General features: G+C 44.4%; 45 protein-coding genes (2 of these 45 only partly in view). 36 read left to right on the top strand and 9 right to left on the bottom strand.

Going from position 1 to position 57,671, the window contains the following annotated elements; translation table 11 throughout:
- The 8 genes from AB4114_RS04235 to AB4114_RS04200 all read left to right on the top strand — a co-directional run.
- On the top strand, positions 1-1,430 hold the final stretch of the coding sequence (locus tag AB4114_RS04235; protein WP_441987473.1) for a DUF2341 domain-containing protein. It extends 3,730 nt beyond the left edge of the window; only the last 1,430 of its 5,160 coding nucleotides appear in the window; the start codon falls outside the window, past its left edge; it ends in the stop codon at positions 1,428-1,430.
- 191 nt (positions 1,431-1,621) lie between these two features.
- The gene (locus AB4114_RS04230) at positions 1,622-2,392 is read left to right on the top strand and encodes a DeoR/GlpR family DNA-binding transcription regulator (protein ID WP_441987292.1); all 771 of its coding nucleotides are present in this window, start codon (positions 1,622-1,624) and stop codon (positions 2,390-2,392) included.
- A 438-nt stretch (positions 2,393-2,830) separates the two neighbouring features.
- Complete coding sequence (gene phnX, locus AB4114_RS04225) at positions 2,831-3,646, top strand: phosphonoacetaldehyde hydrolase (protein ID WP_441987291.1); 816 nt, start codon at positions 2,831-2,833, stop codon at positions 3,644-3,646.
- Complete coding sequence (locus tag AB4114_RS04220; RefSeq protein WP_441987290.1) at positions 3,643-4,782, top strand: phosphonoacetaldehyde reductase; 1,140 nt, start codon at positions 3,643-3,645, stop codon at positions 4,780-4,782. Before phnX (AB4114_RS04225) ends, AB4114_RS04220 begins: the two co-directional genes overlap by 4 nt.
- Positions 4,783-4,824: 42 nt before the next feature.
- Positions 4,825-5,889 carry a phosphate/phosphite/phosphonate ABC transporter substrate-binding protein gene (locus tag AB4114_RS04215; RefSeq protein ID WP_441987289.1) on the top strand — a complete coding sequence of 355 codons (1,065 nt, stop codon included), beginning with the start codon at positions 4,825-4,827 and terminating at the stop codon, positions 5,887-5,889.
- A gap of 42 nt (positions 5,890-5,931) precedes the next feature.
- Positions 5,932-6,765: a phosphonate ABC transporter ATP-binding protein gene (gene phnC / locus AB4114_RS04210; RefSeq protein ID WP_171638599.1), complete on the top strand. Its 834-nt coding sequence runs from the start codon at positions 5,932-5,934 to the stop codon at positions 6,763-6,765.
- Positions 6,755-7,540, top strand: a complete 786-nt coding sequence (locus tag AB4114_RS04205; protein ID WP_171638601.1) for a PhnE/PtxC family ABC transporter permease — start codon at positions 6,755-6,757, stop codon at positions 7,538-7,540. Before phnC ends, AB4114_RS04205 begins: the two co-directional genes overlap by 11 nt.
- A 1-nt stretch (position 7,541) precedes the next feature.
- Positions 7,542-8,363 carry a PhnE/PtxC family ABC transporter permease gene (locus tag AB4114_RS04200; protein ID WP_441987288.1) on the top strand — a complete coding sequence of 274 codons (822 nt, stop codon included), beginning with the start codon at positions 7,542-7,544 and terminating at the stop codon, positions 8,361-8,363.
- 72 nt (positions 8,364-8,435) lie between these two features.
- Here AB4114_RS04200 and AB4114_RS04195 read toward each other — a convergent pair whose 3' ends face one another.
- Positions 8,436-9,134, bottom strand: coding sequence for a GntR family transcriptional regulator (locus AB4114_RS04195; RefSeq protein WP_441987287.1), 699 nt, complete (start codon positions 9,132-9,134; stop codon positions 8,436-8,438).
- Positions 9,135-9,411: 277 nt separating this feature from the next.
- Complete coding sequence (locus tag AB4114_RS04190; protein ID WP_441987472.1) at positions 9,412-10,245, bottom strand: AraC family transcriptional regulator; 834 nt, start codon at positions 10,243-10,245, stop codon at positions 9,412-9,414.
- 137 nt (positions 10,246-10,382) lie between these two features.
- Here AB4114_RS04190 and AB4114_RS04185 point away from each other — a divergent pair, with 137 nt between their 5' ends.
- The 6 genes from AB4114_RS04185 to AB4114_RS04160 all read left to right on the top strand — a co-directional run bounded on the left by AB4114_RS04185 (position 10,383) and on the right by AB4114_RS04160 (position 19,129).
- Positions 10,383-12,449, top strand: a complete 2,067-nt coding sequence (locus AB4114_RS04185; protein ID WP_441987286.1) for a beta-galactosidase — start codon at positions 10,383-10,385, stop codon at positions 12,447-12,449.
- A 560-nt stretch (positions 12,450-13,009) separates the two neighbouring features.
- On the top strand, positions 13,010-13,861 hold the full coding sequence (locus AB4114_RS04180; RefSeq protein ID WP_441987285.1) for a sugar phosphate isomerase/epimerase family protein: 852 nt from the start codon (positions 13,010-13,012) through the stop codon (positions 13,859-13,861).
- 645 nt (positions 13,862-14,506) lie between these two features.
- Positions 14,507-15,622 (top strand): slipin family protein, encoded by a 1,116-nt coding sequence (locus AB4114_RS04175; protein WP_441987284.1) that lies wholly within the window; start codon positions 14,507-14,509, stop codon positions 15,620-15,622.
- 468 nt (positions 15,623-16,090) lie between these two features.
- A complete protein-coding gene (locus AB4114_RS04170; RefSeq protein WP_441987283.1) occupies positions 16,091-16,795 on the top strand; it encodes a DUF2294 domain-containing protein in 705 nt (234 codons plus the stop codon).
- A 138-nt stretch (positions 16,796-16,933) separates the two neighbouring features.
- Positions 16,934-17,632, top strand: a complete 699-nt coding sequence (locus AB4114_RS04165) for a Na-translocating system protein MpsC family protein (protein WP_441987282.1) — start codon at positions 16,934-16,936, stop codon at positions 17,630-17,632.
- 117 nt (positions 17,633-17,749) lie between these two features.
- Entirely contained in the window at positions 17,750-19,129 is a 1,380-nt protein-coding gene (locus tag AB4114_RS04160; protein ID WP_441987281.1) for a PAS domain S-box protein, read from the top strand.
- 95 nt (positions 19,130-19,224) lie between these two features.
- Here the strand turns inward: AB4114_RS04160 and AB4114_RS04155 are convergent, their stop codons facing one another.
- Together AB4114_RS04155 and AB4114_RS04150 are read right to left on the bottom strand one after the other, a co-directional pair.
- Positions 19,225-19,479, bottom strand: coding sequence for a diguanylate cyclase domain-containing protein (locus tag AB4114_RS04155; protein ID WP_441987280.1), 255 nt, complete (start codon positions 19,477-19,479; stop codon positions 19,225-19,227).
- Positions 19,479-20,051, bottom strand: coding sequence for a hypothetical protein (locus AB4114_RS04150; protein ID WP_441987279.1), 573 nt, complete (start codon positions 20,049-20,051; stop codon positions 19,479-19,481). Before AB4114_RS04150 ends, AB4114_RS04155 begins: the two co-directional genes overlap by 1 nt.
- Before the next feature lie 357 nt (positions 20,052-20,408).
- Here AB4114_RS04150 and AB4114_RS04145 point away from each other — a divergent pair, with 357 nt between their 5' ends.
- Genes AB4114_RS04145 through AB4114_RS04135 form a run of 3 tightly spaced genes read left to right on the top strand, consistent with a single transcriptional unit; the run spans position 20,409 to position 22,813 of the window.
- Positions 20,409-21,830, top strand: a complete 1,422-nt coding sequence (locus AB4114_RS04145) for an RtcB family protein (RefSeq protein ID WP_441987278.1) — start codon at positions 20,409-20,411, stop codon at positions 21,828-21,830.
- Positions 21,827-22,201: a hypothetical protein gene (locus tag AB4114_RS04140; protein ID WP_441987277.1), complete on the top strand. Its 375-nt coding sequence runs from the start codon at positions 21,827-21,829 to the stop codon at positions 22,199-22,201. The genes AB4114_RS04145 and AB4114_RS04140 overlap by 4 nt, the downstream gene beginning before the upstream one ends.
- 60 nt (positions 22,202-22,261) lie before the next feature.
- Entirely contained in the window at positions 22,262-22,813 is a 552-nt protein-coding gene (locus AB4114_RS04135) for an RNA 2'-phosphotransferase (protein ID WP_441987276.1), read from the top strand.
- 90 nt (positions 22,814-22,903) lie between these two features.
- On the opposite strand, the gene AB4114_RS04130 is transcribed toward AB4114_RS04135, so the two are convergent.
- Positions 22,904-23,620: a helix-turn-helix domain-containing protein gene (locus AB4114_RS04130; RefSeq protein ID WP_441987275.1), complete on the bottom strand. Its 717-nt coding sequence runs from the start codon at positions 23,618-23,620 to the stop codon at positions 22,904-22,906.
- A 348-nt stretch (positions 23,621-23,968) separates the two neighbouring features.
- On the opposite strand from AB4114_RS04130, the gene AB4114_RS04125 reads away from it, so the two are divergent.
- The 10 genes from AB4114_RS04125 to AB4114_RS04080 all read left to right on the top strand — a co-directional run bounded on the left by AB4114_RS04125 (position 23,969) and on the right by AB4114_RS04080 (position 42,451).
- Positions 23,969-25,756, top strand: a complete 1,788-nt coding sequence (locus AB4114_RS04125) for a family 43 glycosylhydrolase (RefSeq protein WP_441987274.1) — start codon at positions 23,969-23,971, stop codon at positions 25,754-25,756.
- A 642-nt stretch (positions 25,757-26,398) separates the two neighbouring features.
- A complete protein-coding gene (locus AB4114_RS04120; RefSeq protein ID WP_441987273.1) occupies positions 26,399-28,177 on the top strand; it encodes a cache domain-containing sensor histidine kinase in 1,779 nt (592 codons plus the stop codon).
- Complete coding sequence (locus tag AB4114_RS04115; RefSeq protein ID WP_441987272.1) at positions 28,178-29,770, top strand: response regulator transcription factor; 1,593 nt, start codon at positions 28,178-28,180, stop codon at positions 29,768-29,770. It abuts the gene before it with no gap.
- 121 nt (positions 29,771-29,891) lie between these two features.
- Positions 29,892-31,475 carry an extracellular solute-binding protein gene (locus AB4114_RS04110; RefSeq protein WP_441987271.1) on the top strand — a complete coding sequence of 528 codons (1,584 nt, stop codon included), beginning with the start codon at positions 29,892-29,894 and terminating at the stop codon, positions 31,473-31,475.
- A gap of 27 nt (positions 31,476-31,502) precedes the next feature.
- The gene (locus tag AB4114_RS04105; protein ID WP_441987270.1) at positions 31,503-32,459 is read left to right on the top strand and encodes an ABC transporter permease; all 957 of its coding nucleotides are present in this window, start codon (positions 31,503-31,505) and stop codon (positions 32,457-32,459) included.
- A gap of 13 nt (positions 32,460-32,472) precedes the next feature.
- Complete coding sequence (locus tag AB4114_RS04100) at positions 32,473-33,366, top strand: carbohydrate ABC transporter permease (RefSeq protein ID WP_441987269.1); 894 nt, start codon at positions 32,473-32,475, stop codon at positions 33,364-33,366.
- A 23-nt stretch (positions 33,367-33,389) separates the two neighbouring features.
- On the top strand, positions 33,390-35,402 hold the full coding sequence (locus tag AB4114_RS04095; RefSeq protein ID WP_441987268.1) for an alpha-L-arabinofuranosidase C-terminal domain-containing protein: 2,013 nt from the start codon (positions 33,390-33,392) through the stop codon (positions 35,400-35,402).
- Between the two features lie 128 nt (positions 35,403-35,530).
- Entirely contained in the window at positions 35,531-37,783 is a 2,253-nt protein-coding gene (locus tag AB4114_RS04090) for a family 43 glycosylhydrolase (RefSeq protein ID WP_441987267.1), read from the top strand.
- 284 nt (positions 37,784-38,067) lie between these two features.
- Positions 38,068-39,969 carry a golvesin C-terminal-like domain-containing protein gene (locus AB4114_RS04085; protein WP_441987266.1) on the top strand — a complete coding sequence of 634 codons (1,902 nt, stop codon included), beginning with the start codon at positions 38,068-38,070 and terminating at the stop codon, positions 39,967-39,969.
- Between the two features lie 142 nt (positions 39,970-40,111).
- The gene (locus AB4114_RS04080) at positions 40,112-42,451 is read left to right on the top strand and encodes an FAD-dependent oxidoreductase (protein ID WP_441987265.1); all 2,340 of its coding nucleotides are present in this window, start codon (positions 40,112-40,114) and stop codon (positions 42,449-42,451) included.
- A gap of 209 nt (positions 42,452-42,660) precedes the next feature.
- Here AB4114_RS04080 and AB4114_RS04075 read toward each other — a convergent pair whose 3' ends face one another.
- Entirely contained in the window at positions 42,661-44,223 is a 1,563-nt protein-coding gene (locus AB4114_RS04075; RefSeq protein ID WP_441987264.1) for a response regulator transcription factor, read from the bottom strand.
- Positions 44,201-45,976 (bottom strand): sensor histidine kinase, encoded by a 1,776-nt coding sequence (locus AB4114_RS04070; protein WP_441987263.1) that lies wholly within the window; start codon positions 45,974-45,976, stop codon positions 44,201-44,203. The genes AB4114_RS04075 and AB4114_RS04070 overlap by 23 nt, the downstream gene beginning before the upstream one ends.
- Positions 45,977-46,163: 187 nt before the next feature.
- On the opposite strand from AB4114_RS04070, the gene AB4114_RS04065 reads away from it, so the two are divergent.
- The 4 genes from AB4114_RS04065 to AB4114_RS04050 all read left to right on the top strand — a co-directional run bounded on the left by AB4114_RS04065 (position 46,164) and on the right by AB4114_RS04050 (position 50,332).
- Entirely contained in the window at positions 46,164-47,189 is a 1,026-nt protein-coding gene (locus AB4114_RS04065; protein ID WP_441987262.1) for an ABC transporter permease, read from the top strand.
- A gap of 31 nt (positions 47,190-47,220) precedes the next feature.
- Complete coding sequence (locus AB4114_RS04060; RefSeq protein ID WP_441987261.1) at positions 47,221-48,111, top strand: carbohydrate ABC transporter permease; 891 nt, start codon at positions 47,221-47,223, stop codon at positions 48,109-48,111.
- Between the two features lie 27 nt (positions 48,112-48,138).
- Positions 48,139-49,770 carry an extracellular solute-binding protein gene (locus AB4114_RS04055; RefSeq protein ID WP_441987260.1) on the top strand — a complete coding sequence of 544 codons (1,632 nt, stop codon included), beginning with the start codon at positions 48,139-48,141 and terminating at the stop codon, positions 49,768-49,770.
- A 121-nt stretch (positions 49,771-49,891) separates the two neighbouring features.
- Complete coding sequence (locus AB4114_RS04050) at positions 49,892-50,332, top strand: fibronectin type III domain-containing protein (RefSeq protein ID WP_441987259.1); 441 nt, start codon at positions 49,892-49,894, stop codon at positions 50,330-50,332.
- A gap of 127 nt (positions 50,333-50,459) precedes the next feature.
- Here the strand turns inward: AB4114_RS04050 and AB4114_RS04045 are convergent, their stop codons facing one another.
- Positions 50,460-51,527, bottom strand: a complete 1,068-nt coding sequence (locus tag AB4114_RS04045) for a Gfo/Idh/MocA family protein (protein ID WP_441987258.1) — start codon at positions 51,525-51,527, stop codon at positions 50,460-50,462.
- Between the two features lie 184 nt (positions 51,528-51,711).
- Between AB4114_RS04045 and AB4114_RS04040 the strand changes: the two genes are divergently transcribed.
- The gene (locus AB4114_RS04040) at positions 51,712-52,542 is read left to right on the top strand and encodes a helix-turn-helix domain-containing protein (protein WP_441987257.1); all 831 of its coding nucleotides are present in this window, start codon (positions 51,712-51,714) and stop codon (positions 52,540-52,542) included.
- 19 nt (positions 52,543-52,561) lie between these two features.
- Here AB4114_RS04040 and AB4114_RS04035 read toward each other — a convergent pair whose 3' ends face one another.
- Positions 52,562-53,380 carry an HAD family hydrolase gene (locus tag AB4114_RS04035; protein WP_441987256.1) on the bottom strand — a complete coding sequence of 273 codons (819 nt, stop codon included), beginning with the start codon at positions 53,378-53,380 and terminating at the stop codon, positions 52,562-52,564.
- 437 nt (positions 53,381-53,817) lie between these two features.
- Here AB4114_RS04035 and pbfA point away from each other — a divergent pair, with 437 nt between their 5' ends.
- The 4 genes from pbfA to AB4114_RS04015 form a co-directional block, all read left to right on the top strand.
- Positions 53,818-55,191, top strand: coding sequence for a (R)-1-hydroxy-2-aminoethylphosphonate ammonia-lyase (gene pbfA / locus AB4114_RS04030; protein ID WP_441987255.1), 1,374 nt, complete (start codon positions 53,818-53,820; stop codon positions 55,189-55,191).
- A 12-nt stretch (positions 55,192-55,203) separates the two neighbouring features.
- Complete coding sequence (gene phnX, locus AB4114_RS04025) at positions 55,204-56,001, top strand: phosphonoacetaldehyde hydrolase (RefSeq protein ID WP_441987254.1); 798 nt, start codon at positions 55,204-55,206, stop codon at positions 55,999-56,001.
- A gap of 2 nt (positions 56,002-56,003) precedes the next feature.
- Positions 56,004-57,143, top strand: coding sequence for a 2-aminoethylphosphonate--pyruvate transaminase (gene phnW / locus AB4114_RS04020; RefSeq protein WP_441987471.1), 1,140 nt, complete (start codon positions 56,004-56,006; stop codon positions 57,141-57,143).
- A gap of 134 nt (positions 57,144-57,277) precedes the next feature.
- Positions 57,278-57,671: the start of a putative 2-aminoethylphosphonate ABC transporter substrate-binding protein gene (locus AB4114_RS04015; RefSeq protein ID WP_441987253.1), read on the top strand. Its footprint extends 716 nt past the window's final position; the window shows 394 of its 1,110 coding nt (coding positions 1-394); its start codon is at positions 57,278-57,280; its stop codon lies off the right edge, out of view.

The raw sequence follows: 57,671 nt of genomic DNA, 5'->3' as shown, positions 1-57,671 counted from the left end.
AAGTGAAATTGCTGGGAACGTATAGTGATCAGAAACTAGAGACGATTACTGAGGATTTGCAGTTTGCCAGCAGCGATGAAAGCATCGCCTCGGTCGATGCCGATGGGCTTGTAACAGCGAAAAAACAAGGAACGGTAACGATCACAACTTTTCATCATGAGCTTAAGGCTACCTATGAGCTGACCGTAAGGGCAGCTGATACAGGCGGCAATTCGGGATCACCAGGCGGCGGCACGGGTGGAGGATCTGGCGGGCAAAGCGGCCTTATACCGACGGATACTCATCTTGTTTCCGAGCCATTTGTACAGGTTATTAAACCTGATGATTTAACTCTTAAGAATGAACAGGGCACAGCCACGATTCGAGTGGAAGAGGGGAAATCCCAAGTTGCTGTTCCGTATGAAGCAGCTGCAGGGTTTACCGGGGATCATCTTCAGCTTGTATTTGATTGGGGATCGGCAAAAGTTTCGATGAAAGCCATTCGCGAAGCCGGCTCCAGTCTTGATGACGAGAATAGGAAAAAAAGCTCGCTTGTGTTGACTTACAATTCGATCACTGATGAGTTGCTGGGTGGCATGCAATCGGATTCCAGCCAAAGAACGGTGTTCTTAACCCCGGTAGTCCAAGTGAACTGGCAATTCCCGACGAACGGTAGCAAAGGATTGCAGGAGCCAAACAAGAACTTCACACCTATACAACTAAGTATGAAAGTACCTCCGCAAGGAAATGCCAAACGGGCAGGACTATACAAGGTTTATGAGGATGGTAGTCTGGCATATCAGTCGGAAAATATGGCATGGGATAAGCCAGAAGCTGTGTTTAACGTGTCAAATGGAGGCTCCTACGTTGTTCTGGATTACAATGTGAAATACCAAGATACCGGCGGCCACTGGGCAGCGGAAGTCATCGGTGACTTGGCAGCTAGACATATTTTTGAAGATATCGTGGCTGAACCGATTGTAAAAGGGAAAGAGACCAGTCAATTCGAACCAGACAAACGTGTCACACGGGCTGAATTCGCTGCACTTCTTGTCCGTGCGATTGGCCTATCAGGGTCAATTAAAAGTAATTTCGATGATGTTCCGAGCACAGCCTGGTACGGCCAAGATGTTGCAGCTGCTGTGGAGAGTGGCGTTGTACAAGGTGTTAGTGACTCGAGCTTCTCGCCAGATGATCTGGTAACCCGTGAGCAGATGGCTGTCATGTTGATGCGTGCGTGGGCAATTATGCCTAGACATGCCTTGTCAGATCCACGTGCAATTCAATTTCAAGATCAAGACGAGATATCGTCATGGGCGAAGCAGGCTATTCGAGATGCAGCTTCAATCGGGCTGCTGAATGGAACGGGAGAAGGGCAGTTCTCGCCAAAAGGCAATACTTCTCGAGCGGAAACTGTTCAAGCTATACACAATTATTTATTTGGGAAATGAAATTGAAAGATGCTTACAGAGAACGCATGTTCTTTGTAAGCATCTTTTTTTGCTTAGAATATGCTTGATGGTTTCCATGACTAGGGGCGCGCGCGACATGATGTCAAATGTCACATTTACTAGATTAAGCATTTTTGTTAGGATAGATAGATACAATGCAGATGGATGCGTTAACACGGAGGAGATACGAAATGCTTGCACCAGAAAGGCATCGATTAATATTATTGGAGCTAGAATCCAAGGGGCAAGTCACGGTTGTCGAATTAAAGTCATTATTGCAAGTTTCCCTTGATACTGTTCGTAGGGATCTAGAACGTCTGGAACAAGAAGATAAGCTTCAGCGTGTACATGGGGGAGCTGTTTCCAAAAGAGAAGAGTTGGCTACGAATCAAGCTTTCTTTAAGCGAAAGATTACGCAGAACGAAAGGAAGCAGGAATTAGCCGCGTATGCTGTTGAACTGGTGAGAGAGTATCAAGCTGTTTCTCTCAATGCTGGCACGACGAATATTGAGGTTGCCAAGCGACTCGCTGCTCGTTTTGAGAAGCTTACCGTCATAACGAATTCGCTTCGGATCGCAGATATTTTGGCCCAGAAGAAGGGCTTCACGGTTATCATTCCAGGAGGCTATTTGAATCATGAGGAGTTCTCCTTGTACGGCCGCTCGATTGAACAAGAAATTATGAGCTTTAATATCGACTTTGCATTTATTAGTATTAATGCGATATCCCTTGAGAAAGGGCTGACCGATTTTCGCCAGGGCGAAGATGGGGTCATTAATGCCATGCTAAAGAGCGCCAAGCGGAAGGTCGTCGTAGCGGATTCGAGCAAATTCGAAACGGTATCGTACCTGAACATTTGTGGATTGGATCAGATTGATACGATTGTAACCGATTCTTATATGGATACTGATCTTCTTGAGATGTATAAAAAACAACATATTTCCATTATAAACGCAGGCTAATCGCAGCTTGCCGCAATAACTGGAAAATCTCCATCTAAATCAGACCATTTGACCTATATTCAGAGAATAACTGTAAAAACTCCAGCTAGTTTCAACCATTTGCTCGCTTTTCACGACAAAGGTGAAATTTAACTGGAGTTTTTCCATCTAGATGGAAAAATCAGCCGAATCGAGCGGAATTAGATGTAGCTTTTCCATCTAATCACATCCATGATTGCGAGATGCGAGAAGGATGACAGCTGTATGAGTTCAGTCGTTTTCTTTAACAAAACGCAAGTTTAAATGACTTGCGTTTTTATTATGTTTTCCCAGTGTTAAAAACAGCATATAACAGCACATAATTGTTAATTTCACGTAAATTATCGCAAAATCTATTGCGTGTTTGCGTTGTGTCGATCTATAATTGAAAATATCAAAGCCACCAAGAAATGAGGAGTCATGTTGATTCACACAGAAAGCATAAAAGCTGTTATTTTTGATTGGGCAGGAACCGTAATTGATTACGGATGCTTTGCACCCATGCACGCATTTATTCAAACTTTTGAAGAAGCGGGAGTACCAGTCACGGATCGGGAAGCAAGAATTCCAATGGGTCTTCTGAAATGGGATCATATTCACGCTATTTTGGAGATGGAAAGAGTCAAACAGGCATGGATTGACGCGTATGGAACGCACCCCGTTAAGGAAGATGTTGATCGTCTTTATGTTCGATTCGAAGCCATCTTGATGGATTCCTTGAAAACTTATACTGATCCGATTCCGGGAGCTTTAGAAACGGTGGAAACCCTTCGTAATGCAGGGCTTGCCATCGGATCGACGACGGGATATACAGCAAGCATGATGGCGGTTATCGTACCGGAAGCTAAGCGGAAGGGATATTCACCAGACTATATGGTCGCATCGGATGAAGTAAAGGCTGGCCGGCCGTATCCGTATATGATATTCCAGAACTTAGTGGAACTCGGCATCTACCCTCCGAAAGCGGTCATCAAGGTTGGAGATACGGTATCCGATATTCATGAAGGCAGGAATGCTGGGGTATGGACGGTTGCTATCATACTTGGAAGCAGTGAGTTAGGTTTAACGCAGGCTGAAGTTGAGAGCTTGCACCCCGATGAACTTGCAGAGCGCATGAATCAAACGAGACTTACTTTTGAACAAGCAGGAGCAGATTATATTATCGGTTCAATTACTCAACTTCCAATTGTCATTGAAGAGATTGAACGAAGCGGTTTGGAGCGGGTAATCAGATGAACCAATTTTATAATCCAGTAGCGGTATCCTTAGGAACAGAAGCGGCGGAAGCATTCGCTGAGTCGTTTAACAAACGTTATGCAGATGTCAAGAGAGTGTTGCTGCTGACAAGAGGTGGGGGCGTTGAGAAGAGTGATTGCTTACAGCCTTTCTTAAACGCACTTTCCAAGAAGGAAACTTTACTGATTGAAGTGACCCTGAACAACCCTAATGTGGCAGATATCTTGAACCTGAAACAGGAGATTGAGCCTTTCCAGTATGACCTCATCGTGGCAATTGGCGGAGGCAGTGTCATGGATGCAGCTAAAGTGATGTCGGCTTTGCAGCACAAGACGTTTCATACAATCGCTGAAGTTCGAGAAGCGATCACAAGTGAGGCGTACCGCAGTGAGCCCTATTTTACCCCTTGGATTGGGATACCAACGACATCGGGAACAGGCTCTGAGGTGACATGTTGGGCAACGGTATGGGACGAAGAATGCGGAAGCAAATATTCGGTTTCGGATGAGCGGCTGTATGCTAGGTCAGCTATAATTCTTCCAGAGTTAACCGTTACGATGCCGCTCCGTTTAAGCGTTTCTACAGCGTTAGATGCCTTGTGCCATGCAACTGAAGCGTATTGGTCTGTTCATACAAACGCAGTTACCCGCGTGTACGCGCTGCAAGCGATCGAACGAGTTCGGCAAACGCTCCCTTTATTAATCGAGCAACCAGATAACTTAGTATGGAGAGAACAGTTATCCTTAGCAAGTTTAATGGCGGGATTGGCATTTAGCAACACGAGAACAACGGCCTGCCATTCGATATCTTATCCGCTTACGATGATTTTTGGGATCGATCATGGTATCGCCGCTAGCATAACTTTATCTACGGTTCTGAAACATAATTTCGATGCATTAATCGAACCTGATAAATTACTACGTGCCTTTGGAGCAGCGAATGTGGAAGAAGTGGATAGTCTCATCCGAAGTATGTATACCATCTATGGATTGTCAAGCAATCTAAGCCCATATGGTGTTACCGTCGAAGGTATCCGTGAGGTTGTATCTCACTCGTACACGAAGGGGAGAATGGATAATAATCCAGTTGAAATCTCTCCTGAAGAACTTGAACGTATGCTCGTTTCATTATTATAGGATAGCCGCTTTTATCATAAAATATTAGGAGGCATTTTAATTATGAAAAAGAAAATGTTAACGCTCATGATTTCTTTATCTTTAGTAGCTGTATCAGCAGGTTGTGGTGTGAAAGCCGATGATGCTAAGAATGACACAAAAGCGGTAAAGACGAAAGACACCATTACCTTAGCTTGGTACCCGAATGAATCTGGTGCAGATATGAAAACTTCACGGGATGAAATTGGTAAAGTTGTTGCAGCCGCCACTGGGAAAAAGGTCGAACACAAAACGACGACTGACTACACGATCGCAATCGAAGCAATTGCCAGCGGCAGTGCGGATATTGTCTATATGGGTGCGCAAGGTTATGTTGAAGCAAATGCAAAGAATAAGAAAGTCCAACCGTTAGTTGTTCAGAGTGGGGAGTCAGGAACGCTGGATGATGCTGTTTACAATAGCTGGTTAAACGTGCGTAAAGGCGATGGAGATGCCTATAAAGTCGGCAGCATGTATTCCATTGACAATATTGCTGGCAAAAAGTTTTCGTTCGTATCCAACTCCTCCACATCCGGCTTTAAAGTTCCTTCCGGCAGAATCCTTACTTTCTTTACTAAAAAAGATAAGTACAAGAGTTTGACCGTGGACGATTTGATTATTGGCGGTAAGGATAAATTCTTTAGCGATGTCCTTTTTGGAGGAACTCACCAGGGTTCAGCAGTTAATTTGTTGACGGGTAAAGCTGATGTAGCTGCCTTCTGTGATACTTGCGTGGCTAACTATATCGAACTCGGCTCAGGAACGGCGAACACGCCAGGAGCTGTTTACAAAGTAAAACAAGGTGCTGCAGAACCGTTTAATACATTGATTGGTAAAGAATTCGAGGTTATCTCCGTAACGCCAGTTCTGAACCAACCATTTGTCATTAACACAGGTACGATAAGCGCAGAGGACACGAAGAAATTAAAGGATGCATTCACATCCGACGCGGTAACGAAGAACCCTCTGATCTTCCTGCCGAAAGATTCGAAGGATGCAGGCATGTTCAAGCAAAAGACCGGTAAAGAAAAATTCCTTACTGTGGATGATGCGTTTTTCAACCCAATCAGAACGCTCTACAACAACTAAAATGTATGACAACAACATGTGAAACCGATTAAGGGAGCAGCCATGACAATGTTACTGGAATTCAAGCAGGTATCCAAGCAATATGGCACGGATACAAGAGCGTTAACAGATGTTAATTTCGCTGTGAAAGAAGGGGAGTTTGTGTCGATTATCGGCCCGTCAGGGGCCGGTAAGTCGACGCTGCTTCGCTGTATTAACCGAATGATTGATGCCAGCAGTGGAGAAATTCAATTTAATGGCACAGATATTTTGGCAAGTAAGAAGAGTGAATTAAAACGGTTGAGAACTCAGATGGGCATGGTTTTCCAACATTATAATTTGGTGAATAGACTGTCTGTCATCGAAAATGTTTTGCACGGGCGACTTGGTTATAAGTCAACGCTGGAGGGAATTCTTGGGATTTACTCCAAGGAGGAGAAGCATCAAGCTTACACCATTTTGAAAACGCTCGGCTTGGAAGATCAGGTCTATAAGCGATGTGATCAACTGAGCGGTGGACAAAAGCAGAGGGTTGGGATAGCCCGGGCACTTGTGCAGAATCCTAAAATGCTGCTCTGCGATGAACCAATCGCTTCTCTAGATCCTAATGCCTCTAAGGTTATCATGGATCATCTGCGCAATATTTCTACCACGATGGGTATCACCGTTATCGTGAATCTGCATCAAGTGGATACAGCCTTGAAATACTCAGACCGGATTCTCGGTGTGAACAAGGGAACCATCGTTTACGACGGTAAGCCGACAGGAATCAATCGCGAGCAGTTAGCCAAAATTTACGGTTCAGAGATTCATGAGCAACAAGGAGAATTGGATGAGCTTGATGAGCTGAAAGATCTTATAGATTTGAAGGAGCTGGAGGGCAGTCATGCAAGATAATTTCTTTGCCAGAAAGCGACTGAAAACTCTGTTATATTGCGCTCTCTTGCTTGCCATCACGCTAATCGCCATAGTCATAACGAACTATAATGTCATCAAAGGCTTTACCTCTATCCCGAAAGCTGCCGAATGGGCATTCAATAATTTCTATCCGAATGAAAAAGCATTGAAACGGCTTCCTGTCATTATCAGCAGCCTCACTGAGACGGTACTTGTCTCGATCGCGGCGACCGCCGTGGCAGCCTTGTTTGCTTTGATTTTCGCTATTGCAGGGTCCCATACGACTGGGGCAGGTGGCGTATTCAGTTTTGTGAGTCGATCAATCGCAACCGTATTTCGTAACATTGATGTATCCGCATGGTCGATGATATTACTCATTTCTTTTGGTCAAAATGTACTAACCGGATACTTCGCGCTATTCTTTGGCTCCTTTGGCTTCTTGACCCGTGCTTTCACGGAGTCGATTGACGAAGTGAGCAGCAGCTCTGTAGAAGCATTAAGATCTACGGGAGCAGGCTACTTTTCCATTATTTCGCAATCTGTCATTCCAGCTTGTATACCACAACTGATCAGTTGGATTTTGTTCATGATGGAAACGAACATTCGTCAGGCCACGCTAATTGGTATTTTGACCGGCACGGGAATTGGATTCCTTTTCAGCTTGTATTACAAAAGTCTAAATTTCAGCGCTGCATCTTTAATCGTTCTTGTTCTCGTCCTGGCTATCTTTATCATAGAATCGGTTTCTACCTATATCAGGAAGGTGATCTTATAAAATGGAACTGACCTTGGAAGAACTGAAAATAAAGAAGCCGTTTAGTAAACAAAAGCTAGTGATCCGGCTGACCTTGGTGTCAATCGTCGTATTGACACTTTATGCATTTATAACTTTTGACTATAAGGACATTCAGTTTCTTGATGCTGTCATATCGACAGGCCATACGCTTAAAACCATGTTCTTTCGACCGCTCTTACACCATATTACCTTCATCGATGCGGTTAAATATTTGTTTATCACCCTAGGACTGGCATTTCTGACAACGTTGTTCGGCGCCGTTATCGCGTTAGTACTCGGCTTAATGGCCGCCACTAATTTATCCAATCCTACACTATCCGTTATAGTTAAAGGCATAGTTGCATTTATTAGAGCGGTACCAACTGTTCTATGGGTATTGATTTTTGCGGTTGCTGCTGGGTTAGGCAGTGTGGCAGCGGTCATTGGTATGACGTTCCATTCTGTCAGTTATCTCGTCAAAACCTACTCGGAATCATTCGAGGAGTTAGATAAAGGCGTCATTGAAGCCTTAAAAGCAAGTGGTGCGAATTGGCTTCAAATCGTATTTCAAGCTGTATTGCCTTCGTCTATCACGTACTTGATTTCATGGACGTTTATGCGATTTGAAATCAACTTCTCCGTAGCGTTAGCTATGGGTGCTGCAGCTGGTGCAGGTGGAATTGGGTTTGATATGTTTATGGCTAGCTCCTATTATTATGATGTGAGGGAAATCGGAGCCATTACGTATCTCATTCTTACGTTTGCCATCTTGCTTGAGCTAGTGGCAGGGAAGATAAAAAAGAAATTAAGAGTTCAAAACTAATTGTATACATGATTGAAAAGCCTGTGCAGACCGAAATTCGGTACGCACAGGCTTTTTGGTTTTCGGAGAATATTACATTTGAAAAGATTGAAATTGCTGACGCGTCTGATCGATGAGCTCTAGAATGATTCTTTTCGCTTCATTCAAATCTCCTGCTGCAAGCGCATCATAGATGCGTTGATTAAATTGTCCCGATTGTTGCGGCTTCGGCAATGTGTGGACATGCAGCTTGCGGTACGAAATGATTTTGAACATATACTTCCCTTTAATTTGCTCGAGAACTTGCATCATATTCTCATTCTTCACAAGAAGCAGCATGGTTTCAATAAAGAGAAGCCCACATTCGTAATAGGTGCGGTAGTCGTCTTCTTCCGAAGCGCTCAGCTGTCTCGCGAGAAGATATTCCAACTCAGGGAGATTGAAGCTGAGCTTCCGGAACGCTGCGACTTCGAGGCTGTACAGCTGCATCGAGGCCAGGAACTCGAGCATGTTGTGAAACTCCCGAAAGGAGATCTCTTTGACGAAGACACCCCGTCCCCGAATCGATTCCACGAATCCCTCTGTCTCTAGGAGGGAGATGGCTGCTCGAATTGGCGTGCGGCTCATGCCGAGTTGATCGGCCAGCTCATTTTCTGAGAGCAGTGTGCCTGGCAGAAAATGCCCATTGATTATATTCTCACGAATTTGTTGATAGGCTACTTTTTCAAGTGAAGATTTAGCAGAGCCTAATAGGTTCGATGCGTTCCGTGCATCAGGTTCAAGTGAAGTCATTAATTGTAAGCCGCCTTTTTACATAGAGTCGATAATGTCTATTATGCATGATGTATGTAAGCTGAATATAAAGTGGATGAAAAAAATGAAGTTACTCGCCTGCTGCGAGCGCTAGTTTCCTAGGTTTCGCCCCACTATATCGGGATGTTTGGCAATTTCGCAGCAGCACGTGGCGTTAAGATTAAACAGTAAGTTGACATAAGTCGAATATTCCAATAACAAAACAGTCATAATCTAATATCTTTGATTGGCACTTAATAAGTGGTGCGAAAGTTCTTTATTCATATTTCATAAATTGTTTAGGCGTCTTGCCATACGTTCGTTTGAAAATTCGAATAAAATAACTGGTCTCCATACCCAGTTGCTGTGCCACCTTTTCAACAGTAATAGAAGGATTCTCTTCAAAGAGTTGAACTGAACGGCGCATACGGATCTGTTGGATATAGAGCATAGGGGAAATACCGTAAATACTGACGAACAGACGATGAAAATGTTGAACAGAATACCCGACTGCTCTTGCCAAGTTGGATAAATGCAAGCGTTCATTATAGTGATCATGAATAAGTTTAATCGCTTCTTGTAAAGCAGCATTGGAATGCCCGATTGGTTTCATTCTCTGCTTTATTTCTTGACCGGACTGTCCTTCAATGACAGACAGTAGGAAGTCATACATTTTTCTAGACGCTTCCCAATAACCGCTTTCGCTATTCAAGTTGATAAGCTGCCATAAGGATTCAAGCTTATTCCAATACGCCTGAAATTGGTTTTGCTTTAATAGCGTCGGATTTTGGTTGCCTAGGTGCTCAAGAATGGAACTAGCAATGGAGCCGCTAAAAGCCACAAAGCCTAGTTCCCAAGCATCCTCACTCTGATCAGGAAAATATTCATGATGTACACCCGCGGGAAGGATTAGCATGGTACCAGGCGTCATGACCATATCCGGACTACCCTGTATGCGAAATATTCCCTTCCCGCGTCGGCTTAAGAAAAGTTGATGAGCTGGATACCCATCAGGTCGTAGAAGATGCTTTTGCTCATGACTGCCTACACAATACACATAGAGGGGCAATTTGTTATCGAGCATAGCAAATTCAGCAAAAAGGAAAGGCATCAACCTATTTTCACCACCGATGTTCATATTGTACGATTTTTTAATTCATAAGTTCTATTATCTTATCAGCTATTTGTCCTATAATCAAAGTATATAAGAGAATACGAGGATAAACATAGAGGAGAGATGATTTGAAAATGACTCACAAATTTCATCCAATTAGCCCAAAGCTACCCGTCATGATGCACGGTGCTGATTATAATCCAGACCAATGGCTTCACAACCCACAGGTTTTGGAGGAAGACATACGCCTGATGAAACTGGCTGGTTGTAATGTAATGGCGATTGGTATATTTTCTTGGGCTGCACTAGAGCCGGCAGAAGGGACCTTTACTTTTGAATGGATTGACCGGATTCTGAATACGTTTGCAGAGAATGGCATCTACGCTTGGCTCTCAACACCCAGTGGAGCACGTCCTGCGTGGATGTCAGGGCGCTATCCAGAAGTTAGACGGGTAGAGGCAAACCGCGTACGTAATTTGCATGGAATTAGGCACAATCATTGCTATACCAGCCCCGTTTATCGGGAGAAGACCGCGATTATTAACACGAAGCTTGCTGAACGGTATGGCGAACATCCTGCGGTTATCGGTTGGCATATTTCTAATGAATTTGGTGGAGATTGCCACTGTGAGTATTGTCAGGATGCCTTCCGAGAGTGGCTGCAAAAGAAATACGGTTCGCTGGAAGCGTTAAATGCGGCTTGGTGGACCTCATTCTGGGCACATACGATTACGGATTGGTCGCAGGTTGAATCTCCAGCACCACATGGTGAGTATATGGTTCATGGGCATAATCTGGATTGGCGCCGATTCGTTACGGAGCAAACAGTGAATTTCTGCAAGCATGAGATTGATGCGGTTCGGGGGTCCAATCCTGCTCTTCCGGTTACAACAAATATGCATTTAATTGAAGGCCTAGACTATCGAAAATTTGCTGACATACTGGACGTAATTTCTTGGGATGCTTATCCAACTTGGCATGAAGGGCAGAATGATAGCCAATTGGGTGCTTCCATTGCTTTCTATCATGATCTGTTCCGCTCGCTGAAGAAGAAGCCGTTTCTGCTGATGGAAAGCACACCTAGCCTTACGAACTGGCAGTCGGTCAGTAAGCTGAAGCAACCTGGCATGCACAGATTGTCCTCTCTTCAAGCAATAGCCCATGGCTCGGATTCCGTACAATATTTCCAATGGCGTAAAAGCAGAGGATCCAGTGAGAAATTTCACGGTGCTGTCGTAGACCATGTTGGACATGAGCATACACGAGTGTTTCATGATGTAGCAGAGCTGGGGAAGACCTTATCGAACATCTCTGAAGTGGTAGGCACGACGACGCCTTCGGAAACAGCGATTCTGTTCGATTGGGATAACCGCTGGGCCGTGAAAGACGCTCAAGGGCCGCGCAATATGGGCATTCACTATGAGCAAACCATTCTTGCCCATCACCAAGCATTCTGGGAACAGGGTATACCGGTCGATGTTATTGGCTCGGAGGATGACCTGTCCTCGTACAAGCTAGTAGTTGCTCCTATGTTGTATCTTTGCCGTGAAGAAACGGGGCGTAAACTGGAAAGGTTCGTTGAGCAAGGTGGAACGCTAGTCACGACCTATTGGTCAGGTATTGTGAACGAACATGATTTATGTCATCTTGGCGGATTCCCAGGACCACTTCGGACGACGCTTGGCATTTGGGCAGAAGAGATTGAAGGCCTATATGATCACGATCGTAATGGCTTATCGATGTCATCTGATAATGAACTGGGACTAACGGGGACTTTCGAGTCGCATGAGATCTGTGAGCTGATCCATACCGAAGGTGCAGAGGTACTAGGTGTCTATACGGACAGCTTCTATGCAGGGAAACCCGCGCTTACGGTTAATCATTTTGGAAAAGGGAAGGCTTATCACATGGCGACGCGTTTGAAGGCAGATTTTCTTCAGGCCTTTTACACGAAACTTATTGAGCAAACGGGCGTTGCTAGAGCGATGAACACGTACCTCCCTCAGGGAGTAACCATTCAGGTGCGAACAGATACTTCAACGGAATATGTATTTATCATGAATTTCAGTGGCCAAAGCGAACGAATTTCGCTTGACGACAGAGATTACACGTTGTTGGAGTCGAATGAAACGGTAAAAGGTGTAATCGATCTACCGGTAAATGGGATTGTGCTGCTTAAACGCCCAGCAAGGGAAGTGTAAATAAGACCGACCCTCTTTCTAAAAAATGGGTAGTAGGAAGACTTCACCTAAGTTAACCGTTGCTGTTGGGATAAGAGCAGCAGAGGGAAGCAGTTGTGATGCAAGGTTAGCTTTCATTTTTTCTGCGTTACGGACAGGGGAGCCGTTATTTAAAAAGAAAAGCAGGGAGTCCAAATGCTAACGGACGCCACGGCCGTTATTCAGTCCCTTGCCACACATGTTGGCACACAAATCAGTCAATAACGCTTCTGGTGTCCATTAAAAATCAAAACGGCCTCATTTTTAGCTATTAGAGGCTGTCATGTCTGTTAGAAAATTCAACTATCCTCTTTTCGCGATACTCTTAGGTTTGGGAAGAATATGCTCGCCTGTTTACCTTGAAACATGGACAACCCTCCCTATACACATCAGATTGGGTTTTTACAAAGGACCTGAGGCAGAACCTCAGGTTTATTTTGTATTTTGTAAAAAATGCCTATATTCTTCGAAAGAAAAGTCAACTTTAAGAGAAGCATTGTTGATATAGTAGAAATCAACTTCATCTCTAGGAGGAGATATCATTGAAATTTGCGGCATTTAGCGGTGTTTTTATGGCACACAGTATTCAAGAAGCTATGAAATTAACTAAAAAGTTGGGCATGGATGGGATCGAAATTGCAGCTCGCGAGCCACATCTTTCTCCGACAACGAGTACGCCGCGGATCCAGGAAATCAAGGCGCTAGCAGCGGATTTGGGACTCGAAATTCCGGTACTTGCCGGCTATATGGGCGGCTTCTCGACGGCTAGCGATCGAGAGTGTGAGCAAGCATTCAGCGATTTCAATCGTTTGTTGGAAATTGGCGGAGAGCTGGGATCTTCCATGATTCGGGTATCCCCGGGAGGGCCGAATGCTTTCATGGCATACGACTACCACTATGCCAAAGCGGCTCACTGGCTGAATAAATGCGCTGAGATGGCTCAAAAACTTCAAATAAAGCTATTGCTTGAAATTCATAATGAATCGCTTGTAGAAACCGTTGACAGCAGCATGAGGCTATTGAATTTGACCCAGCATGACAATGTTGGGATGATTCACGACGCAGGTAATATGTATATTACGGGGACGGATTATGGCAGGAATTCTATCGTGAATCTGGACAAACATTTGTTCCATGTTCATGTCAAAGATGAGATTCGCGTGAAGGAGGCTGGAGCACCGGGCACTTTCCTTAACATGACGCATCGCGGACAAGAAGCGTTTCTGCAAAGTCGCTTGGGCGAGGGGGAAGCCGACCATCAACCCATGTTCGATGCGCTGAAAGAAGTTGGTTATAACGGATGGATAACCTTGGAATGCCATGCGCCATTTCCGGCCTACGAGCGGCTGATGCATGATTTTCAAGCAGTCAAAAAAATGTTGTCTAGGGAATAAAGATGAGGTAAAGACGGAAGACATGCAATACACGGATACGCATAGAAGGGACACATTGAAAAAGTGTTCCCTCTGTGCGTATCTTTTTTTGTGTCGGCAACAGGAAACGAGAAATTAAAAGGAAACTTTTTACCTGTCGCCATACTTTCACCATGTTCGTTTGTATGGAAATAAGCGAAGATAAATTTGGATGTAAGTACGAATAACTTTACCTTGGCTAGGATGTCAAATCGTCCGGCAGTGCGCACACATCCCTATGTGTATGTATACTGTAATGTTCATTCCGACTTATATTCACCAGGTGCAGGGGTTCGAATCCCCTATCGTGTGGAACGATTAGCTCAGTGGTAGAGCACTCGACTTTTAATCGAGCAAAAAAAATTATTATTAATTGATCGTGTACTGGAGTCTTCTGTGGCTTTCACATGGCACACTGCGTGATGGCTATGCAATCTGCAGATACCGATTACAAGAATGTTTAAACCCGTTTGTTACTAACGGAAGATAGAAGGTTTTCTAGTGTAAACCGAACATCTCTAACGAGTTTCAAATGGCGATATTCATACCTTGTATTCTTAAGCAGAATTCCGCTCTAATCGCGGGAAGACTCCAAATACGTGATCTAACACTCAAGGAGGTTTTAACATGTTTAAAAAAGTAACGATACACAATGACGAACGAGGACTGCTATTTCGTAAAGGCAGCTACTATAAAAGTTTACAACCAGGCACATATCGGCTGTCGCCATTTTCAGATGATCATGTTGAGATTTTAAATATCATGAACGCTTTTCATGTGAAAGGGAAAGATCTTCAGTTGTTTATGCATGACGACATACTCATCAAAGAGCTGGATATGATACAGGTTCAAGACAATGAGTATGTGCTGCATTATGAAGATGGCAAATTCGTTGGCTTGTTGACAGCTGGAAGATATGCTTTTTGGAACGTATTGAAAGAACACACCTATCTTCGTGCAGACATACGTAATCCTGAACTGCCCAATGAGATTGATCCAGCTATCATTCCTAAGCTAATAGGTTACTATCAAACATTTGATGTGGCTAGTCACGAAAGTGGAGCATTGTTTTATAACCATGTCATGCAAAAGGAGCTTGCTCCCGGTAAATACTATTTCTGGAAGGGACCAATAGGCGTCACTCTAAAAACTGTTGACCTCCGTCAACAGCAAATGGATATGACAGGACAAGAAATGATGACGGAGGATAAGGTCACTCTGCGACTTAACTTTGTGTGCCAATATCGTATTTTGAATGCACTTCGAGCGCTTGAAATCAAGTCGTTTGAAGAGCAAATGTATATTCAACTGCAGCTTGTCTTGCGTGAGTATGTGGGTACTTTGAAATTAGATGATTTGCTGAAAATGAAACACGAAGTCACCACCTATGTATTGTCGCGCTTGAATGAGAAAAGTCTAGATTATGGCGTACAATTCTTGTCTGCGGGTGTGAAAGATATTATTTTGCCAGGTGATATTAAGGATATCTTGAATACGGTGTTGTTGGCTGAGAAGAAAGCTCAGGCCAATCTCATTACACGGCGCGAGGAGACGGCTTCTACGAGAAGCTTGTTGAATACCGCGAAGCTTATGGATGAGAACCAAACCCTGTTCAGACTGAAGGAACTAGAATTTCTGGAAAAGATTTGTGAGAAAATCGGGACGATTTCTTTTAATGGTGGAGGCAACTTATTAGAGCAGTTGAACTCTTTTGTTGGAGATAGAAACATGTCTAAAAACTGATAAGTTTCGCTTCCGCTTTACGGTTAAAAGAGGGGGACGTATATACCACTTCCATGGGCTGCCCGGCAGCATTGAGGAATCTGACCTCGACGTATATGCGGCTTAACGAATACTGAAAAATGCCTCTTTACCAGGAGTGCAGTCTTCAATTGGGGGATTGCTAGAGCGTCGGTAGGAATGAGAGTAGAAATGATCGAGTTGCTTGTAGTAAGAGAAATTCTGGGCAAATTTGTCTTGTTATATTTAGAAAAAATTATTAAAATAATTACTAGGGTAAAAGAAATAATGCTTGAGCCTTTAATGAAGAATTTAAGTTTGTCTAATTGTTACTTCGGACTTAATGAACCAGAGATTGAGCTGGACATAAGCCTAAATAAAAGTTGTTCACAACAACTTTTATTTAGGCTTTTTTTGTCACTAAATAATGGAAGGTAAAAGTTAGCCTTACCTGAGCTGAGGATGAGATTTTTGGATAATCAAGAAAAGCAAACACAACACGAGATCGCAAGTCACATTGGAAGATTGCTAAGAGATGCTTTTGGAAAAGGACCGCAATCAATTTACGTCAGTATCAATCGTCCGATTGTGGTGATATATCTAAGGAATTTTTTATCGCAAACGGAGAAAATTCTTCTGCAGCAGAACCATTTATATTCCGTTCAACATACGAGAAACGTAGTGATGGAGTCTCTAATTCCAGAAATTAAAGCGTATTTGCTGCTTCTAACAGGATTAAACATTCAAGAATTTTACTATGATTGGGGATTGCATAACTATTCAGGCGTATTTGTCGGCATTGCATCCGAAGAGAATCAAGTATATCATGGCCCTCAAGAATGGTATGCAGGGAAAAAAGAGCTTCACCTTGAGATTGAGAGAATCAGTCTTCTCATTCAAAAAATCCCCGATCACATTCAATCTTATCTCATAAATGAGAGGACACTCCTCGTTATCAGAACAGGTATTTTGATTAATATTAGTAAAGAATTAATTCGGTTAGGTTTTGAAGAAAGCTTAAAGCTGGCAGAGCGAAACCTTGAAAAAGATCATTTGTTCAATAACAATCACTTACAAAAAATTTTAAAGTCATCGATTTTGGATATATTTACGGACTGGAATTTCCATTTGGATAAAAGCGTAATTGTGTTTATTTTAAACCCAAGTCACGATTAGAAACCAATTTGATACATAGATGGATAGAACGCTGCCAGGGGTACATACTAAGTAAAGTTTCTGTTGAATATTTCCAAATAACTATTTACAATAAATCTGGGGTGAAAGAAATAATGCTTTTGCCTTACTGAAGGATGAATGATGTTGGATAAACAAGCACAAACCGAAATAGCGAGTTACGTAGGCAGGTTGCTACGAGAGTCATTCGGGAAAGGTCCTCAATCCATTTTTGTCAGCATCAATCGTCCGTTTGTCGTACTTTATTTGAAACACTTCCTATCACCGACGGAAAAAATTCTTCTTCATCAAGATCAGATCCATTCGGTACAATCGACTAGAGACTTATTGATGAAGACATTAATTCCTGAAATAAAAGCTTATCTGTTCGTATTTGCTGGCATGAAAATTGGTGAGTTCTATTACGATTGGGGACTTCATAATCATTCCGGAGTTATGGTCGGTATCGAATCTGGAGATGACCATGAACAAATCTCATTAGAATCAGATTACACAGGGAAAAAGGAGCTTCATCAGGAGATTAATACGATCTCACAACAGGTTGAGAAAAAGCCGGACGAAGTATACTCATACTTGATCAATGAAAGAAACCTTGTAGTGATTCGAAATGGTATCCTAATTAGTATTGAAAAAGAATTAATTCGAATTGGACATGAAGAAAGTTTAAGGTTGGCTAAACGTAACCTCGAAAAGAGTCATCTCCATAATAACGGTCATTTCCAGAGCTTCCTAAATGCGAGGATTAATGATGTGTTTGTCGATTGGGACTTTCATTTGGATAAAAGCGTCATTGTGTTCATCTTAAATCCGGGTCCATAAGTTGGCGGTAATGAACCAGAAAGAACGCTGGGCATAAGCCTAAATAAAAGTTGCTTTTTGCAGCTCTTATTTAGGCTTTTTTTGTTGAATTCACTTTTCGCGAAATGAGGGCAAAACATGGTTGACTTAAATGAACGGAATGAGATACTTGATCGAATTTCGGATGCATTTTTTGCAGTCAATTCGGACTGGGAGTTTACTTATATCAACGCGGAAGCGTCTAGTGTTTTATTTCCCAATGCGAGAATGCTCATCGGCAAATCGATGTGGAGTGAAATCCCGCATGCGGTGTATCTAACTTTGTATGCCCAATTTTTTAAAGCAATGCAAGAGCAAGTAAGAGTCGAATTTGATATTTTTTATGCACCTCTAGCAGTTTGGTTTAGTGTGAGAGCCTATCCGTCTTCCAGCGGTCTTTCGATTTTTTTTCAAGATATTACACAAAAGAAGGGCATTTCGTTAGAAAAGGAGCAGCATTATGAGTCTTTATTTAAATATAACCCTGATGCTGTTTTTGCATTTGATTTGGAAGGGAATTACCTTCGGGTGAACCCGGCTATGGAGCAAATGATTGGTTACCGTGCGGACGAGCTATTAAGAATGTCGTACTTGCCATTAATACCGCCGGAAGAATTGGAGAAGACGAAAAGCTGTTTTTATAAAGCGGCAAAAGGTATTACCCAGCATTATGAAACGAAAGCTTATCACAAAAATGGGGGTATTATTGATGTCAAAGTGACCAACATACCCATCATAGTGAATGATGAGGTTATGGGGGTATTTGGAGTTGCGAAAGATATTACGCAAGAAAACAACCGCAAAACGATGCTGTTACAAGCAGAAAAGCTGACAGCGGTCGGCCAGCTAGCGGCGTCTATTGCTCACGAAATTAGGAATCCGCTTACATCATTGAAAGGATTTACCCAACTTATTGAAAAAACCTTACCTGAGGTTAATAAAAATTATTTTGCGATCATGAAGGATGAACTTAAACGAATCGAGCTGATTACAAGTGAATTGCTGTACTTAGCTAAACCAAAAGCACAAGAGTTCAAAAGTGAAAACATTTGGCAAATTATTCAGGATGTCGTCATGCTGATGAGCTCACAAGCGTTAATTAACAATATTGAATTAAGAACGTTTCATCTAGAGGAAATGCCTGCCATTCCATGTGTAGGGGTTCAGTTGAAGCAGGTTTTTATTAATTTAATTAAAAACGCAATGGAGGCTATGCCAGATGGCGGGATGATTGACATTGTGGGATCAAGACCAAGCGGAGATTCGATCATGGTTCAAGTCATTGATAATGGACATGGAATTCCACAGGAGCTCATTTCTAAAATCGGCTCTCCCTTCTATAGTACAAAAGAGAACGGAACGGGTCTTGGCATGATGGCGACACAGCAAATTATTCATGCACATAGCGGATCTTTGGATATAACTAGTCAAAAAGGCCAGGGGACAACGATTCATATTTGTCTGCCGATCGGCGAATAGGCAGAAGTGGACTTCATGAAAAAAATCATACACTGTTAAGAGGCTGCCAATAGACGGCCTCTTAACACATTTTACAGCCAATCTCTTGATCACATTCATTTAACGGTTGATTTGCTGTGTTTCATTTTGTACATAGCCTCATCCGCTTTCTTCATTAATGTCGTGATATCCGTCGCATCCCTAGGGTACATACTGACGCCAGAACTAAATGAAATGGCGATTTGAATGTCCTCATATTGAAAAGGGAGTTTGTATAATAGAGATAATCTTTCATTAATAAACGTGTCTAATTCAATGTTTTCATGCATGGATGAAATGATCCACACAAATTCGTCTCCTCCGATTATCATCAGGTTGAGTGCAGCTTTCCAGAATTTGCGCAAAATGCTTCAAATAAAGATCTCCAACGTAATGACCAAATGAAGTGACGAAGGGCAACTGCCCAGAACAAATAGCCGATAAAAAATAAAATCATGGCATTCCGTGATGTCACTAGTTTCACCTGTAAGAGAGAGGTGACCATGACAAACCAGGCAAAAAGCAAGAATAAACTGAGAAGCATGGAACGAAGAGACTTCATATGTTTCAATTTACGAGTTCGAAACCAAGAGATGGAGAGAATCACAACCGAAATCAGGATATACCCGGCTACGACGAGTACGGTACAAAGCAGAAAAAGCGGATCGAGCGGACTTCGTCCATCAGTCACATTCGCATTGTATAAGATACGATGATCCTTAGTACTTAGAAAAAACAGCCATAATACGTAAGGAGCCGCGTAAAAGAGCGGCAAGTATCGCTTCAAGTACGATGTCGTTGGACTTCCAAAGAGTATACTAAGGTGAACTAAACAGCATATGACTAACAGCAGCATCGGGCTATTGCCATAAAGCACAATTTGCATTTGATATTGAGGCAGCAAGGACGTTTTAATGTATTCCCCTAAAAAGGGATTGGGAGACAGCAATGTTTTTAATAAATAAGCCTGATCACTATAATTAATCTTTCCGCCACAGATGGATTGACAGTTCTTAGCTCTGACTCGTATGATGTTTGTAAATGAATGGAAAGGAGGCCGACGATATGATTCGCAATCAAATTTCTATCAATAACCTGACAACTGAAAAGCACTTCATACCATCGGTCTCAACCGGACTTGTGACGAATACGTAGGTACTCTTGGAGTATGCCTAGTTTAAATTTGACATGAAAAAGCCGTAGACGATGTTGGTCTATGGCTTTTTTGCGTCCACATAATAAGAAAAGAGGAACAGAACGAATGAAAGAAAATTACTATCAAGAGGTCCAGCTCCCAGCGGGAGTCGTTCATGTATACGCAGGACCTGAGTTGTTTAAAGCGTTAGATTATCAAGTATTTCAGATGGCTAACAACAATTTGCAGATACCGAATCAAGTATATATGAGCTACACGCCTGACGTACATGTCGGTGTTGGTACCTGTATAGGCACGACAGCAGTATGGAATTCGCATAACGGGTATGTGTCACCGTCAATTGTCGGCAGCGATATTGGCTGTGGCATGCGCGTGCATATGACGAATCTGCATAAGGATGAACTTAAGGATGTGAAGCTGCGCCGCAAGCTGGTGAAGACGATCGAGAAGTACTTGCCTGTTGAAGATCACTCACGCGGCTATTTCTCGGACATTCGATTGGAACACATCGTCACCAAAGGGCTGCATGGACTTCCCAAGAAGTACATTCCTGACGGGTATACGCCACGCAAGGCGACATCGCTTACACATGTAGAGAGCAGTAAATTTACCTTGGATGAAAATGCATTGAATCGATTTCCGAGCCATGTTTGGCATCGGTCACATCGTCAGCTTGGGACGCTTGGGAATGGGAACCATTTTGCGGAGATTCAGTCGATCGAAATTGCGGAAGAGAACCGAGAGATTGCTGAAGCATGGGGACTATTCGATGGTCAAGTGGTCATCATGATTCACTCGGGTTCGCGTGCATGGGGTGGCTCTGTGAGTCAATATTGCAGCAGTGATATGCTAAAGGTGATGCGGATGAACGGATTAGGAACGGCCGATCCTAAGCTGTTATTTGCACCTTTGGAACATCCGGAGGCGCAGACTTATGTCAATCTGATGTATTCAGCGCTCAATTATGCGGTCGTCAATCGCCATTTGATTGCTTATGCCATTCGTGAGGCCGGTAAAGATATGTTCGGCTCGAAGTTTGAAATGACCACGTTGTACGATCTTATGCATAACTATGCGTGGGAGGAAAAGCATGAAGAGCAGTCTTATTTTGTCCATCGCAAAGGGGCGACGAGGTCACTTCCGGCAGGACATCCTGATAACCCGCAGCCTTATCTCACAACAGGTCACCCTGCGCTGATTCCGGGTTCAATGGGGACTGCTTCCTACATTATGGTAGGAGCACCGGGCGGCAAAGCCAACTTTCACTCCATCTGTCATGGAGCAGGGCGAATTCGCTCACGCAGTGCGACGAAAAGATTGATAACGCTGAATGAGTTTGCCTCTTCTATGCGAGTGGGAACGAATGAGGAAATTGTCGTTAACCAAAGGTCATTAGAATCGATTCTAGATGAATCACCGCAAGCTTATAAAGATGTCGATCAAATTATTGAAAGTGTCGTCGGAGCAGGATTGGCTGAAGTAGTAGCTAAATGTAAGCCTATGGCGACAGTAAAAGGTGCTAAATGAAACAAGTACAAATGAAGGAAGTAACAGCGGCTGTATCAGCTCCGCTTAGAGCCGAGGGCGACTTGCCTAAAGCGTATGGGGACTACGTCTATGTGTTAGACCAGGAGCTGAGACAAATTTATTTGGAGCAGAAAGGGATAGGAAAGCTTTTGAATGACGCCTTGATGTTCTTGACGGCGAAGCTAACAGAAGGGTTTACTTTTGCCCAGTTAAATGAATTATATGTATCCGCTGCACTGCAGTGGCATTATGAGCAAAATGTGGATATCGAGAAGCTGGTGAAATCGATGAAGTCGGATCTGCATAAAGGGCAGACGATGCTATGGATGAAAGAGGAGACGGATGTGAGGGTTGGGTTTTTGGTTAGTTGAGAAATGTGATAACAAATTTGAATTTATGTTTAGGACGTGAGTGGGATGTTAGAAGATAACATGCAAACAAAATTGAGTAAGTTTATGAGTAAAATACTTCGGCATTCGCCGGAAGAATTCGGGCTGAGCCTAGATCCTAACGATGGTTCCTGTACGGTTGCTGAATTAATAGATGTTCTTCGAGCACATCCGAAGTGGTCAGAGATTAGCGTAAGTGATGTTAAAGAAGTTGTCGCGCGTTGTGAAAAGCAGCGCTTTGAGGTTATCGGAGATCGAATCCGAGCCCGATATGAGCATAGCCATGATAAAGTTAGCTATCCAGCTGCAATACCTCCAACCGTACTCTACCATGGCACGAATGTGCATGCTGCCCCTAAGATTTTAAAACAGGGATTACGTCCTATGCATCGTCAATATGTCCATTTGTCCGAAGGACTTCACTTTGCAACGCTTGCTGGAAAACGCAGAGGGGAATTAATTATATTAGCCATTGATACAGAGAAAGCTACCCAAGCAGGAGTGGTCTTCTACTATGCGGGGAATGAAGTATGGCTTGCAGACGCAGTACCTGCCGAGTTCTGCCGAATGAATGAGAATGCGAAGCAGCGATGAAGCTTCGCGATATGCGGATAGATTTCCTGGGAAATTATTTGCAACGGCAGGGATTCATCCCTTTGACATCATCACAAATTGCCTCCTCACCTATCCACTTTGACTAAATATCCGACGAAAGTCGCTTGGTCTCACAGTGGTTTTGCTATAGAATAGGTTCGAAAAATAATGCGGATCATCATATCCTAGCTTATAACCAATTTCGCTAATGGTTAGTCGTGTGTCGAGGAGCATCAGCTTAGCGGATTCTATTTTCTTAGTAATGACATAGTTATAGATGGTTGTTCCGACTTCTCGTTTAAATAAGCGATTCATTTGCTTCATGGAAAGGCCAATATGGGAAGAGAGCTCAGGCGAGTCGAAGGGATGAAGGATGCTGTTATCCAAAAATTGCTTGATCACTTGTACGGTTGAAGTTAAGGCATTACCTCTTTTACGCAATATGTCAGAGAGGCCAATGATCATTCGCATGAGGATGATTTGAAGCTCGGTTTGCATGTCCTCGACAGATTTTTGCTGGGCAGCTTCAATAGCTTCTTGAAAAAGAGGCTCTAATCCGCTGTCCTGCGTCACGATATGGGGGAGCAATTGATACGCTTCGAGCATCTTTATCATCCAGTTTCCACTTATATTAAGCCAGATGTAGCTCCATTGCTCCTCGTGGTGGATGTCCGAGGTAACCTCATGGTAGCAACCAGCTGGAAGGATAAATATGTCGCCTTGACAAGCAGTTTGGGATTGGGTACCGACCCTAACAACGCCTTGGCCTGACAATACGAAACCGAAAACGGTAATCGTAGCAAGCATGCGAATATTCCTATAATCCTTTTCACAATAATTAATTCCCAAGAACTGCACACTGAGGGGAGGGGGTTCTCCAACTAATGGCAGGTGATAGATAGGCCCGGATTTGTTAGGTATATTTAACATCGCTTGTTTAGGGAGTTCCTTTCTTCTTCTTTGGTTTCTAAGTACGAAAACAGTTTCTTCTTCCGGTCATTTTACCAAGAATCCATGATTATGCACAACAGTTTTATTTGATGATTGATGTCCCTTTTCCTCACCTTACGTACCACTTTCTCTATTAAGCGTTTGTTCAAAGCACGCTATACTTATGCTACAAACACAACTCGGTAGATGAAAGGAATCATCGAAATGAAAAGTGATTTTCTCATGCAGCCTCCGCATCCAGAGACAGAATGGTCCGCATGTACAGGCTATACGGAATCTGCTGTGCCCATAGAACGAATATTGGATGTCGCTATAAGCGATGCGAGTATTTGTAAAGGACCGGATCATATATACTATTTGACCGGCACGACGGATGTCTTTAATATACAAGTGTGGACCTCCACCGATTTAACGTCGTGGAACGGTCCGACAAACATATGGGACTTCGAGCAAAACGGCACATGGCAGAAGGCAAGCAAGGGCCCTGCTGGCATTTGCTCTCCTGAAATCCACTATGTACATGGGATGTTCTGGATTACGTATGGGTTAAAGGCTGGCGGCACAGGATTGCTCCAAAGCTTATCAGCATCTGTTCTGGGTCCATATCGGGATATGGGGAAAATAACGGATGACGGGCAAGATGCTTCGTTGTTCAAGGATGATGATGGAGCCGTTTATTGGGTGTATGGAAATGGCCAGATCGCTCGAATGACAGAAGATATGACAGGTCTCGCGGAATCGCCTCGAATGGCAGAAGTTCAGCCTTGGAAGGTTGCAGGACGTGAGGATCATCCCTCGTATAGTCAGATTGTGCAGGTAGGAACATACGGGGCTTTTCTATACAAACAGGAAGGATTTTATTATATGTTTTGCGCAGATGCCCTTGCTAGAATGGGGAGCGATGCTGTAGATACTTTCGTCGCGGTGAGCGAATCGATCTATGGCCCCTACAGCCGGCGGTATTTGGCACTTCCCCATGGCGGTCAGATCTCTTTATTTTCTGATGTAGACAATCAGTTGCATGCCTCTTTCTCGGGCTGTGGCAGTTATTCACTGGTTGAGCACTATCCTGCCATTGTTCCAATGTCCTTGGTGAGATCAGGATTTATTCGACCACGTGAGGACGTATTGCTTGAAAAAGGCGGGGTAGGAACTCTTAAGCCGATTGCTGACTTCCCGATTCGTGATCCGCATATTAGCACGGGGCCGGATGGCACCTATTATTTGACGGGGACGTCAGATAAGCCGCATCACAATTTTTGGGACAGGAATAACCAGCTCCATATATGGCGCTCACACGATTTGAAGGAATGGAACCATGTAGCGAAGGTATGGGATTTGTCCGAAAACGGTACCTGGGAGAACAACATTTATGAGAACCCTTGTCTGTGGGCACCAGAGATGATCTATCTGTACGATACATTTTGGATCACTTATTCACTTCAAGGCGGCGGTACAGGGATGATTAAAAGCATAACCGGACTTGCGGAAGGGCCCTATATTGATATGGGACGAATGACGAATACGGATATTGATTCCAGCCTGTTCCAAGATGAGGATGGTCACGTGTATTTTGTTTGGCAGGATGGTAAAATTGCTAGGATGAAGACGAATATGACGGGCTTTGCGGAAGACCCTCGTAAGTTGCTATGTTCGGATGGTCAGCGAGTGGGCTACGAAGGTGCTTTCATCGTCAAATATAAGGGCAAGTATATTCTGGGTGCGGCAGAATGGAACGGCGATAAACGCGTCGATGGTACGTATGATTTGATGTATGCGGTTGCGGATGAGCTGTACGGCCCGTATACCCCAAGGCGACTTGCCGTCCCGCATGGCGGCCACGGAACAATGTTTATTGATCATAACGGCAGACTCATGTCTACATTTTTTGGCAACGACCGTACTGCGCCTTTCCGGACACGTCCTGGAATTGTCCCGCTTGGCGTCGAAGAGGATGAAGAGGGGCTATGCATCGCGCCTTATAGTGAGTAATATAAAAACATGAATCAAGCTCTGGATTGGGCTGGATTCATGTTTTTTCTCAGTCTTGGGCTAATTGAAGCTTCCTCCTTATTTAATGTGGCATGGTGACAGCGAGTTGAGCTAGGGTGAAGTAGAAGTAGAAGTAGAAGTAGAAGTAGAAGTAGAAGTAGAAGTAGAAGTAGAAGTAGAAGTAGAAGTAGAAGTAGAAGTAGAAGTAGAAGTAGAAGTAGAAGTAGTGTGCTGTGTGCTCATTTTAGTAGCTAGCTTTCAAATAACTGTAAAAACTACAGCTAAAATCGCCGTACCACCTGAGATTTAGCGAATAGATGGAAAAAGTACAGCTAATATGAGCGAGATTGGCTGATTGGTGGATTTTGGTGAAAATTAACTGTAGGAAATCCATTTAATGCTCCCAAAAGGTGAAAATCAGCAAAATTAGCTTCATAAAATCCATTTAATTTGTTTAGTGGGCGGCGGAGACAGGCTGGATGGTAGAAGCGGCATATGAAGTAGAAGTAGAAGTAGAAGTAGAAGTAGAAGTAGAAGTAGAAGTAGAAGTATGTTTTGTTGAGTTTGAAAAGTGAGGAAATTCCTCGAAAATTGCTGTATATGTTCCAGTTAATCAATGTCATGGAAAGGAGCCGCCCGTTCATGAAGTTGTTCTCTATCAAAAAGCTAATTTCTCCCACGGTAAGCATCCAGGGAAAAATCTTTGTCGCATTCAGTTTGGTTACGTTAATTGGCATCGTTGCTGTGACAAGTATTGTTTATTTATATATGCGAGAAACCGTGAAGAATAATGCAATTACTTCTGTTAACGAAAGTATACGGCAGGCAGATGAATCACTAAATCTCCGCTTGGAGGAGGTTAGTCGATTAAATACGGTCGTTGCTACGAATAAAACGGTGCTGGATACACTGCTTAGCAAGACGGAGGAACCGAGCTACGAGTGGTTTCAAGAGCAGAAGCGGATCGAAGAATTCTTGTCCGCATTGATTGCTTACAAATCTTACATTTCACGTGTGGCCGTCATAGGTTTGAACCAGAAAGTGTTTTTCGTCGGATCTCCATGGCTGGACAAGAACGTGTTATTCTCACCGATGATGGATGCTTTACTGCAAAATGGGTCAGGACATGCCTATTTTCATCAAACAGGCTTCAATGACTCCATCGTTACTGGTCGCGAGCTTCGTTATAATCGGAATTTAATTGGTATGGTGATGTTCGATCTCAATGACGAATTTATTAAGAAAATTTATGATGTCAAACCGACACCAGACAGTATGCTGTACGTGGTGGACAGGAATAATGAGTTCATCTATGAACCTAAATCGAGTGTTTTTAATAAAGAAACCTTCATTCAATTCAATCAGCAGATGGCCGGAACGGACGGTTCGGTTGAAAGAATTATTAATCAGCAATCTTACTTAGTCATTACTCGGAAATCAGACTATACAGGATGGTCGACAGTGGCACTCGTTCCGATGAAGTCTCTGTTGACGGAAACGACCCATATTCGTAATGTACTAGCCACGGTAGCGATCATTGTTTTTGTGATCATCGTCATAGGCACGCTGCAAGTTTCCTCCAGAATAACAAGAAATATTCGCAGATTACGTTCGATGATGATGCATGTCATGGAGGGCAATATGACGCTTCCAACTGTCGAAATTCATTCCAAAGATGAAATAGGGCAGTTATATCAAGTTTTTAAAAGCATGGTTGAAGAATTAAAGCGTTTACTTGAAGGGATTGTAACGACTGAGAAAGAGAAGCGGGAAGCGGAATTGGCCGTTTTGCAAGCTCAAATCCGTCCGCATTTCCTTTATAACACGCTGAATACGGTGAAGTATTTGGCTAAGATTAACGGAGTGCCGAATATTGTAGAGGTATCCCAATCCTTGATAGAGCTAATGCGCGGCGTTCTCGGGAATACGAATGAATTTCTTACCCTGCAAGAAGAATTGCAGTATGTCCGCAGTTATGTGACCATTGAAAAATATAAATATGTAGAGCCACTGCAACTGAAGATCGAAGTCGAGAATGAAGAGCTTTTACAACATAGTGTTCTGAAGTTAATGCTGCAGCCTCTTGTGGAAAATGCCATTCTTCATGGACTATCGGCCTCAGGGTATGAGGGTGTCGTGTTGATTCGTATTTATGAGGAGAACAAAGAGCTGAGAATCGAAGTGAGAGATAACGGCAAAGGGATGACCCAGGAACAGATCGAGGCGCTGTTTGAAAGGAATAAAGTCCAGACAAATACACGCTTCAGTGGTATGGGTGTTCGAAATGTCCATGAACGCATCGTACGATTGTTCGGGGAGCCATATGGTGTGCTTGTTTTTAGTGAACCAGATAAGTATACGACTGTGCAGATTAGATTTCCATTACTGCCGGTTAAGAATCACTTGCTTCAGGAGGGATGAATGATGTTTCAAGTATTATTAGTTGATGATGAGGCGTTGGCACGTCATGACGTGAAGAGTATGTTGGATTGGGAAAAGCATGGGTTCACGATATGTGGTGAGGCGTATAACGGGTCTATGGCACTTGCCATGATGGAACAGATGACGCCACATATCGCGATCGTGGATGTCAGCATGCCGATTATGAATGGGGTAGAGCTAAGCCAGGAGATCAAGGAAAGATTTCCAAAGGTTAAAATGATCATGCTGAGCAGCTTTGACGACTATGATTATGTTCGGACTTGTCTGATGAATGGGGCTATTGATTACTTGCTCAAACATCGATTACAAGCGTCAGCGCTTCTGACTCTGCTCCAAAAAGCCGTTCAGGAGCTGCAAAGTGAAGAAGCTCGAAACGCGCAAAGCAAAATGATTGAACACCTAAGTCCGGTTATTCTTCGCGAGCATGTAACTAATTTGGCTAGAGATGTTCAGGAGGCTAGTGAAGCGCTGCAGGTTTATGCACGTGACAATCAGCTCTATACAAATGCAATTAATTATGGATCTGCTGCTGTACAAATCGTACCTTTTCTGTTGTTGACAGGGACTTTAACCGATGTCCAGAAGAATCGCTTAGTGCTTCAAGCGATCGAAGTCATGCAGATGGCGATTGGCGATGTTCAGAAACGAACGGTAGGCTACGTAGGGGAGGGACGTTTTATCGTCTTGTTTTCCTCTGAGGAGCGAAGCGAACATGCCATTACGTCACAAATGAATCAAGCGATGAGTGCGCTATCCCACTCCCTTGAGAAATTTCTTAATTTAAAATGCGTCTACACGATAGGGCCGCTATGCGGAAGCTTGAGACAAGTTGGTCCTAGCTATCTCAAAGCGAACCAGGACTTAAATGTTCAGCACGATCAGGATCCGAACGCATCTTTATTGAAAGCCTCTCCAAATATGAAAGAACAGAAGCAGCTGCTGCTTTATCTGGAGCAATTGGATGGCGAACGAGCTAGTCAATTTATTACAAATATATTTGCTGAACTGCGCAGCCAGCCTGTGTATGGGATGACCATACAAATCATAGTCAGTGAAATGCTTCATCTCGTTGAAATGGTATGGAAGCGGCATAATCCCCAGACGGCTTTAGAAGATACCGAGCATATCCCCACAAGGGCAGAACTTGGACGTATTGGAAGTGTCTCTGAGCTTGAGCTTTGGATGGTAAACTACTATGCACTCCTTGTTGAGGCAATCAAGAAACAGCATGTAGGAGGCTCTTATTCGCGCCATATAACGAAGGCACTGCAATATATAGCTGACAACTACGCTTCTAATATTTCCTTGGACATGACGGCGAGTTCCCTTAATCTGAATTCATCGTATTTAAGCAGACTGTTCAAAGAGGAAATGCAAATGACATTTACTGAATATTTAAACCGGGTTCGTATTCAAACAAGCTGCATGCTTATGCAGTCAGGCACGTATACGTTGAAACAGATCAGCAGTGAGGTTGGTTTTTTAAGCTATACGTATTTTTTCAAAGTTTTTAAAAGTATTACAGAGATGACGCCGCAGGTGTATATGGATCAACTGAAACAGTCAAAATAGTAGAATGGAAAGTCATAAATGTTGAATCTCTGGAAAGTGATAATTCCTTATACTAAGATCAACCCTTAGAAAACGCTTTCTTAACAGGGTAGAAAACAACTTTGATCGGAGGAACAAGAGCATGAAAAGAAATTGGGGGACAGTACTTTTATCAACGTTAGTCATTTCGGGCTTGACACTTTCCGCATGCAGTTCGGACACATCTAGTAAAGAGAAAGAGGGTAAAACCCCTACAGATGATTCGAAAGGTGTAGCTACTGCTGGTTTTCCAATCGTGAAGGAGCCGTTGAAGCTAAAAATGTTTACACGAATCGCGCCATCAAACGGGCCATTCAAAGATATGCCAGTGTTCCAGGACTACGAAAAAATGAGCAATGTGCAAGTTGAATTTATTGAAGCGCCAACAGATGGCTTCCCAGAGAAGAAGAACCTGTTGTTTGCCTCGAATGAGCTTCCTGACGTTATGTATCGCTCGGCCCTTACTCCTTTAGAGGCAACTCGTTATGGTTCTGGTGGTCAATTAATCCCGCTGGAGAAGCTGATTGAAGCATACGCACCCAATTTTAAAAAATTAATGGAAACGTATCCAGAGATTCGCTCCGCCATTACAACACCTGAAGGTCACATTTATGCCCTACCAGGTATTGTGAGTGTCAACTCGGCAAGAACGGATAAAAAATGGATGAATCAGGCATGGCTGAAGAAGCTGAACCTGAAAGAACCAGAGACGACGGATGAGCTGTACGAGGTGTTGAAAGCTTTCCGGGATAAAGATCCTAATGGCAATGGCAAACAAGATGAGCTTCCAATGACAGCGCGTAATGGCTTGGCAATTGTACCAATCATGGCTGGCTCTTTCGGTCTGGATTTCCAATTGGGTTATAACATTAACCTGGAGAATGACAAGGTCAATCTCTGGATGGGAAGCGATCGGAATAAAGAATTACTGATGTACTTAAATAAGTTGTATTCGGAGAAGCTTCTGGATCAAGAGCTATTTACACAGAAGGAAGCACAATATCTGTCAAAGCAAGGGACAGGAAATACCGGTTTCTTCTTCGATCAGACGAACAATCCGATGCTGGATGGGAAAGTTCAAGATCAATATATCGGGATAGCGCCGCTAAAGGGTCCACACGGTGATAGACTCCAACTAGCTGCTCCGGTACCGAGGGATTTTGGTGCATTTGCGATCACATCGGTAAACAAGAATCCGGAAGCAACGATGCGTTGGGTTGATTACTTCTTCGGCGACGAGGGATCTACGATGCTGCGATTCGGTCGTCAGGGTGAGAATTATGAGTTGAAAGACGGAATTCCATATTATACGGCTGCCTTCTTGGCAACAGGCAATCAATCCAAAATCACCCCATATGCCGGTGGAGGAGCACCGCATCTGATCAGTGATAAGGTTGCTTCCTTCATTAATCCACCGCAAGTTCAAGAAGCACAGAAGAAACTTGATCCATTCATGCCGAAGATTCGCTATGCAGCGCCTATGTTCGATGAGCAAACTGCGCAACAGATCAATATACTTCGCAACGATATTGATAAATATTACGAAGAGCAAAGCACGAAATTTATTGCTGGAGCCCTTAGCTTTGATAAATGGGGAGAGTTCCAGAACACGTTGAAGAAAATGAAAATAGATGAACTGCAGAAGCTGTATCAGACTGCTTATGACAACCTCAAAAAGCAACAATAAGCACGACTGACGGCTGGAGGGCTACAGATGAACAATACAGCAAAGACAGCAGGCGTTGCGTCTCGAACCAAATCGAGGCGCTCCAGCCTCTTTAAAACATTGAGTAGTCGCTATGATCTCTATTTGATGCTGCTCATTCCCATTGTGTATTACCTTGTATTCCATTATGGACCCCTATATGGTTTGCAAATTGCATTTAAAAACTTCAGTCCAGCGAAAGGGATTAGCGGAAGCGCATGGGTGGGGCTTGATCATTTCCAGCGATTCGTAGAATCCTACTATTTCTGGCGGTTGTTATGGAACACGATCTCGATTAATTTGTTCTCTTTATTGTTTGCTTTCCCTATCCCTATTCTTCTTGCCTTAATCGTTACCGAAATTCGTAATAAAGCGTTCAGTAAAATTGTGCAAAACATTACCTATATCCCGCATTTCATCTCCATCGTCGTCATGGTTGGGATGCTGATGTTGTTCTTATCTCCGCGTGGTGGTCCTTTGAATACCATTATTGAGGCATTAGGCGGAGATCCGGTTCGATTTCTCGATTCGGCAGCGTGGTTCAAGCCGATCTTCATTAGTTCAAATATATGGCAAAATATGGGTTGGCAATCGATCATCTATATTGCAGCCCTCGCTGGAGTCAATCCGCAGCTGTATGAAGCCGCCAAGATGGATGGAGCCAGTCGGATGCGACGCATTTGGCACGTATCGATCCCAGGCATACTACCGGTTATCGTTATTCTGCTTATTCTTGATGTAGGGCATTTCATGAATGTCGGTTTCGAGAAAATCTTGCTTATGCAAAATAATTTGAACTTGGATTCCAGCGATGTGATTTCCACCTTCGTGTACTCAACAGGTATTCTAAAAGGCGAATACAGCTATACAGCAGCTATTGGCTTGTTTAACTCTGTCATTAACCTGGCATTATTATTACTCGTGAATCGCTTTGCCCGTAAAAAGGCGGAGACTAGTCTATGGTGAGGAGGGACCTTTGATGAAGGAACAAATGCTCAAGAAAAGGAAGTCGGATGAGAAAATATTCGATGCCGTGGTTAACGGATTGGCTTTGCTTATCGTCATCGTGGTCCTGTATCCGCTCCTATTTATCGTTAGTGCCTCCTTCAGTGATCCTGCGCTGGTCCTGAATGGGGAAGTGGTATTGCTGCCTAAACAAATCACCTTAGAGGCATATCGGAATGTCTTTCAAAACGAGCAGATATGGAACGGATACGGAAATACCATTTTGTACACGGCAGTAGGAACAATTATCAATTTGATCATGACGACATTAGCGGCCTACCCGCTGTCGAGGCCAGACTTGCCTGGGCGGGGAATTTTCATGGTATTTATCACATTAACCATGTTTTTCAGCGGGGGGCTCATCCCGTCGTACCTCCTTGTGAAAAATTTAGGCATGGTGGACACGATGTGGGCGCTAGTCATTCCCGGCGCAATTGCCACCTATAATTTGATCGTGATGAGAACGTATTTTCAATCCAACATCCCTTGGGAGATCCAAGAAGCGGCCCATATGGATGGGTGTTCGAACTGGAAACTATTAACCCATGTGATCTTGCCGTTATCCAAGCCGATTATGGCGGTCATGGTCCTATTTTATGCGGTTGGTCACTGGAATTCCTTCTTCAACGCCTTGATTTATATTCGCAGCAAAGATTTATACCCGTTACAACTGGTGCTGCGTGAAGTGCTGATGGTCAGTCAAGCGGATGTGGTGGACAGCAGTGTAGGTCTTGAATCCAAAATTCTACTAGCTGAAAGCATCAAATATGTCGTCATTATTATTTCCAGCTTGCCTGTACTTCTGATGTATCCTTTTGTACAAAAGCATTTTGTGAAAGGCGTTATGATTGGTTCATTAAAAGGTTAAAGATGGAAGGAAGCGTTTTGTTCATGCATGCAAAAGCTAAGATTCAAGTGAATACGAAACAAGTTGGCAAGGACAGAATTAATCCTTATATATTTGGACATTTCGTTGAGGATATTCGCGATCATATGGATGCGATGTTGGCCTATCCGCTATCGGATATGGATTTTGAAAGTAACGATGTGACGTATAGAGGGCTTTCTGGAAGCTGGCGTCCTTACACGAATGGGAAAAGCACGATTTATGCGCTCGAACCTGCTGCTACGTATCACTCCGGGCATAGCCAACTGGTTCGTATCTATAGCGATGACGAGGCCTATGCAGGAATTCGTCAAGCGATTGCTGTAAAAGAAGATCAGGATGGCTATGAGTTAGCTCTATATGCAAGAGCTTCTATTGAAATTAAGTTTCTTACAGCGGAGATCGTGGACAAAGCGAGTGGAGAAACTCTGGGTTCCACCCGTATCGAGATCGAAAGTCATAACTGGAAACAATATGCATCTCGTATCAAGGTCAGTCGACGTTGTGAGCAAGCGGAATTCAAGATCTATGTTCCTGCGGAGCATGAACGCTGGAGAGATAATGTTTCCACAGGTATGCTTTGGCTGGATCATATTTCGCTGCTTCCGTCTGATCGTGTTGGCAATGTTCGCAAGGAAGTTGTCGATATGACGAGGGACTTGAACGCCGGCATGATGCGGCTTGCAGGCAATTATATTAGCGCTTATCACTGGCAGCAGGCGATTGGCCCTGTAAATGAGCGTCCCTGTGTGATGAACGAAGCATGGGGTGGCTGGACGAATAAGTATTTTGGCACAGATGAGTTTATTCAGTTTTGCCGTGACTTGCAGGTGGAGCCGCTGATTTGCGTGAACGATGGTTCCGGTACGCCGGAAGAAGCAGCCGAATGGGTTGAGTATTGTAACGGGAGTTTGGACACGCCCATGGGGAAACTGCGGGCTGCGAATGGGCACGCGGAGCCGTACGGCGTGAAGTACTGGGAGATTGGTAACGAAGTCTGGGGACCTTGGCAGGTCGGGCATTGCAGCGCTGAGCAATTCGCTGATCGTTACGTGCGATTCGCTCAAGCGATGAAGGCCATCGATTCTGAGATTAAGCTGCTCGCTTGTGGCGATGATAAGCAGGATTGGAACCAAATCCTAGTCGAGCGAGCTGCAGAGCATATGGATTATGTAACGTTGCACCTGTATCACGGCTACAATCGATTTGGGATGAATGATCGCACGCCAAAAGAAGAGCGGTATAAGGCCATTCTCACTTATCCAGAATGGACACGAGAATCTGTTCGAAAAGCAAGAGAATTGTTCAATTCCGATTCGCGCTACTCGCATTTGAAATTGGCGATCACGGAATATAACACGATGTACTATCCGAATACGATTCGTAAGGGTCTTCCGAATGAACACACCCTTGAAGCAGCTGCTGCGAATGCAGCGAACTTGAACGAATTTATTCGAAATAGCGATCTCATCGAGATCGGCAGCTTCTCTGATTTAGTCAATGGCTGGCTTGGCGGATGCATCCGAGTAGGCGATTTCTATGCGGATCAGTTCCGAGGCAAATCCTCTGGCAGAAGTGAGAATTCCCTAACCATTTATGGGACGCCAACCTATTATGTCATGAAGATGTATGCCAATAGAGACTTAGGCTATGTCGTTCAGAGTCAGACCGAATGCGGTAGCTTTAGTGTGAATAGCTTAGTACCTACAGCGCCAAAGCTGGAGAATCTGCCGAATTTGGACGTTGTGGCTTGCTGCAATGCTGATGGGGATAGACTATCGATCTTTATCGTAAATCGGAGTCTCGAAGACGTGGTAACGGATGTGCAGTTGGATGGTTTTGTGGAGTCGGGGACAGCTCGCTTGTTGGCACTAACAGGGGAACATGAGGATGCTTTCAATGATGTGCATCACCCGGAGGCTGTCGTCTGTGAAGGATTTGACGTTTCCGTTCTGAACGCTCAAGTGACCTGTGAACTGAAGGCATCGTCTGTCTATGTACTAGAAGTCACACGCTAACAGGAGTAAAGGATAATCGAATGCGACTAGTTAAGAAGTCATGGATATGGTTTGTAGTTGTGTGTGTACTTTTTTTGGCGATTTTGACGATCATGCCCAGGCTCTGGGGAAAGAAAGGGACGGACAAGGTGGCAATATCCTTAAATCAGACATACCAGAACCCGTTCGTATTGGACCAGGAATGGGAGGATTACGGGATCGGAGATCCCTATGTTCTACGTTTTGACGGCAAATATTATTTATATTGCAGCACGAAGGATCGGAGAGTCGGGGTGAAAGCGTGGAGCTCTGATGATCTTGTGAACTGGCACTATGAAGGCTTGGTAACCGAGGAGGCGATCAGCGAAGGTGCATATGCGCCCGAGGTCGTCTATTGGAACGGTGCTTTCTATATGTACACATCACCGGCGGGCAAGGGGCATTATGTCCTGCAAAGCGATAAACCGACAGGGCCGTTTGTGAAGAAGACGGACAATCTCGGTTTCACGATTGATGGCTCTGTGTTTATAGACGACGATGAGCAATGGTATTTCACACATGCCAAATTGAACGGTATCATGGCAAGCTTGATGTCAGATCCCTTTACAATTGAACCCGGTAAGCAGTTGAACGCCACGCTCGGACATTGGACAGAAGGTTCCATGATTATCAAGCGAAACGGTCGTTATTTCATCACGTACACAGGAAATCATGTGTTTAGCAAAGGTTATCGTGTTAATTATGGGGTCAATCATACCTCACCGATTGGCACGTATACGATTCCCGAAAATAACCCGATCCTGATTTCCACAGCCAATGACTTCAACGGACTTGGTCACAGTGCGACGGTCATGGGACCTGATCTAGATTCGTATTATATGGTTTACCATAACCTAGTCGGACGGTCAGCCGAAGGCCCTCCCGTTCGCAAGTTAAACCTGGATCGACTCGTTTTCAACGGTGACAAGATGTCTGTTCTCGGTCCGACACACGGTTCACCGCAGGAAGCGCCTAGAATGCCGGCTTTTCACGATGTTCCGGGTGCTGCGCCATCTGCTGACAAGTGGGAGCCTGTGAATCAAGCAGGAGGCATGGAGACTTTACTGACCAGAGCAGTCACAAGTAACTTGTACACCGCTGAATACAATTTCAGATGGGATGCTGCCAATCGTGGTGGACAGGCTTCTTCGTTAGATGCCGTATTCGCATACGGAAATGCAGACAATTACCGTTTAGCACGTGTGAATAAAGCAACAATGGAGCTTTCCCTGATCGATCGCGTAAATGGTGTGGAAATGGTTGTTGCGACGAAGCCGCTGCCGAAAGGGACGGATCTAGCGAAGATCCATACGATCCGGATCGAGTCAAGCAGCTCGGGGACAATTATCTTTTGGGACGGACTGCAGAAGATTGAGCAAGCCGCTATGGCTGGGAAAGCTGGCCGAATTGGCTATGCATGGCCGCAAGAGGCGAAGCCTGATCTGCACTATACGGCCTTCTCGAATGAAGCTAATGGCAGCAGTGATAAAGAAGTGATAAAGCCGCTCCCGGGTACTCTGGAAGCAGTTCATGGCGTCATGGAAGGCAGTCCAGTCATCCAATCTGGCCTAACGCCTGATGGCAGTGAAGCTGTTGTCCTCTCGAAGAAGGAAGATGGCCTCAGCTTTCCAGTCAACGTTCGCGAGGATGGCAGCTATCTACTTTCAGTTAACGCTGCCAAGACTTCGGCGGGATCAACCGTGGTGATTGAATCCAACGGAAGCACCAAGTCAATCAAGCTGGACGCCTCTTTATTCGCAAGCGATGCAGCATGGACAAAGGTACCGCTTGGCGAGTTCGAGCTGAGGGCAGGAACACAATGGCTGTCGCTGCACGGGGCGAAAGGAGACGTTACGCTTCGTTACCTGGAAGCGAGCCGAACTGTAGCGGTGCCAGAGCAGACGGTCATCAAACCGACGGCCGTTGGTCTTGTTAATCGATTCGGCGGGGAGCCCAGTTGGACGGATTATTCCGTAAGCTTCGATGTGACGCTCAAAGCAATAACGTCCGATGAAGTTGGCGTCCTGCTGCGGACTACGAACGAGTCTGATTTTAAAGATCAGGTGAAAGATGCTTATATGGGCTACACGCTTGGTTTTCAGAATGACAAAGTTGTGCTAAGGCGTGTAAGCTACGAGAATTCGGTGGAAGCGACTTCTGGCGCTCTTGCTTTCAAGCCTGGTCAAACGCGCCATATTTCAGTGAAACTGCAAGGCGCATCCATTGAAGTTTACTCCGAGGATAGCGATAAACCTATCTTGACGTGGAAGGATCCGAATGCTTTTCTACTAGGTCGTGTCGGCTTGCGTGGCGTGTCGACAGCTTGGACGATTTCACCGCTGACGATAACGAATAAGAAATAGTATTGCGAGTATGAAAGGACTCTCTATGCAGGATAGAGGGTCCTTTTTGCATTGAAAATGGAAAATTAATTATCTGTCTCTATAATTGAGTGGTTTGTGTGGTTTCTGTAGTGAAAATATTGAAGAATATGTATCTAAGTTAAAATAAGGGTATCGAATGTTGAATAAAGGTATTTTTAAAATTGGAAAGAGGTGATATAACTTTTATTGAAATCGCTTACAATAACTTGTGCAGAATGGTTAAAAAGGTGTTCAAATTTACTTCGACCAGAAAAGGAGATGAGATGATGTTAACAAAGAGCATGCAAAGAAGATCTTCATTGGTAATCGAGGTTTTGATCATGACCCTTGTACTGATTGTCTTGGGAATTATTTTTCAGACAGAAGTTAAAGCTGCTGCAACAATCTATTATGTATCTACCACAGGAAATAACAGTAACCCAGGTACGCTGAGTCAGCCCGTTGCTACGATTCAACAAGCTGTAAATATGGCTGGGATTGCCGGCCCCGGTTCTACCATTATTGTGAGAGGCGGAACGTACAATATTACCTCAACGATCAGTGTTACTACTTCAGGAACAAGTGGTAACCCAATTATAATCAAAGCATATCCAGGTGAGACTCCAGTCATTTCTGGTCAAAATACGTACCCGAATCACAGTCTCAGTCTTCAAACCGTTACGTATACGGGACCTAACGTTACCAATGACGGGGTGACCTATTATAACGGGCAGCAATTTACGCTTTCCTGGAATCCGCTGATGAGTATTACGGCCAATTATATTACCATTGACGGTCTTGCATTGACACAATCCTATGGTGCTGGAATGTATGCAGGTAACTCGGGGGCAACAAGATATCATGATATTATCATTCGAAATTCGAATATTCATGAGAACCGTGGTGAGGCGATACAGTTAGAGAATGTTGATTATTTTACGTTGGACGGCAATAGGGTATGGGAGAATGCCAATTTTGGGCGTTTTAGCAGATTATCCAGTGAAATGAACTGGCCTTTGATTATCATGATTAGAGGCAGCGCCTATGGAACAATCAAGAACAACACCATATACGACAATTGGGGTGAAGGGGTTGGCTTTTGGTATAACACACATGATGTAGTTTTGGAAGATAACGTTATTTATGATAATTATGCGTTGGAAGTCTACGTAGACAAGGCTCATGACGTAATCATACAAAGGAATTTGATATACAATACGGGGAATGCGATTTATTTCAGGGGCGGAGGCCCAAGCATGGGTATTGCCATAGCGGATGAACCTTTTCAAAATTTTACAGCAGGATACAACAGGAAGATTATTAATAATTTTCTGAAAGGAAACAGCAAGAATTTTACTTATTGGAATACGGGATTAGCAACAGGAACTCGCTTGGATAATGACATCATTGCAGGCAACACGTTTATTGATTCAACAAGTACGAATATATTCATTACCGGCGGTGCAAACCATGTAAACACCAAGATAGAAAACAATATTTTCAGGTCGAACACGGGTACTTTACAAAATGTAGATCAGAATTCAGGACTGATTTTTGCCAATAACTGTTGGTCCAGTGCTGTTAGTGGCGTTGCTTCGAATGTGAATGATGTCATCGGGGATCCATTGCTTGTAGGCGGTACATTCGGACCGGACTATTTCAAACTGCAGGGCACTTCTCCGTGTATTGCTAAGGGGAAGAATAACCTAATCGATGTAGCAGAGGATTACTTCAAGAATGTTAGGAGCAATCCGCCAAGCATTGGAGGATACGAACCACCTACAATCCTTATGGATAACAGTAATTCAACAGGAATAACTCAGATGGGGACTTGGACGGCCAGTACCTACAGCAGCCTAAGAGTTGGTGCGGACTATCTGCATGACGGGGATACAGCGAAGGGATCCAAGAGCGTTAAGTATGCACCTGATATCGCATCTGCAGGCTCTTATGATGTCTACCTGTGGTGGAATGCGGATACGAATCGAGCAAACAATGTACCGGTCACTGTCAACTATGCGGGTGGGCAGTCCAGCACAACAATCAATCAACAGGCAAATGGCGGGATGTGGAATTCCATAGGGAGATACGCATTTAATGCCGGGACATCGGGATATGTGGTCATTAGCAATACAGGGACAACTGGATTCGTTATTGCGGATGCAGTCAAATTCGTGCCTAGATAATTCGATGCCAAAATGGAGGCATCAAATCAAAAATGGTGATATTTTATTGCGTTCTTAATCAGGATACAGTGTAAAGGAGGTTAAGAAAACGCTGTCATCTATCGAGAACTAGGTGATGCTGCATAAAAGGAGACTATAAGAAATGGGTAACGACTTTAAGAATACTCGCACGGAGGGCAACCATTCAGCGAGAAAGCATGGGCAAAAGACGGAGAAGTACGATGTAGTCGTTTGCGGGGGTGGACTGGCGGGTTTCTGTGCGGCGGTTGCTTCAGCTAGACATGGGGCCAAAACATGTTTGGTACAGGATCGCCCTGTCTTCGGGGGAAACAGTTCGTCCGAGGTCAGAGTAACGCCGCATGGTGCGGCTGCTTTTCATGTATACGCGAAGGAAACCGGAATCGTATCGGAGTTATTGATTGAGGAACGTGCGCGAAATCATGAGCCGATTTTTGAGAATGGCTGGACGAACAGCGTGTGGGATATGACGATGTATGATATGGCACAGCGAACAGAGAATTTGACCTTTTATTTGAACACGTCCATTCTGGATGTTCGGATGGCGGGTGAGCGCAAGATTGCGTCGGTCGTGGGTTATGTAGCTAACGCGGAGACGGAGATTGAATTCGTAGCGGATGTATTCGTTGATTGCACAGGCGATGGAATCGTTGCCGACCGTGCAGGTTGTGAATGGCGGATGGGATCCGAAGGACGCGAGGAATACGCCGAACCGCATGCACCACTGCAGGCTAGCGGAGATGTGATGGGGAGTTCACTGCTTTTTAAAACGAAAGACCTTGGCTCCCCGGCTCCGTTCACGGCTCCAGATTGGGCTGCTAAGCTCGATAATCCCGACTTTTTCTATAAACAGGGTCGGAACCCGAATGATATGCGTGGTGGTTACTGGTGGATCGAGATCGGTATGCCTTGGCACACCATCTATGAAAGTGAAGATATCCGCCATGAGCTATCGCGGTATGTTTTGGGGATTTGGGATTGGATCAAGAATAAGGATCCGCTTACTAAGGAGCTGGCAGCTAATCACGCGATTGATTGGATTGGTCAAGTGCCGGGCAAACGGGAAAGCCGTAGAATTATGGGGCAATATCTGATGACGGAACATGACCCGCTGAATAAAACGGTATTTGAGGATGAGATTGCTTACGGCGGCTGGTTTCTTGATCTACATACACCGGGGGGACTTCTTGCGCCTACTAGTGAGCATGCCAGTTCAGAAGGCTATGATGAAACATCCTCTTATATGGTGAAAAGCTACTGCGGCCCTTATGGTATTCCTTTGCGGTCAACGATTGCCAAAGATGTCGATAATTTAATGATGGCTGGGCGGAATATCTCTGTGACGCATGCCGCATTAGGCACGGTGCGGGTAATGGCGACAACCGCGTTGGTTGGGCAAGCCGTGGGGACGTCAGCTGCGATTGCCTTGAAGCATGGATTAGCACTCGCAGAGGTACCAAGTCAGGCAATACAAGAAGTGAAGCAAACGCTGCTGCGTGACGGCTGTTTCCTGCTGAACACAACGAATGAGGACGAGTTGGATCTTGCACGCAAAGCGAGCGTTGGGGCTAGCAGTCAAGCTTCGTGTAAAGGTTCGGAAGTGAAGGCGGGGCTGCAAGCATCTGGCAAGTTGGGTCATCAAGATGAGTTACTTCGCCAACGTAAGGGGCAATGGATTGCGATTTCGGAGGGAGTACTGAACCGAGTATCTGTCTGTTTGACGAATACGAGTGATACCCCACAAATCGTAGAAGCGAAACTCATTCCGGTGGATCATATTTGGGATTACCGTTGCGAAGCAAATCCACCGTTGGCCACAACGGAACTGCAAATCATGCCAGGGAAATACCAATGGATTGATTGGGATTTACATCTGAATGAAGCGGATGGCTTGAAGTCAGGGACCTATGTGCGTTTGGACTTACTAGCAAATCCCCACGTTGCTTGGCATTGTGGGGATGGCATTGTGCCAGGTCATACGTGCGCATATGAAATGGGGGAGGGCAAAATGCGCCGGGATTGGAACGGTCCGACGCGCAGCTTCCGCGTGGATCCTCCTCAGCATGCCTACAGCCCTGAGCATGTGATTAACGGCGTAACGCGACCCTACCGTTATACGAACCTGTGGCGTTCGGATGCAAAAGAGGAGCTTCCGCAATGGTTGGAATTGAAATGGGAAGATCAACAATCTATTAGACAGATTGAGCTCACATTCCCTGGCAGCCTTTTGTGGGAATACCACGGGTATGCACCGTTTTATCGCGATCCGCAATGTCCGAAAGATTATCGGATTGAAGCTTTTGTTGGCGGTGTATGGGAGACGCTCCTTAAGGTGAACGATAATTACCAGCGTCATTGCCGATATACACTAGCTCAGTCTGTTCAAACCGATAAATTACGCGTCGTCATTGAAGCAACTAACGGCGACCCGTCCGCTGCCATCTATGAGATACGATGTTATTAAGATGAATTATGGGGTTGTCCCAAAAGCCAACCCTAAGGACATGGAAAATAAGGCCGATTCGTGTTTAGATGGAGAAAATCCAGATAATTTACGGGAAGCAAGTTTATTACTCAGCAGTCATTAACGAAAAAAGAGGATGTCTCAAAAAGTCTAAATTGACTTTGAGACATCCTCTTTTTGTATAGATGTCCTAAAGTGCGATTTACACATTACATCGTTTTCCGATGTTCCTTCGGGGAAACGCCGAAATAGTTTTTGAAAGCACGCGAGAAGTGATAGAGATTGCCATACCCTACTTTTTCCGAGATCTCGTTGATCCGTAAGGTGGGGTTCTTGAGCAGCTTCTGGGCTTCTTCCATGCGGACTTTGGTTAAATAGGCAGTAAACGTTAATCCGGTACGTTCCTTGAAAAGCTTGCTGAAGTACGAGTAATTCATCGATACCCGATTGGCCACTTCGGCAAGCTGTAGATCGCGGCTGTAATGCTCACGAACGATGGACTCCGCTACGGTAATAACGGTTTCACCCAAATTAGCATGTTCCGAGATCAGCTGTTTTGTATCTGTGGCGTAGCTTTTTAAATAATGCCGGAGCTCGCCTAATGTGTGAAAGGTGTCGAAAGCTGTCGCGCGTTCGGTCTCTTCAAAAAGAAAACGTTCATGGACATGGCGATGGATTTCAGAAAGCACCAGGTCATAAATGGACTTCAGCTGCTCCAAAGACATCTGTGTGCGCAGCGAATCGCTAAGATGGCGGTCAACCCAGAGGCCGATACGTTCCACATGCAGGGTCTCGGCTGCTTGCTTGAACTCTTCTAACTCCTTCTTGGCAGGCAGCCAAGCATCCGTCTTACCCGATGGATCAAGCGTTACGAAGACCACGCTTGGTTCTCGTAAAATTCGCTCCGACATCGCTTGATGCGCTTGTTTGTACAGACGCGATAAATCGTCCAAGCCCTGCCCAGATTGACTAATCGAAGCTGTAGGTGTTCGCGGATTTCCTTTTCGAAGCACGCTAACAGCTTTGCCAAGCAACTTCTGAACAGCTTCAGTAGAAACGTTTACGGCATAATTGAACACAAGGCATACCCAGCCTTGCACATCATGAAACGCTAGAAAGCGTAGTTGTGACGCTAAATCATGGTCCTGAACACATCGTTCCAAACATTCACTTACCGTATCCAAATGCTCTTCGCTGAAGGTAACATCGTCGAAGGATAGCATGGAAACGGCGAACAGCGGATGCGCAAAGTAAGCTTCGAGTGATTGCTGTGGCTCGGAATCTTTGGTTCTCACCGCAACATTCGACCTATGGATGACGAGGGGTAATCGAGCAGTAAGCAACGCACGTGCATCCGTGAGATTTCTTTCGATGAGCTGGTCGCTAAGGTTATCTTTCTCAATACTGGCAATCGCGGATTGAACTTGTTTTCCTAGCTCATCAGAAGACGCAGGCTTCAATAAGTAGTCCTGTGCGCCGTATTTGAATGCCTCACGGACATAAGGATAATCACCAAATCCGCTCAACATAATGAATTTGGAGCGTGTTAGCAGCGGAGCAAGCTCCTTAATCAATTGAATGCCATCTAACTCGGGCATACGAATGTCCGTGATAATGATGTGTGGTTGTAAGGTTTTAGCCATGGTAAGCCCTTGTAGACCGCCGTTCGCGACAAAAATTTCCCGAACGCCTGCTACATTGGCCCTTTCAAGTTTGGCTTTCACGCCGCTGCCAATTAATTCTTCGTCATCAATAATTAGTACGATGTACATTATCATTCTCCTCGATTCTTCTTGCGTCATAAGGAAGGGTAAGTATCGTTTCTGCGAATTGGCCTTCAAGGCTGTTTAGCCGTAAGGGATAATTCTCACCGTAAAATAACTTCAATCGTTCATTAATGTTACCTAGACCAATGCTTTCTCGGTCTTTATCGCCTTTGGCCATATACACGGAAGTGCGGAATTGTTCATTGAGTTCCTTGAGCCGAGCGGTCTCGATGCCGGAGCCATTATCTTTTACACATACACGGATGGATAAATCACTCTCTTGACTGACATGAATATCAATATCGAGTGTGTCCTGCTTAGCGAAGCCATGCTTCACACTATTCTCAACAATTGGCTGTAGGATGAATTTTAACACCTGAATGCTGAGAAGCTCGTTGGGAACATGAACGCGGAAATGAATACTGTCTCCATATTTCACCTTCTGAAGCGTCATATACTGCCCGAGATAACGAAGCTCATCTTGGAGCGTTGCGAATTTAGTGTGACCGTCCATATTATAGCGCATCATTTTACCGAAATCGGCCATAGCATCGGACACATCATACTGGCCGGCGATTTCCATTTTGGCACTAAAGATATCCAGTGTATTGTAGATAAAATGCGGATTAATCTGCGATTGCAGTGCGATGAGCTGTGCATCCTTGTGCATGGTCTCTTTTTTGATCATATCGCTTAATAGCAGGGTAATTTTATTCAGCAAAATGTTGAATTTCTCGGTGATGACACCGAACTCGTCCTTCCGTACAATAGGAATGGGCTGAAACCCTGTTTCAATGGCGAGATCCATTTGTTTAATGCTCGTTTTCATTTTACTTAACGTCATCTTAAGGACGAAGTAGAAAGCAATCAATAGGACAATGAAAGTAAGTATAAAAGCTAGATTAGCCGCAACCTGTAAGGAACCGAGCAGTGGTGGGAGCGGAATCACCATGACGATGACATGCTGGACCTCTTTTAACGTATCAGCGACATATAAGAAGCCAGATTTCTTGGCATAGCCTTTCGAGAAGAGCGAAGGGATTACCTCATCCAATGTATGAAGGGTATCCTTGCTTCCCTGGGGAATGACTTTATGATTTTCATCCAAAATATAGATGGATTGATTCGCAATATTAGGGCCTTCCGCAGGTTCAAGCAGATCGGCGGAGCGCACGTCAACGATTGTAATACCGAGATAGTAACCTTCGATGGAGATCATTTTTTGGATGTATCTGAAAATATCACTACCATCTGCCTGATTTGTATTCAGCACCCAGAGTGACTTCTTATCTGAGGCTTTAAAGGTATCGTACCAGGTTTCTTTTTTGACTTTTTGCTCCGAGTAAAAGGAACCAAAGCCTTCAGGAATGGAATCATTATTGGTGTAAATGGAAATTTTCTGGATGTTAATTTTCTGGAATAGCATCGCATAATTGACAAGTGGAGCCGCGTAGTTGAAATAGGTATCTAAAGAATCTTTCTCTAAGGAATATGGATCACCTAGAAATTGTTGAAACCGATAATTATACGTAATATTGTTGCTAACGCTTTCAATAAGGTCAATTTTACTTTCGACCGTGTACTTGATTTGCTTAACGGTCGTCTGTGAATTTGCCAGCAATTGCGCTTGAATGAAGCGTTGTGACTGATTATAGCTGTAAAGTCCAAGCACACTGAAGGGGATTAATATGAAAAAAATAAAGGCAAGCGTCACTTTACTTTTGATACTCATGGCATGAAACGTACGTTGCAACGGCACTCCTTCTTTCTCCAAAGATGTTAGTAGGGAGGTATTCGACAAAAGGGATGCAAAACCTTTCGCACTTTAGACAGAGACCAAATGAAGGTATCAAAACTAAAATAGTGATATTTTTATAAGCGCTTTCAAAATGTATAGTGAGGATATGCTTCCGAAGTTGCTTTGCTATAGCAGAAGTAGAGTTAGCATGAAAGAGAACGCTGTCATTTGGTTATCACGACTAGGGCAGCGAATCGGGGAGGAAAGTCAAGTGGATGGAGCCGTAAATGCGAAACAACGAGTTCGAGCGCCACGATTATCAGCGACGGGCAGATGGCAGCGCTTCAAGAGCCAGTTCGCGCTGCAAAGCATGGTATTGCCGGGAATCTTGTTTTTGCTACTGTTCTCGTATGTTCCCATGTATGGCATTCTGATTGCGTTTAAGGAATACGATCTTTTCTTGGGTGTGATGAATTCACCGTGGATTGGGTTCAAGCATTTCCAGGAATTTCTGAATGATCCGAATTTCTTGAATGTATTACGGAACACGCTAGCGATGAATCTGATGGGATTAGTTATTGGGTTTCCTGCACCCATCGTGTTTGCACTCTTTCTAAATGAGTTGAATAAGAAACGATTCAAGAGCTTCGTACAAACGATTTCTTATCTACCTCATTTCGTATCGTGGGTTATTTTTGGAGGATTAGTTCTGACGGTGCTTTCGCCATCGAATGGGATTCTTAATCTCTTACTTACGAGTTTGCATATCATCGATGAACCGATTAATTTCATTGCGAAACCGCATCTTTTCTGGATGATTATGGTTAGCGCTGAAATATTGAAAGGGATTGGCTGGGGAGCGATTATTTATATCGCAGCAATTGCCGGTGTGGACCAGGAAATGTATGATGCAGCGAAGATTGATGGTGCAGGCAGATTTCAGCGGATGTGGTATGTGACACTCCCAGCTATTATGGGGACAGTGGTGATTATGCTCATTTTTGCGATAAGCTCTATATTGAACACGGGTTTCGAGCAAATTATGGTCATGCAGAATCCACTGAATCTGGATGTGAGTGAAACGATCGATACGTATGTCTATAAGGTAGGCCTCAGGCAAATGAGGTATTCCTATTCGACTGCGGTAGGCTTAGCGAAATCAGTTGTTGCCCTGATTCTATTATTTGCTGCTAATTATGTATCTCGTAAAGTGACAGACAACAGCTTGTTCTAAGAGGAATGCTTGCGTGTAAGGAGGAACCAAAATGAATATCCGTTCCACTAGGGACAAATGGTTTGACATCTTTAACATCATCTTTATGTCTACAGTTGTATTCGTAACGCTAGCTCCGTTCTGGTTCGCTTTGGTTGGCTCTTTTAATGACGGGTTGGATTACTTGCGAGGAAGCGTGTATGTATGGCCACGGGAGTTTACGATCGCCAATTATAAAGCTGTATTCTCAGATACGACCATTTATCATGCGTTTTTCATTACGATTAGCAGAACGCTGCTCGGTATGTCCACGCATATCGCATTTACAGCGCTCGTCGCCTACGGCATGTCCCGTAAAGGACTTAGTGGCCGTAATGTATATCTCGTCATTATGCTCACGACCATGTTCTTCTATGGTGGACTTATTCCAACTTACTTGCTGTATAAACAAATCGGCTTGTTAAACAATTTTATGGTGTATATTATTCCCTCTTTGTTCAGTGTTTGGGATATGATTATTATTATGTCCTTCTTTCGAACGATCCCTGAACAAATTATCGAGTCGGCTAAAATGGATGGGGCAGGGGAATATCGGATTTTGCTGCAATTGGTGTTGCCGTTGACGAAGCCTGTGTTAGCCGCTATTGCTTTGTTTAATGGGGTGTATCATTGGAACTCTTACATGGATGCGTTGATGTTTACGACGAAATCAAATTTAGAGCCTGTTCAACTTGTACTCATGCGGATGGTGACAGATGCGTCGTATGGGGAATCGTTTAGTCAGCAAGCGATGAGCTTTATGCCAGAAGAAGCGAAGCATGTTAGTTCGGCTACATTGAAACTAGCCATGATGGTTGCCACAACAGCGCCAATCGTCGCGATCTATCCATTCTTGCAGAAGTACTTTGTTAAAGGTGTGCTTATTGGTTCTGTGAAAGGTTAATTTACGACTATCAAGGGGGCAAAGCAAATGAAAAAAAGTTTAGTGAGCATGGGGCTTGTCACAACATTGGTTGGAACCTTGCTTGTAGGTTGTTCTACAGATAAAGGCTCAGAAACAACAACGAGTTCACCTAAGGCATCAGAAGCAGCTGCAGCGTCGGCGTCTGCCAAACCTGATGATAAATCCCCAATCAAGATTACTTGGTTCGTCGATCAAGAATCCTATAAGAAAAATTGGGATCCCATTAACAACTTGCTGGATAAGAAGATTACGGAAGATACGGGTGTTTCCATTGAATTTACTTCAGGTAATGATGATAAATTAAGCGCTCTTATCGCATCAGGAGATATCCCGGATATGATTACCGTGGATAAGGGGGCACCGCAGCGAGGAGTGCTTGAGAAATCCGGATTGGTCGCTCCACTTGATGAGTTGATTAAGAAGCATGATCCGTCGTTTAATGTGGCGAAATCCATGCAGGATTGGTTCCGTAATCCAGATGGCCATTTCTATGGGTATGCCAATTATTTCTGGGCCAAAGAAACGTTCAAACCAGGGGATACGATTTACAGCAACCAAGGCTTATATGCACGTAAAGATATCATGGATCAGCTTGGTATCAAACCTGAGGACTTCAGTACGAAGGAAGGGTTGGTCGCAGCCCTGCGTAAAGTAAAGGATTCGAAGACGAAATATAATGGTTTCGATGTGACTCCTGCCTACTTCGAGAGCTGGGTCATCTCAAGTTTTTTCGGCGCCCCACGTGAAGATGCGCAAGGTAATCTAGTTGATCGTGAACGAACGCCCGAATCACTTGAAGCGTATCAATTCCTCAACCGATTATATCGGGAAGGGTTGTTGCCAGAAGATAGTCAAACGTTGAATCAGTCACAGCTTACCGAGAAAGTGAACAATGGCGCAGTCTTTGCGCTTACTAACAAGGCTATTAAATGGGATGCCTTATATGCCAAAGATCCGAAAGCGATCTTCGTATCAGTTGGACCTGTACTCGGTGACAAAGGAAAACAGCCGGTGATTGATCCAGTCCCAGCCTCCGGGTGGACATTGACGATGGTTAGCAGCAAAGCGAAAAATCAGGATCGTATTATTAAGCTTATGCATTATTTGTCCTCTGACGAAATGAGCTTAAATGTGACTTACGGACCTAAAGGTATTACGTGGGATTATGATGCGAATGGGAAGGTGAAATTATCAGACGAGTTTATTAAAGCTAGAAGCGAAGATGCCGCTAAAACGAAATTGAAATACGGGAATGGAACGTTAGATTGGCTGATTAACTATGTGCCTGTTCAACGCACCCTACCAGTAAACGGTGTACAAGAAACGGAAAGAACCAAATCGAATATTTATTTCAGTAAATACACGTATGATATGCTTGCCTTCGAATCGACTTCACCGCTTGGCGGCACAGAAGAAGCGGGGATCAATGCGAAACGTGAAGAAGTTCGTGTTAAAACCAGAGCGAAAATGATCCTGGCTAAAGCGCCGGAGGATGTAGAAAAACTCTACAAAGAAGGAATTGATCAAGAAGAAAAGCTTGGTTCTCAAAAGCTGATTGACTATCAAAACAAGAAGTTCCAAGAAGCTAAGAAAGCGTTAGGTGTTCCGTTCGTTTGGCCGACGAATATCAAGAAATAAGTTGTGATTTGGTAGGCTAGTTCAATGGCATATGCAACGTTCGTGAGTGGATAGCTTTCTTCACACGCTTGCATATGCCTTTTTTTTGTGGACTTTTATGGAGAGGGGGGGACCCAAGGATGTGACGGCAACCCCGCTCTCGTCATATGAAATATCCCTATTATGGACCCCATCTACAGATAATGATCGTGTGGCTGGTTACATCATCTATCGGGATGGGAAAGAAATTGCGTCAGTCAATGGGATGAGCACGAGCTATGTAGACAACGGCTTGAGTCTTGGCACGACCTACCGGTACACCGTTGAAGCGTTTGACCCAGCGAATAATCATTCTAATGTAAGTAGAGATGCCATAGCGACGACGAAAAGCTCGCTGCTGGAAGATAATTTTGAGTCTGGAAGCGCGAATGGGTGGTCTGTCGTATCTTCCTGGGGAACGTTCGCCGTGGTAACGGATGGCAGTACGAAAGCCTATCTGTCCGACAATACGGATAAAGGGGCTACGAAGTCTGTTTCAGGGCCAATCAACGTGGACCGACTATCGTATAGAAGCCAAAGCTAAAATGGATCAGACAAGGGGCAGAATTGGACTTGTAGCTAGATTCGTTGACTATAACACGTAATTCGTTTGTTACAAATAAAACGGCGGTAACGCAGTTGATGCGTTCCGCCGTTTCTCATTTCAGTTCCTAGAGGCGAACCTCTCGGCCGGTTTCCGCTGATTCATAAATCGCGGACAAGATTTGAATCATTTCCACGCCATGCTCCGGACGAATAATGGGCTCCGCTCGACCTGTCAAGCAATCGATAAAGTGATTAATATTGGCATGATGCATCTTAACCGGTTTTCCATGAGAACGGGAAGATTTGCTATCCATTAATTGACCATTTATTTCCGAGAATAGACCTAACTCGTAATTTCGGTATGTTGCGCCTGCTTTCGTCCCGCGAAGCTCGACAAAATACGTCTCTTCTTCAATATTGGAAGCCCAGCTGAACTCGATTTGCAGCGTAGCACCGTTGTCAAAGCGGATGAAACCTATAGCCAAATCCTCCACATCGAACGTGCCATCGGACTGCTTCTCCCCGAAGCTGCTATGCTTCGAGTCCGATACATCGTTGTCAGCAAATTTACGGTAGGTAGCCCCGCTGACCGCGACAGGCTTTGGATTGCCCATGACCCACACGGCAATATCGATAAAATGAACACCTAAATCAATTAAAGGTCCGCCGCCGGACAATTCCTTCGTCGTAAACCAACCGCCTTTGCCTGGGATACCCCTACGACGAATCCAACCGCAGCGTCCGGTATAGATCTCACCGAGTCCGCCTTCTTTTGCAAACTGCTGTAGGAATTGGGCATTCGGATGGAAGCGATTATTGCGAATCGCCATGAGCAGTTTGCCGCTTTGGGCTGCTGCATCAGCCATCTTCTGCGCTTCGACGGGAGAGACCGCATCCGGCTTCTCACAGATGACGTGGATTCCCGCTTGTAAGGCCGCAATCGCAATTTCCGAGTGATATAGGTTCGGCGTACAAATATCAATTACATCCAAATTTGCCTCAGCGATCATTTGCTTATAATCGGTGTAAACGAGGTTTGCTCCAGAAAGCTCAGCCATTTCGTGTGCACGTGCTTCATTCACGTCGCAGATGGCGACGATCTCGCACTCTTGATTTTCCTGCCAGGCCTTCAAATGCGACTCTTTGAAAATACCGCCTGCTCCAGCGATGCCAATCCGATATGTCGTGCTCATGACTCTAAGATCCTCCTAGTATTCATTTCTTTTTATTTGACTTATTTCGTAAAGAATAGCCAGAAAGTTGGCTTGAATTCCTTAGTTTCATTATAAAAAGACCACTACACTGGTGGAATATCCGATCTTGTGAGGTTTGACTTATCTTGCATTTTATTTAAGATAAAAGAGAAGGGGGCGGCTAATGGAAAATTACGGATTTCGATATATACATGTGGGTTATTCCCATCATCTAGCACCGCACCGCAACCAATTGGAGCGTCGACAGGACGGTGTACTGATGAGGCTGCAAGTGAAGGGTACTTGTCGTGTTGATCTGGGTGGCAATCCGCATTACATTTATCCCGGCGATTTGGTTATCTCGAAACCACAAGGCACCTATCAGCTGTTCATTGGCGAAGAGAGCGGGATGGATGGACAAAATCTTGTCGATAGTACGGATTACTATGTGGTATGTGGGGGAGGATGGGTCGACCGTTGGCTCGCCAGTCAGACATTACCCGATGTCGCACACATCGAGGTTAATGAAGATTTGCTTAGCCTCTGGCGGAGGTTAATTTATGAGAAGCGAAATGTGCATGAGAACAATGAAGAAATCACCGCTTGTTGCGCTAAGCTGCTTTGTTTGACACTGGAACGGTCCATCGCCAATGCATTGTCCGCGGGAGGCCGAAAGGAACACTATATTGCTTCTAGGCTTAAGGGATATATTGAAAAACATGCGACAGAACCGCTCACGCTGGATGAACTTGCCGCGCGCAACAGCGTCAGCGCGTCTACCGCCTCCCATGTGTTCAAAGAGGCTTTTGGCTTGCCGCCAATGCGTTATGCTGTCGAGGTTCGTCTAGCCATTGCCAGCGACCGAATCCGGTACAGTGACATGCGGCTTGAGGACGCTGCCGAAGCATCCGGCTTCCGCAGCTATCCTTATTTCTGCCGCGCATTTCGCGCCAAATATGGACAAAGTCCTAGTGAGTATCGGATGCAATATCGGCAAGATATACAAGAACTTTAGGTTGTGATCATCAATCCAATTAAACAATATCTTGTTGTGATTGTTGAATCGAAAGTAAAAGATGTGGAATTTCGCTTAGACTCTGAACCTCAAAGGTTGGCCGAATGGTAAGTGTTGGGGGAACAAGATGGCGGTTAATCCATATATTAGTGATGCCGGCGGATTGCGCCCCTAGTATATCGGTTATAAGCGTATCTCCGATCATGACCGTTTCACTCGGAGAGAGACTAAGCAGATCCAGCGCATGGCGATAAATGGCAGGATTCGGTTTGCCAACGCCGTAGGTGCCAGAAATCACGATATGATCAAAATAATCCGCAAGTTCCGGAATACTATCTATTTTTTCTTGCTGGATATCAGGCGCGCCATTGGTCATTAGCAATAGTTTATATTCTTTGCGTAATTCCTCAAGTACTTTGAAGGTGTCGTCGTAAACATAAGGACGATTCCTTCTTTCCTCCGTGAATTGATAAGCCAGTTGGCTTGCTATTAATGGATTATCAACTCCCAGCACTTTCAGTCCTTGACTCCATACATCACGTCTGTATTGGGGGGCTAACTCTTGCATTCTGTGGAAATTTGGATGTTCACCTTGCTGAAATTTTCCCCATAATGCTTCTAGATCGGTCACCTCAATCATATGCAACCAATCATATAATTCCAAGGTTTTAAATAGCTGACTTGCCGATTCACGGACGGCATGTTCAAGTTTCACAGCATCTACGGCGAAATGACGCGCCGCTTGTTGACATGTTGCCTGAAACGCCTCGTTAATGCTCCTCTCATCCCATAATAAGGTGTTATCTAAGTCGAAAATTAGAGCTTGCTTCTTATACATAGATGTGAAATCCTCCCTGTTTCGGAACTTTACTGCAACAACAAACAACTTACTAGTGAGATTAAATTTGATATTACCTTATAAATGGTGCTTTATCAATTGATTTTTGGATTAAATAAACAATATACAACAACAAACAACAAAATTAAACAAATCTTAACATTGTGATAAACGTGATTACAAACATGGCTTCGAGATAGCCAAGTCAAAGTTTAGCCTCTGGCGGATAAACCAGGTGCCTCCTCTGACATATCATAGCGAAAATAAGGCTCTTTATAGGGGAAATCCAATAGGAGCCTTTTTTATTTTTTAAAAACAAACTAAAACAAAATAAAACAACACAAAAACATAAATTTTACATGTATTTAACCGTCAGATGACAAATGCCCTGTATCATAAGAAACAAGAACAACCAAATCCAACCTGAGGTGACTACGATGTACGAGAATAAAGCCTATATGAAGACTGAGGGCGATATCAATTTGACGGATGCTCGCCAAGCGCGGTTGGGCGATCAAGTGGATGATGCAGTGCGATCCATTCTTCAAGAGGATGAGGATGTCTTCTTACACCAAACATTGTCTTCACCTTGCCTAAACGTCTTATCTGCTTGTGAAGGGATTTACGTAGAGGATGCACAGGGAAGAAGAATCATGGATTTCCATGGCAACAATGTGCATCAGCTTGGCTTCGGCCATCCGGAAGTTATTGCAGCCGTCAAACAGCAGTTGGATCAACTCTCTTTCTGCACCAGAAGATATACCAATATTCCTGCTATTGATCTGGCCAATAAATTAGTTGAATTAACGAATGGATCCTTGAGCCGTGTGCTTTTTGCACCGGGGGCGACGTCGGCGATTGGGATGGCACTGAAACTGGCGCGGGCTGTCACCGGGAAGTACAAGACGCTTTCCATGTGGGGCGCTTTTCACGGTGCCTCCCTCGATGCCATATCTGTTGGCGGTGAGGGCGCTTTCCGCAGAGGGCTGGGACCTTTGCTTCCTGGCGCGGAGCATGTGATTCCTTTTAACTCCTATCGCTGTGTGTTTGGTTGTCAAGATGAAGGGCATTCCCTTTGTTTGAAGCCTATCGAATATGTGCTGGAGCAGGATGGCGAGATCGGGGCGGTTGTTGTGGAGACGATTCGTAATACGGATGTGCAAATTCCGCCGATCTCCTATTATCGCAGACTTCGTGAGCTCTGTGATAAGTACGGAGCCTTACTCATTGTAGATGAAACAGCGACAGGACTTGGGCGTACGGGAACCATGTTTGCCTACCAGCATTATGGCATTGAGCCCGATATGATGGTTCTTGGAAAAGGTTTAGGCGGCGGTGTGTTCCCGATGGCTGCTTTGCTAGTGAAGGAAGAATTGAACAAAGCTCAGGAAATGTCGATTGGTCATTATACGCACGAAAAGTCGCCCGTTGGAGCGGCAGCAGGTTTAGCAGCCATCCGAGTCATCGAGGAGAATAATTTGTTGGCACATGCGAATGAGATGGCGAACCTCGCGAAGCTGCGCTTGCAAGTGATGATGGAGACCTATTCGCTCATTGGTGATATTCGGCAAATCGGCTTACTGATTGCGGTGGAGTTAGTGACAGACAGAGTGACGAAGGAACCTGCCGTTCGTCAAGCTGAGCAAGTCATGTATGACTGCTTGGAGCAAGGACTTAATTTCAAAGTATCCAAAGGCAATGTGCTTACGCTATCGCCACCGCTGATTATCACAGCGGAGCAGTTGCATGAAGCCTTCGATATGTTAGAAGCAAGCTTGGCAAAAGTTGAAAACTCAAAATCGATCCAATAGGGAGGCATATACATGATACAAGCTGTTATTTTTGACTGGGCAGGAACGATGGTTGATTACGGGTGTTTCGCACCGTTGAATGTGTTTATGGAGGTATTCCGCAGGAGAGAAATCGCCATAACCATCGAAGAGGCTAGAGCGCCGATGGGCCTATTGAAACGCGATCATATTCGCGCCATTTTACAAACAGAGCGCGTAATCGGCCTATGGCAGGAGCGCTACGGAAGGCTTCCACAAGAGAATGATATCGATGAGCTGTATGCCGATTTCGAGCCCATGCTGCTAGGCATCGTACATCAATATGCAGAGCCGATTCCGGGCGCCATCGATCTCACCAAGAGGCTTCGTGAGCGCGGCATTCGACTTGGATCTACAACGGGCTACACAGCCGAGATGATGGCGATTGTGACGAAGGAGGCCGCGAAGCTCGGTTATGCACCCGACCATTTGGTCACGCCGAACGAGGTGTCTGCGGGACGACCTTACCCGTGGATGATCTACCAGAACGCGATGGCTTTGAATGTGTATCCGATGCACAATTTGGTAAAAGTCGGAGATACCACGAGCGATGTTCAGGAAGGCGTAAATGCCGGTGTTTGGACAGTTGGTGTCGTGAAAGGCAGCAGTGAACTCGGCATGAGCGAAGAGGAAGTGGGCTGTTGTGAGCCTGACGTTCTTCTTGAGCGTATGGAGCTAGTGAAATCCAAGTTCCTTGCAAATGGTGCACATTATATCATCGAATCGATCGGTGAATTGGATATGATTATTGATCAAATCAATCAACGTATAGAAAGAGGAGAGCGTCCATGAGTATGAAACAAAACCTAAATGTCAATGTGAATCAACTTCCAGATAATCCATACCTACTATTAACCCCTGGCCCATTATCCACGAGTAAAAAAGTAAAGGCAGCGATGCTGCGTGACTGGTGTACGTGGGATCAAGACTATAACCAACTTGTCCAATCCATTCGCAGCCGTCTGGTGCAAATGGCGACTACCGATCCGTCGGCCTACACCACAGTACTTATGCAAGGCAGCGGTACGTTCTGTGTGGAATCCGTTATTGGATCCGTCATTCCGCCAACTGGCAAATTGCTTGTCCTTACGAATGGCGCATATGGCAAACGCATTGCACAAATGGCAGAAGTACTAGGGATTTATGCGATTGTTTTGGATGCTGGCGAGACAAAGCCAGTCAATGTAAAGCAATTGGAAGAGGTACTAAAAGTAGATGCTTCGATTACGCATGTAGCGGTCGTTCATGTCGAAACGACGACAGGTATGATCAATCCGATTGCAGACGTAGCGAAAATTTCCAAACAATACGGTAAAACCGTCATTGTCGATGCAATGAGCAGTTTCGGTGGCGTGCCAGTTGATGTAGCCGATCTTGACATCGATTTTCTAATCAGCAGCGCAAACAAATGCATTCAAGGGGTGCCAGGGTTCGGATTTATTATTGCAAAAAAAGAAGCGCTCTTTACCTGCAAAGGCCTTGCGCGTTCGCTTTCACTGGACCTCTACGACCAATGGGAAACGATGGAGCATGGTAACGGCAAATGGCGCTATACATCTCCGACACATACGGTGCGAGCTTTTGATCAAGCCATGCAAGAGCTAGAAGAAGAAGGTGGCGTCATGGCCAGATTCGAACGATTCACACGTAATCAGCAAACGTTGGTGGAAGGTATGCAAAAGCTTGGCTTCCAAACCTTGCTGCCAAAAGAATGGCAATCGCCAATCATTACGTCATTTTTGTTCCCGGATTCTCCTGTGTTTTCTTTTGATGAGTTTTATGCGCGTATGAAGGAAGAGGGTTTCGTTATCTATCCAGGCAAAATAACAGCAGCCCCTACATTTCGAATTGGTAATATCGGGGATGTTCATTTAGAAGATATTCACCGTCTGCTTCAAGGTGTAGAAAATCAGTTATTTTGGAAAACAACATAAAAACAACTAAAAGAAATTAAAAACAATATCTTAATGTGTATTTAACACTAATTTTACAAAGCTGCTTTATAGTAAAGGTATCAGGATGAACACATCCGGTTAAAAGAAAGCCAAAGGGAGAGGAACTTGAATCGATGAAAAAATCATTAGTAAGTGTAGCAGCTGTAATGAGCGTTGTATTCCTTTTAACAGCATGTGGTGGCAAAACGACAAGCAGCACAACGACTACAGGTGCTTCGTCAAGTCCAGCGTCTAGTGCAAACGCTGCAAGTGCAATTGACACAACAAGCAAGGATTTAACGGTGTATACAGCTCTAGAAGATGATCAAATCAAAACCTACCTGACAACCTTTAAAGCCAAATATCCGGATGTGAAAATCAATATTGTTCGTGACTCCACTGGAATTGTAACAGCCAAACTACTTGCAGAGAAGGATAGTCCACAAGCAGATGTCGTATGGGGACTTGCAGCAACAAGCTTGTTAGTGCTTGATCAGAACACGATGTTGGAGCCTTACTCACCCAAAG

This window comes from Paenibacillus sp. 2RAB27, from assembly GCF_052115445.1.
Classification (GTDB): domain Bacteria; phylum Bacillota; class Bacilli; order Paenibacillales; family NBRC-103111; genus Paenibacillus_E.
Note: the sequence above shows the minus strand (reverse complement) of the source record. Positions and strands in the feature narration are given on the sequence as shown.

Coding starts and splice junctions, on each gene's coding strand:
- AB4114_RS04100 (WP_441987269.1), top strand. CDS start 32,473: ATGAAGGAACAAATGCTCAAGAAAAGGAAGTCGGATGAGAAAATATTC.
- AB4114_RS04205 (WP_171638601.1), top strand. CDS start 6,755: ATGCAAGATAATTTCTTTGCCAGAAAGCGACTGAAAACTCTGTTATAT.
- AB4114_RS04045 (WP_441987258.1), bottom strand. CDS start 51,527: ATGAGCACGACATATCGGATTGGCATCGCTGGAGCAGGCGGTATTTTC.
- AB4114_RS04200 (WP_441987288.1), top strand. CDS start 7,542: ATGGAACTGACCTTGGAAGAACTGAAAATAAAGAAGCCGTTTAGTAAA.
- AB4114_RS04130 (WP_441987275.1), bottom strand. CDS start 23,620: ATGCTTGCTACGATTACCGTTTTCGGTTTCGTATTGTCAGGCCAAGGC.
- AB4114_RS04145 (WP_441987278.1), top strand. CDS start 20,409: ATGAAAGAAAATTACTATCAAGAGGTCCAGCTCCCAGCGGGAGTCGTT.
- AB4114_RS04175 (WP_441987284.1), top strand. CDS start 14,507: ATGTTTAAAAAAGTAACGATACACAATGACGAACGAGGACTGCTATTT.
- AB4114_RS04220 (WP_441987290.1), top strand. CDS start 3,643: ATGAACCAATTTTATAATCCAGTAGCGGTATCCTTAGGAACAGAAGCG.
- AB4114_RS04075 (WP_441987264.1), bottom strand. CDS start 44,223: ATGTACATCGTACTAATTATTGATGACGAAGAATTAATTGGCAGCGGC.
- AB4114_RS04080 (WP_441987265.1), top strand. CDS start 40,112: ATGGGTAACGACTTTAAGAATACTCGCACGGAGGGCAACCATTCAGCG.
- AB4114_RS04185 (WP_441987286.1), top strand. CDS start 10,383: ATGACTCACAAATTTCATCCAATTAGCCCAAAGCTACCCGTCATGATG.
- AB4114_RS04160 (WP_441987281.1), top strand. CDS start 17,750: ATGGTTGACTTAAATGAACGGAATGAGATACTTGATCGAATTTCGGAT.
- phnW (WP_441987471.1), top strand. CDS start 56,004: ATGAAACAAAACCTAAATGTCAATGTGAATCAACTTCCAGATAATCCA.
- AB4114_RS04155 (WP_441987280.1), bottom strand. CDS start 19,479: ATGATAATCGGAGGAGACGAATTTGTGTGGATCATTTCATCCATGCAT.
- phnC (WP_171638599.1), top strand. CDS start 5,932: ATGACAATGTTACTGGAATTCAAGCAGGTATCCAAGCAATATGGCACG.
- pbfA (WP_441987255.1), top strand. CDS start 53,818: ATGTACGAGAATAAAGCCTATATGAAGACTGAGGGCGATATCAATTTG.
- AB4114_RS04105 (WP_441987270.1), top strand. CDS start 31,503: ATGAACAATACAGCAAAGACAGCAGGCGTTGCGTCTCGAACCAAATCG.
- AB4114_RS04055 (WP_441987260.1), top strand. CDS start 48,139: ATGAAAAAAAGTTTAGTGAGCATGGGGCTTGTCACAACATTGGTTGGA.
- AB4114_RS04215 (WP_441987289.1), top strand. CDS start 4,825: ATGAAAAAGAAAATGTTAACGCTCATGATTTCTTTATCTTTAGTAGCT.
- AB4114_RS04140 (WP_441987277.1), top strand. CDS start 21,827: ATGAAACAAGTACAAATGAAGGAAGTAACAGCGGCTGTATCAGCTCCG.
- AB4114_RS04135 (WP_441987276.1), top strand. CDS start 22,262: ATGCAAACAAAATTGAGTAAGTTTATGAGTAAAATACTTCGGCATTCG.
- AB4114_RS04165 (WP_441987282.1), top strand. CDS start 16,934: ATGATGTTGGATAAACAAGCACAAACCGAAATAGCGAGTTACGTAGGC.
- AB4114_RS04125 (WP_441987274.1), top strand. CDS start 23,969: ATGAAAAGTGATTTTCTCATGCAGCCTCCGCATCCAGAGACAGAATGG.
- AB4114_RS04110 (WP_441987271.1), top strand. CDS start 29,892: ATGAAAAGAAATTGGGGGACAGTACTTTTATCAACGTTAGTCATTTCG.
- AB4114_RS04040 (WP_441987257.1), top strand. CDS start 51,712: ATGGAAAATTACGGATTTCGATATATACATGTGGGTTATTCCCATCAT.
- AB4114_RS04195 (WP_441987287.1), bottom strand. CDS start 9,134: ATGACTTCACTTGAACCTGATGCACGGAACGCATCGAACCTATTAGGC.
- AB4114_RS04035 (WP_441987256.1), bottom strand. CDS start 53,380: ATGTATAAGAAGCAAGCTCTAATTTTCGACTTAGATAACACCTTATTA.
- phnX (WP_441987291.1), top strand. CDS start 2,831: ATGTTGATTCACACAGAAAGCATAAAAGCTGTTATTTTTGATTGGGCA.
- AB4114_RS04230 (WP_441987292.1), top strand. CDS start 1,622: ATGCTTGCACCAGAAAGGCATCGATTAATATTATTGGAGCTAGAATCC.
- AB4114_RS04115 (WP_441987272.1), top strand. CDS start 28,178: ATGATGTTTCAAGTATTATTAGTTGATGATGAGGCGTTGGCACGTCAT.
- phnX (WP_441987254.1), top strand. CDS start 55,204: ATGATACAAGCTGTTATTTTTGACTGGGCAGGAACGATGGTTGATTAC.
- AB4114_RS04190 (WP_441987472.1), bottom strand. CDS start 10,245: ATGCCTTTCCTTTTTGCTGAATTTGCTATGCTCGATAACAAATTGCCC.
- AB4114_RS04120 (WP_441987273.1), top strand. CDS start 26,399: ATGAAGTTGTTCTCTATCAAAAAGCTAATTTCTCCCACGGTAAGCATC.
- AB4114_RS04065 (WP_441987262.1), top strand. CDS start 46,164: ATGAAAGAGAACGCTGTCATTTGGTTATCACGACTAGGGCAGCGAATC.
- AB4114_RS04095 (WP_441987268.1), top strand. CDS start 33,390: ATGCATGCAAAAGCTAAGATTCAAGTGAATACGAAACAAGTTGGCAAG.
- AB4114_RS04060 (WP_441987261.1), top strand. CDS start 47,221: ATGAATATCCGTTCCACTAGGGACAAATGGTTTGACATCTTTAACATC.
- AB4114_RS04085 (WP_441987266.1), top strand. CDS start 38,068: ATGATGTTAACAAAGAGCATGCAAAGAAGATCTTCATTGGTAATCGAG.